The organism is Nostoc sp. NOS(2021) (assembly GCF_017115025.1).
In the GTDB taxonomy this organism is placed as follows: domain Bacteria; phylum Cyanobacteriota; class Cyanobacteriia; order Cyanobacteriales; family Nostocaceae; genus Nostoc.
The window spans coordinates 1-54575 of the sequence record NZ_JABXKM010000030.1 but is presented as its reverse complement, the minus strand read 5'-3'; the positions used below and the strand labels follow the sequence as shown (position 1 = coordinate 54575).

Sequence of the window (54575 nt, the reverse complement as noted above, 5' to 3'; positions counted from 1 at the left end):
AAGCGTTGTTCTAATTCCTTAAGCCGTTGTGCTATCACAGCAAAACCTATAACTGAGACACCAAGGTTAAGTATACTGACTGCACTAGTTACCTGCAAAATTCCTTGAGTGAACTGCACACTTTGCCCAATCTTACCTAACTGATTTTCAATCCCACCCAAACGCTGGTTAACATCAGCTAATCCTTTTCCTGTCGCAGCCGCATTAGCCCCTGAAGCAACAAGATTTGCACCGGAGAAAACAAGGTTGAGTAAATTGTTGGGGGTATCAGTTGGTGTTGGTACTTGGGAATTATTTGATCCCTGCTCCCGTAACCAACTAACGACTTGTTTTGTTCCTACATCTCGGATAACACCCCCTACCCTTTCAAAAGTTCCATCTGCCAATCCTTTGGCAATCCAATCAGCAAGCATAAAAGTCACTGTAACTGCTAAACTCACGATCTTCTCCTAGTTGCTAAATTGTCAGCAGCGCGATGTATGGCAATAAACCACTTTGCCTCTAAACAGCAAATACCTGCGCTTTACTCAGTATTCCCAATTTGAGTTCTATTTTCTCTAATAGCGATCGCTCTTTTTCACGAACCGCCTACGCTAACAAAGAAAAGCGAGCGATCGCTCTTTTTAACTAGAGGATACAAAGCAAAACAAGAGAGCGATCGCAGATACAATCATAAGTAAAAGGCAAGCAGGTAGAAAATGGCTGAAATTGTCACCCTTCAACTCCCTGAAACACTGGCACAAAAAGCAAAGGAAATCGCTGCTTTCACACATCGGCGACTTGAAGATGTATTACTAGAATGGATTGACCGCGCCATTACCGAACTACCTCTGGAGTCATTACCAGATGATCAGGTTTTGGCTATGTGCGATATACAGATGGAAACTCAGCAGCAAGAAGTTTTCAGTGACTTGCAAGCGCGTCACCGAGAGGGACAGCTTAATGATGCAGAAGTTCGTCAACTAGATGAACTAATGCAGGTCTACCGACGTGGCTTAATAAGTAAAGCAAGAGCCTTAAAAGTGGCTGTTGAACGCGGCTTGAAACCAGCCCTCAATTAACAGCAATGGCACGCTTTTACATTTCTGTAGAAATAGAACGTCGTGTCCGCACCGATGCTCGAAATCGCTGTGGTTATTGTTTGAGTCCTCAGCGTTTAGTAATGGCACGTTTGGAAATTGAACACATTATTCCCATATCTAAAAATGGTGGCAATGATGAATCAAACTTGTGGCTAGCTTGTCCCCTATGTAATCGCTACAAAAGTGATAAAACTACAGGGGTTGATCCAGAGACGAGCGAAACGGTAAAGCTATTTAACCCTCGTACTCAAGTCTGGTTTAAGCATTTTGGCTGGAGTGAAGATGGTCTACGTATTGTTGGCAAAACGCCGACTGGTAGAGCAACTGTTGCAGTTTTACATTTGAGCGATGATGCAGATGCACTAGAAGTTCGCAGTTATTGGGTACTTGCGGGTTGGCATCCTCCAGAAGATTGAACAAACCGCAGAGGAGAAAGCGATCGCTCAAATTCATCTCACTCAGATACAGTTACAAGATGATAAAGATGCGAAAACTGTAGTACAAGTCATTATGCTAATTGAACCACCATTTGAAGAAGACGAAACTACCTATCTTCTGAAATCAGAAACTAACAAAAAACATCTACTCAAAGCTTTAGAAAATGTAGAAAAAGGTAACTTAATTTTTGTTAATTTAGATGAATATGAAAAAATTGTCTTTGAACCACAAACTTATAAAATTGAAGAAGATTGATTATTTTGACTTCTAAATATCATTATGATCAGTAAATTTTATTGAAGTGGGGATATTTTTTAGTTGAAGCGATCGCTATTTTCAACTATTTAATATTCAGTTTTTATTTGCGCCATTTGTCTACGCTTTTTTTAACTGCTTCTATTTCTGCAAAATCTACTTGCACAGTTGCCGTTTCAAATTCAACACCCAAAGCGGTGCTGACTTCGAGAATTTCTACAAAACTGGCACATTGATAATCTGTATCCTCATACTCTTTCACTCTTTGTTCATCAATTCCTAATATATCAGCAAGTTCTTGCTGACTATTTTTGGCTGCTATTCGAGCTTTAATTAAAGCATTTGGCAGCTTATTTAAAGAATCAACTTTAATTTTTAAAGGTTTGCTGGTGTCGCAATTAATAAGTCTTTCGTATTCTGTGATTTCTGACTTTAGCTCGTCAACTTGACTTTGATATGAGTCTCTGTGAAGCTTCCATCGCTCTGGTTCTGCTTTCAAGTGTTCATTGCTATCCAATGATGCTATAGACTGTTCAAAGCGTTGCAACCAATCTAAAGAATGTTGATATTGTTGCTCGTTTTTGATCATCATGGTTTCCACCTTTGTAAATCTATAGCAATAATTCCTTTGCGCGTATTCGTTCTGGTATCAAATTGAAAAAAATCTATGTAGGCTGTACCAGAATCATTAGCTGGATAATTTGAGGGAAAGATTTCACCCTTGTACTTAATTTTTTTCAGTAACTAAATTAGATGATGTAGCAGGTTGCTTAAAATATCCAGGAAAACCTAAAAGCCTTGAGGATATGGATAATGCAATTAGCCAAGGTATAGAGGAATCGTGGCATGATTGCGGTTGATACAAATATAATTGTTAGATTTTTGATTCAAAATGATAAATTGCAGTTCCAAAAGGTTACGGGCGAACTTTCGAGTTCGCCTTTTTTTTTACGAACCGCAGAGGCACAGAGAACCCAGAGGAAGAGGAGAAATTGGAATAATTAAATTTATTACGTAAATCTACGACTGATATTTGTATGTAGTTAAGGCTATTTTAAGTTATCCACAACTATATAATTAGCCATCAAAAATTTATGGAACACGAGCAACCGCAGAATACATCTGTTCAGCAGCCAGTGATGAGTGGTAAGATTATTTTAGTTAAAGCGATCGCTCTTTTTTAACGAGATGATGCGAAGCAAAACAAGAGAGCGATCGCTATTTTTAATAAATTAAATTAACTAACAGCAAAATCTGTATATTTACGTACAGAGGGTAACTGAAAACCTAAAACAATATCCTCTTTGGGGACACCTAATTCAACCAATTCATTAGCAATTCCTACCTCTGTCCCATCTTGCTGAATCCAGATTTTCTCGGCAATAATATCTAGATGGAGAACAGGCCCATATATGCGGTCTTGATCACGCCAACCTACATAAACTAATTGATAATGATCGTGTTCTGGATAAAAAATTGTCTGTGCTTGAATGCGATTATCCCAAACAATACTAGCGTGTTGTTGAAGCAAATTCTTAATATATTGTCGATATTTGTCTAGCTTTGCCATTAGGCGATCGCCTCCTGTTCAATATCTCAACAGATACTCCTGACAACTTGCAGAAATTCCCTTAGCACAGGTGTCATATTCTCTTGTCGCCAAACTACAGCCGTTTCTACTAATGGTGTTTTCTCCTCTACAGCGCGATACACCACACCAGCCCTCTGAAGATTTTGCAATGAAGACGGCGCGATCGCAATCCCCATTCCTGCTGAAACCAATCCGATAATCGTCTGCATCTGAATCGCTTCTTGAGTCACTTTGGGGCTGAAATTTCCTTGCTGACAAAGACTTACGATTTGGTCGTAAAGTCCGGGCCCCAAATGGCGAGGGAACATGATAAAGTTTTCGTTTACTAGCGATCGCACTGAAATCTTTTCTTGTTCAGCTAAGGGATGAGTTTCCAACATAGCCACAATTAAAGCTTCTTGCTGAATGCACTCTTGATTGAGTGTGTTGTCTTCTAAGGGTGGATGGGCAAAACCTACATGGATGCGGTGATCCTGTAGCGCTTGTTCCTGCTGAGTTGTGGTTAGTTCCTGCAAAATCAACTCTACTTCTGGAAACTGTTCTCGAAACCGCCGCAAAATCACAGGAAGCAAATCATAAGTTACCAAACTGGTAAATCCGATTCGTAGTTGTCCCTCCTCACCTCTTCCTATTCTTTGAGTTAGCTCAATTGCTTTTTGGAGTTGAGCCAAAAGTTGATAAGCCTCTTGCAAAAAAACTTGCCCAGCTTCCGTTAACTGCACCTGTCGCTTAGTTTTGCGGTGAAACAGTTGTACCCCCAATTGTGCCTCTAGTTGCTGAATTTGCTGGCTTAAGGGCGGTTGAGCGATGTGCAGTCGTTCGGCGGCTCTACTGAAGTGCAATTCTTCAGCTACAGCAATAAAGTAGCGCAGATGTCGCAATTCCATTTTTTTGATATTTTATAAGTTTCAATTTTATCTAAATATATATTGGACATCTGAAAACTACCTGCCTATGATACTCATACAGATATCGTAGGGAGTCAGAGCTATGCCGGAAAAGTATACTCCAGGCTATTCGAGCAATGCGACGAATTTTATGGCAAATCGCAGCGTAGATACTCATGCTGCGTTTTTCACGCCTTATTTACGTCCAGGGATGAAGTTGTTGGATTGTGGTTGTGGCCCTGGTGCGATCGCTTTGGGTTTAGCAAAAGCGATCGCCCCTGGTACGCTTACAGGTATTGACACAGAAGCTTCTCAAATTCAGATAGCTGCTGAAAGCGCTTTCACCCAAGCTGTCAGCAATGCTAATTTTTTGGAGGGGAATATATATGCTCTACCCTTTCCAGATAACACCTTTGACGCAATTTTTTCCCATGCGCTGTTTGAGCATCTTCAAGAACCGGTGCAAGCATTGCGGGAACTTCAGCGAGTTTTGAAACCTGGCGGAATTGTTGGTCTTCGTAGTCCTGACTGGGGTGGATGTCTGATTGCACCCTTCCCGCCAGAACTGGACAAGGCGATTACTTATTACAAATGGCTCCATGAGCAGAATTCTGGTAATCCTTACGTAGGTAGAGAGTTACGCGCTTTGCTGCGGGAAACTGGGTTTATTAATATCAAAGCTTCCGCTTCTTATCAATGTTATGAACCGCTAAGTGCGATCGCAGAATATCTGGCGGTGCGAATCGAGGCTTCGGGAAATGTTGATCAAGCTGTGGAGAAGGGTTGGACTGATGAGCGATCGCTTACAACAATGAGCAGTGCTTTACGGGAATGGAGTCAGCACCCAGATGGATTTTTTGCTCAAGCTTGGTGTGAAGTTGTGGGACAAAAGGGTTAGATTAATCAAAGATTTTCTAGATAATTTGTGACAAAAACTTGCGTGTTCTTTCTTCTTTGGGGTTGCTGAAATTTGGGTTGCATGGCTAAAGCACGAGCGATCGCTATCCGTTGCTGTGTATTGCTCACTACAATCATTCAGTGAAAACAATTTTTTGCTTGTAATATCAAAGTTTACCAGCCTCCGTGCTATATTTATTCGCTTTTAAAAGCGGTAGTTGAAGTTTTTACTTATATTTTCAAAAGCCTCAGATGCTATGTAGAAATTATCTTAACTTGGCTTCAGCTTTCGAGTTTTATTTAAAATCCTACCACCATACTTGCTCTAGCAATACATTCATTAAACCTAGAAGAGAATATTAAAATTTAAGTGAGTTAGTGCCATCTGCTTCACTGGATAAGATTTGGAAAAAAGTGATTATCGCTTCTTTAATAATGAGCAAGAGTCACGTCGCTCCGCTCCCAATTCAAAATTCAAAATTCAAAATTAATAATACCCACAAATAAATTTAGTTGCCCCATGCCCAATGCCCCATGCCCAAATTGCATACTTCTATGTGATGAGAAGTATCTACACCAACCCAAACAACTGTCATTAGCAGGTTAAACTAGGCTGGTAACAGCTGCTCCACGTTCCTTATGAGGCTTTTATGGGAGCTAACCTCAAACAGATTGCCAACTATTTAGACAACCTTGGTTGGGACTACCGTTTTGATGATGAAGAAGACCGAATTATAACAGGTGTGGAGGCTGATAACCTAGAAGATTTTCTAATAGTTGTCCAGCTGGATGAAGAGGGAAAATTTTTTCGGGTATTTGCCCCTCAAGTTCTGGCAGGAATCCAAGACCATCCTCACAAGGCAGCTATCCTACAGACAATGCTTGCCATTTCCTGGGAAACCAAAATGTTGCAATGGGAGTATGACCCATCCGATGGCGAAATCCGTGCCATTATTGAGTTCCCTCTAGAAGACTCGATTCTCACAGAAAGGCAATTTCACCGTTGTCTGAGTGGATTAATTCAGATTGTGGATGGCATAGCGATACCTCGCCTGAAAGAAGTGATGGCAACAGGTATTGATCCGGGGAATATAGAACTTGGGGAAAGATTGTTACTCAGTATCCAAGAAGAAGCGCCAGGATTGTTAGATTTACTGGAAAAAGCAATGGAAGCGCGAAAAAAGAGAGGAAGTTTTCCCAGTGAGTGAGACGGATCATCACTTAAATAGCTATACTCCAAAGTGATACCCTCACTATATACTGAAATTTTCTGGGGCTGGATATTATGACATCCTATGCAACCTCCTCTGCCAAAGCGGAAATGAGTGAACTCCGGCGGTTGAAAGGCTTACTGCCGCCAGAATTGCAAAGCTGGGTCACGGTTGAAGGCACAACTGAGGTCAATCCACCCCTGGTCCGCTGCGAAGAAATTGGTAAAGACCAGGTAGAAATTCAAATTGACTTGGTGAAATGGGATGCCCTCGCTATGGATCAGCGTAATCTGCTGTTCTGGCATGAAGTTGCTCGCGTTCAAAATGACACAATTCCTAAAGATGGTTGGGAAATGGCAGCACTAGCCATCGGTTTAGGTGGTGCTGTAGGCGAATTGTGGGTACAAGATGCATTGCTGCTGGTGTTAGCTTTGTCGCTGTGTGGCGTGTCAGGCTGGCGACTGTACCAAAAGAATAGTGGGGAAAAGCAACTAAAAGAATTGCTCAATGCTGATGAGAAAGCGATCGCTTTGGCAACTCGTTTTGGTTATAGCCTCCCCAATGCCTACAAGAGTCTTGGCAGCGCCTTGAAAACCCTGATTGACAATACTCCTAGTAAGCGCCAAAGGTCGAAATACGAAGCAAGACTCTCTGCCCTCAAACGCAGTGCCAATAAGGCAAAAGCTAAATCCAAAACTCCAGATGAGGGCGGACTGTAATTAGTTAGGAGTTAGGAGTTAGGGACTGACAATAAATAAATTATCCATCTTGTGGGGTGGGCAGGAAAGCCCGCCCTGAATATGGGATGGTGTTCGCGTAGCGGCACGTAGTGCGGACACCCATCCCACAAGAAAATTTGGGATGTTTTTTTATTTCTCAGTCCCTTAGGAGTTATGAGTGAACTTCAAACTTCAAACTCCTCACTCCTCACTTTAAACTCCTCACTCTTCACTCTTCAAAGCTGGTTCAGCATTTTATGCGTCTGGGGGATCACACGCACTTGCTTGACAAACCGCTTCATCAAAGCTTGCCACGTCAAAACTTGATCGCTCGAAGGCGCAAGCACAGGTATAGGGGAAAACTGTTCAGATGCTGCCAAAGGCGTAACAGGTTGTAAAAATACTGAGATATCTGGACTAACCTCTGCCACCAGCAAAGCTGAACGTTCCAACTCGGCGGGATCTGTGTTTTGAGACACAATTATCTTGACAAAAACATTTAAATATGAATCATGACATAATTGGAGAAATTTACTATGTTCTTGCCAATGACTTTCGCCGCTAACACTGGGCAACTTGAAATCCATACCTACAGAGTCTAAGTAGGGGAGAATCATCGCCAGTTGTTCTGAGCGATGTCCGCCAGTTTCTAAATATATAGGTAGACCAGTTATGGCTCGCACTTGGGGTAGAAACTGCATCAAAAATGGAACATGCAGAAGTGGTTCACCCCCCGTTAAGCTAATGCTATCGTGTAGACAAGGTAGATTTTGTTGTTCCACCCATTCAATTAAGATGGGTAATGGGACGGGATTAGAGTGGATTTCAAAGTCGCGCAATCCAGGCGATCGCTCTATCCGACAAGTCGCAGGTGCATTCCAAGTGTGGGCGCTATCACAAAAATGACAGCGCAAATCACACAAAGCAAAACGAATAAAAATCTGACGTGTCCCTACATTCAGTCCTTCCCCTTGAATGGCAGAAAAGACCTCAATCAGGCGTGCAGTAGGTGTAACCGTAGTTTTAGCAATCATTTGATCAGAACAACGCGATCGCGCTGCGTCGGCACAACAGCAAGGATGTTTTTTGGCTTCTTGTTCTATTGTGAATCGTCGCTAGCGATCTCCAATCTCAGCCCCGGTAAATAGTAATTAGTCCTTATTACTACTGATTCCTATATTAGGTTAGGTAATTTTGTAGGACAAAATAATGTTTGGCAGATTACATTATACATGGCAACGAAAGTGCAGAGCTTCATGACTAGCCAACCGACAGAGGTCGATTTTCCAGTTAATTCCCTAAACGACACGGCTATAGTGCAGGTGCCGACGCGGTTGAGCGTGCTAGAGGCTTTAGGCTTTAAGCAAACCTGCCAAGGCTTAATCCAGCCCAATTCACATCCTAAGCAAATTATCATTGACTTTCACCAAACTACTTTTATGGATAGTAGTGGTTTAGGTGCCCTGGTCAGTAATTTTAAATACGCCCAGGCGAAAGGGATTACATTAACACTGCGGAATGTAACACCTCAGGTAATGGCAGTCCTAAAACTCACCGGATTGGATCAGGTTTTTCCCCTTGAGTCTGTGGACGATGGGTCGCTAATAGAACAAGAAGACTTAGTAGATAATCGGAAAACAACTTCCCGTAAAGTAGAGCAGTTACCCACTACTCACCCTTCTGTGGCATCTTGGATGAAACGGTTATTTGACATTGTAGGGTCAGTGATCGGTTTATTAATTACAGGAGTTTTGTTTATTCCGATTGCGATCGCTATTCAAATTAATGATCCTGGGCCGATTTTCTTTAGTCAAACCCGTTGTGGTTGGATGGGGAAGCAGTTTAAGATTTGGAAATTCCGCTCCATGTGTGTGGATGCGGAAGCGAAGAAATCCCAAGTTAAAAACCAAGTGCAAGGTGCCTTTTTCAAAAATGAGAATGACCCCAGAGTTACTAAGATCGGGCGCTTTTTACGGCGAACGAGTTTCGATGAACTACCGCAATTTTGGAACGTCCTCAAGGGAGAGATGAGTTTAGTAGGCACTCGACCACCTACACCCGATGAGGTGGAACGCTATGAAGTACCAGAGTGGCAACGTTTAGATGTTAAACCCGGTATGACTGGCGAATGGCAAGTAAATGGACGTTCTACAGTCCGTAGTTTTGAAGATGTAATTCGCCTGGATTTGCAGTATCAAAAAAATTGGAGTTTGGTGTACGATTTAAAGCTAATTTTCAAAACTATAACTATTCTATTTAATAGAAACAGTGGCGCTGTTTAGCTAACTACTCTTATTCACAATTTTTTGGTAACTCGCAACTCTCACGATAATTATTGGATGTACCCAAGCCGATTTTAGGCTTGGGTACATTTTAGGTTTACCTATCGCAGCACGCAAGTATTATCCTTTGCTTAGGAACGTGGATTAAATAAAATGCCAAACTTCATCCTGTATCTAGCTTCCCTCTCCAATATATCGGAGAGGGATTGAGGGTGAGGTAAGCCAGGGACATAAATTGTATGTTATTTAATTCTTATTTCTTAACAAGTAAAAAGTAAAAAGTGAATCCCCGCGTAAATGGCAATATGCTGGCATGAATTGTTAAGAAGATGTCTTTGACATAAAGAATGTTAAAATCGCTGGTTTGAAAACCTAAATCTAGGAAACCTGAATCAGCAAAAAAGGAGAAAATACAAGGGCGATCGCACATTCTAAATTAAAGGCTGGATAATTGTTTAATATATGCAATAACTTGGTCTTTACTGATTATTCTTTCAACTGGCACACAATAAGATGGATAAATGTAATAAACTTCACCTGATAGATAACTTTTACGCTGATCTTTGATGATGCCATACCTATCAGGATAAATAAACCACTCAGTACTAGGACGTTTTGGTGTTATTGCTCCCCAAGCTACATTAGACTTTAGACAATACCAAATAATTATTTTAGGTGGATATATCCACTGTTTACTCTCTACTTCGCCACACATCCATCCTTTATAACCTGGTGGCAATTTCTTAGGATCTGTAGTGTTTCCAGGCACGCTTTTTACAGATATCCAAAACAACTTATTACCTAAACTATCATACACGGGAATGTCTTCATCAGTACCAAACTGACTCATAATCGACTTTCCCACATTAATACCTCTTTTTTCTAATCCATCACAAACCTTTTTGACTGCAACATCTCCCTCACTCTTTAATTCTTCCCAGTTCATGCTTGATATATTGTTTTGTTAAAACTCACCTGTCATTGTTTGATCCTCATTTTCTAACAAAGGATTACTAAATTGCTTTTCTACTAATTCTGTGAGAATTTGATTACAATATTTAGAAATTTCTGGGTATTTTTGTGCTATCCATCCCACAGGTGTAATTACTAATGGATCGCTAATATCTACACCCATTTTCATCATTTGTATAGTTTCTTCTATCGCTTCATATAGAACGGCTTGTAATTGAAGAAATTTCGTATCCCGGTATGCATATTTCTGTACGGAAAGAACATCATCGAGAGTTAAACCATATTCTTTAATAGAATTAATATTTTCTGCTGAAGGAAGATATAAATCTGGATATGTTTCTACCTTGATTAATACAGAACGTATGTACTCTCTTTTTGCCTTTTTGTAATTAGCAACTAAGTTTTTACAACTTTTAATTGAAGGTAAAAGCATCTGAAACCAAAACTTCATTTCAGACAATACTTTTTTTTGCCCCAGTTCTTGATCTACAAGCAGTTTGTTAGCTGAGATATCTAGCATCCAACAGACGTAGGTCGGGCAACGCTTCCAATAATTTGTGACAACTTCTGTGAGTAATTTGAAGGCTTCAGTATAGTTTTTGTATTGTGTTGATTTGTTATTGTTAGTTTTAGCTTCCTTGGCTAAATTTAAGTAATATAACGCCAGAGAAAACTTTTTATTTATTTGTAATAAATATGAATAATCTTTTAATAATTCAAAAACTGTATTTAGGTTATTTTCCTGATACTCTTGTGCAAGTTTGAAAGCTAGATTACTTGCTTCTTGGAATTTATGAGATTTTATTGATAAGTCGTTAGCCGCTTCAGCTTCAGCTGCCAAATGAGTTATTTGTACAAACATTGAAGTGGCTGGAGATTGGGAACTAATACGTTCTTCCAATCTGTGTCTAGTTTGAATAACTAGGTTTTGAAGCTCATTTATGTCAATAGTTTCTAACAAATCTTTGTTAAAAACACCTTCTGGGTTTGTAAGATAAGGCGTTTTCATGATTTACCTATCCTTAAAACAGGAGTCGCAACGATTACTATATTTTTCAGCCTAATTCAAAGGCGCAAAGAAAAACTCTGCGCCTCTGCGTGAACTTAACCCACAGCCTTCTGAATACCCACTAATTCAACCTGCTGTGCTTCTGGCAACAAACGCTTCACACCTTGCTTAACAAACCCTTGCAGAAAAGCCATTTGTTGATTTTGCCCAAATATCTTTTGCAAGGTTTGCCGCAAATTCTCCAAATTCAAACCAGTCCCAGAATCTATTGCTATTTCCTGCTGTTGGAAATATTCAACTAGACTTAACCCTGCTACTCTAGTCAGATAAGCTGCACTTACTCCCTGCACTACGCCACCAGCAACAAAGGTAACGACATTGCTTTTCAGAACAGTACTAATCGCCTTTGTAGAAAGTTCAACTAAACCGAGTTTCAGCATCAAACTTCCCATTGTTCCAGCTACGGTTTGCGCCTGTTCCAGGGAAAATTTTTGCTGATAGATATTACCCAAATCCATTACTATTTGAGCATTAATTGCCGCAGTCGCCAGAATATCAAGGGCTGGTACTGGGTTAGCAAAGGCAGCAGCAGCAGCTATCCACTGATATTGTTCAATAATTGGGGTAGCGCGATCGCGTCTAGTTCCATTTAGCCAGTTTTTCGCTTCAGCTTTCAACAACCCGGCTTTCCTCATGGTAGTTACCCAAACCAGGCGTTGTCCTTGCTGTGCCAAAACTTCACCCAACTGCTGCGTCAACTGCTGGATATCGGGTGCTGGTTGTTCCATCCACTCTTGCACAGCACCATCAGCCTCATGCTTTCGGACTTTGATCGCAATGGGAGAGGCCGCAGTTGCAACTACATTTCCCTGCATTCGCTGTTTCAATGACAGCAAGATGCTGGCGCTTTCATCGGTTAAATACTGATCTTGTTTATTGAAAACCAGCATTGTGGGCTGATTTGCTGCCTTTAGCTGTTGTAAGGTTTGAAATTCTGAGTCTGTCAAATCACCGTTTGTCAGGAATAGAACAAAATCAGATTTTGCTACTTCTGCTAAAATAGCTGCATCTGAATTGTCACCCGCTTCTCTAAACAAAGGTGCTGTTTCTTCTAAAGACACCAAATTTTGTGTCTTTACATTTGGCTTTAAGACTTGAATTAAAGTGCTTTTACCCACGGATTTCCCACCAGTCACAGCCACTTTAATTTCTTGTCTGTCTAATTCCAACAACAATTGGGCAACTTGTTCTCTGAGTGTCTCTAATGCCGGATGGTTTTCTGCTTCTTGTGCCAGTTGGTTAATTACAGTTTCAGCTTTAGCGATCGCACTTTCCACAGTCGCCCGATCGACTAGCATACCATCTAGCTGCTCTAAACTGTCTTTCGGGCGATTTTGTTGGAATAACCACAAACCACCGCCTACAGCTAAGGCACTCAACAAACCAAACTCACCCACCTGCACTATAGAATCGTGCCAACTGTCCAACATCCACAGGGAAAAGGACAGTCCCAATCCTCCCACTAAAATTGGTCGCTGCAACTTCACAACCATGATTCTCCGCGCTTTTTGGATGGCTATTTCTTCCAGAATAGATCAAAAACCTGCTTCTCTGAAATTGAACAGGCGAGCGAACACAACTTTCTTTACCTACAGATACCTGTAAAATTAACTCCCAAGCTTCTCGATGATCAGTAGGTCAAGCTAATTCAATATAATACGCTACAATTATACGCAAATCTTTACTAAGTTAACATTGAGTTATCCCAAAAGTCTAAGATTGACAGGAGAAATAAATATGAATACAAAACTGGTTGAATGTATAGCCCAGATTATTTTATCTTTATCTGAAGAAGAACGCCAACTTTTAGAAACAAAAATTACCTCCGCAGGGTCATCTTTGAAAGTTCCTCAGTTAACTCAGCAAGATATACTAGATTTAGAGCATCGCTTAAAAACATTTGAAGCACAATATAATATGTCATCAAGCAGTTTTTACCAGCAATTTAAAGCTGGTAAATTAGAGGATGCAATAGACTTTTTTGAGTGGAGTGTATTCTATGAAATGTGGGATAATACACAAAAACAATTAGCACCCACTCAGAGTTAATTTCCTGATGGAACTCCAGGATTATATTAGTAGGGTCAAAACAAAATGTCTATTGGGAAGATATAAAATAGGTCAAGATTTTCTATATAAACTAAAGCAAAATTAAAGTCTGCTGGCTTATACGCTTCTCGAAGCATTTGTCGCCGATTGGTTTTAGTGCGGCGATTATCTACAGCATAATTAAGAGAAGCTTCATCAAACCAAGCATATTTGACTTGAATTTTAACTAGAGTTCCTTCAACATCAAATACTAAATCATAAGGTAGTCTATCACCAACAGGTTTCAAAACTCCCCAACCACGCTTTAAGAGGATGTTTGAAAAGTCGTGATTGATGTATCAAATATTCTTTTACCCCACCCTAACCCTCTCCTTACAAAGGGGAGGGAACCAGATTTTCTTGTTTCCCCCCTTTATAAGGGGGGATTAAGGGGGGTAATCATTCGATTAGTATCACAACATACCACTTTTCAAACAACCTCTAAGGCATGAAGAATAGCTGCTTGTTCTGCGATGTCTCCTCTAAGCTTTGTATCCATATCCAAAATAAAAATAATTAATTAAAATAAAACCCCGGAATCCTTTCAAATTCCGGGGTTTTGTTTTAATTTGGTGGCGGGAAGTGGATTTGAACCACTGACCTTCGGGTTATGCTTACCAACTACAACTTTCGTTGCCTGGATTAACCAGTTTGTGGTCTGGACTGTCCCTTCACCCTCGGCATTACCGTTAGGGTGTCTGCCTTCCAGTCTCTACACCTTCTCCATTTCTGGAGCTTGGTTCGGGATTACCGCGCTATTGGCTTCCCCGAGTTTGACAGATAAACGCATATAAGTTTCTTTATATGCCGCCCATAGCAAACTTAACTAATAAGCGTCTAGTTAACTTTGCCCGTTGAGCCCGACGAGCTACCAGGCTGCTCTATCCCGCGTCGCTCTTGACTTTTATAGCATAACCTATAGTCAAGAGTTTGGCAACTACAAAAATGATAATTCTCCAATTACTTCTAAACGCTTGTATTTTCCCAAGGTCACAAACTTTTCTGAGAGGCTTTCGGCGGCGCTGGGACTAATCCAACCCATTTGCTGGAGTAAGTGAATAGCAACGGCATGTTTTGCCCGTTTTGCCCCATCCATGACTTTGATTGCCAATCCCATACCTTCACCGAGTCTACCAATGCACTGCACTCCTTCGGCACCAGCTTTACTGACCAGTTCTCCTGGAGTTAAACGCATCAGTTCCGTATCAAATTCTCCATCTCCTGCTACCATCGCGGGGTGATGAGTCATAGCACGGACAATGCGCTCCAAATCCAAATTGGTACTAGAGGCTAACAGTGCATACAAAGATGCCATATGACCGAGTTGCATCAGATAAGTTGGTGCGCCACAGTCATCATGAGCGCTGATAAATTCCTCCGCTGGCATTCGCAGCAACTCTGCTACTTTGCCCAAAATCAACTGCTGTATTGGGTGCTTGCGATCCAAGTAGTTATTCAAGGGCCAATGGCGCTGCTGACAAACGGCTAACATTCCCGCATGTTTTCCAGAGCAATTGTATTCGAGAGAACTCCGCTTACCTTCAGGAATTGGACATTGCAGTACAGTTGGATCAAGATCAGCCCGCCAAAGGATGTTAAATACCTGTCGGACTTGATCTATTGTTCCTTTATGGGAACTTGTGATAATTGCTAAGTCGCGATCGCTGAGGTCATAGCGTTCCAATGTACCTGTGGTGGTGACTGCGAGTGCCTGAAATGGTTTAAGGGCTGAACGGATAAATGCAGCAGTTTCAGAATTTCCGGCAACGGTTAGAACCCGTCCTCGTTCGTCGCATACAACAGCTTGGACTATATGCCTGGATTCAATAATACCTTCCCGCAGCAACCGGACTTCCAGTGCTGTGGCTTGAGTTCGTTTTCCCATTGTCATGGGTTTATATTTATCACCTTTTTTAATTAATTAGTCATTGGTCATTAGTCATTAGTCCTTAGCTAATGACTAATGACCAATGACCAATGACTCTTTAAAGCAAATGCCAACCTATAGTACCAATAACGTACATTCCCGCCAAGCCAGCAAAGGTAAATTGTAACCGCCGCAGAATCGGTTTGATTTCGTATGCAACAATCAAACGATCGCGGTTGAGGACTTCCTGTGGCTTCGTCCAAGTTTGACCGTCATACCAGCCTGACTCTTCATAAAATACTGTGGGACTGCAAAGGCGATCGCACACGTAGAACCAGCCTAAGTATAACCTTACCAGTGCTAGCACTACCCCGACACTCGCTCCGGCTGCACCACAGAGGATAAAATGTGCAATATACTTGTGAGGAGGAAAACTTGCCGCAGCTATCGGCCCTGCTAAGAGCCAAGATAAACCCCAAATCCAAACAATTTTCGTGATATACTCGCGCCAATCTAAAGTGCTATCACGAAACAGCCAGGAAGTTTTTAACTCTTCGTATTCATTGAGCGGTTGTTGGTCTGTAGGAACTGGGCAATTTGAAACCGAAGACCTAATCATGTTGGCTTACCTTCACCCTCATCAGATTCTGGAAGGGAAATACGCTCTGCATGAATCCAGAACGCTTCTAAATTATAAAACTCCCGTTCCTTGGGCGTCATGATGTGAACGATCACATCACCGTAGTCTTGTAGTACCCAACTCCCCTCGGCTTTTCCTTCTGTCCTTAAGGGACGCCGTTGCAACTCAGTTTCGACTTTTCCTTCAATTGCTTGAGCGATCGCCCTTACTTGTACCCTAGAATAGCCAGTCATGATCACAAAGTAATCTGCTAGGTAAGATACCTCTGCTACTTTGAGCAATACAATCTCACCCGCTTTGCGGTCTGATGCCGCAACAGCGATAGTTGCAGCTAATACTCCGCTCGCTTCTTCAGTTTGGGCGTAGCTCTTGACTACACTCTTCGTCAGTGGGACAGATTGTAATGGGAAATTTCCTTGGAAATAATCAGTCATTAAACCTCAGGTGCTTTCTTTCTTTTGAAACAATTGTTGACATTTACTTACAAACAACAAACAATTGATCTGAAAATGTGTCAATAGGTTTTTTTGAATACTAACAAAAAAACAGGTGTCTATGGGGCTGGTACCGCAAGGCGGAATTCAAAATTCAAAATTCGTCTTGGAAAGTTCCAAGACGCTCGCGGACTTTCCGCAAAATTCAAACAGGTATACAGCGTAAGCATTTGATTGATTTGGAATGGGTGGTTTATTTACGCCGTGCTGTGCTATTTTAATAATTGGCTGTTTAGATTTCGACATCACCAATCAGCAGCTGCGAATGTTATTGTGCAGCGATAAATCAATCAACTACTTACCCACGAATTGAATGAAGTGAAGCCGTGGGATTTTTAGTTCAACAATGCACCTGAAAAGTTGCTTATCTATTGCTGTATATTTTCTAATAGAATAGTCACGATCCAAATCTCCTGCCACCTAGATTTGACGGCATAATTGCAATTTTTGTATAAGCAATTTTACTAAAATCTAGGTATGCAATATAACTCTAATGTGGAGATTAAACTTCTTGTTTTGTAACTCTTGTGGACTCAATTGCTCCACGATTTGCCGTCAATGAGTAACACAACGACTCATACTGATTTAAAGCTTGCTCAAAAGCATAGTGTTCAACCGCATATTGGCGACTTTTATAACCCAGAGTTTTGACTTTTTCGGGGTTTTGGTACAAATCTAAAATTGCCATTGCTAAAGCTTGGGGATCTTCTGGAGGAACGACAACTCCACCGCCACTTTGCCTGATGGCTTTTGCTGCTGTACCATTGTCAGGGACAGAGGCAATCAAAGCCCGACCACTGGCAAGTAGCACTTGAATTTTTGACGGCATATTAAAGGATACAATATTTTTCTTTTGCACCACCAAACCAACATCGGCAGCTGCCAACATTTGTGGCAAATATTTGCGGGGTTGAAATGGCAGTAGCAAAACATTATCTGCGCCGCAGTCTAGACATTCCTGTTGCAATCGCTGTAAACCTTTTGCCTCTCCAACGATGACAAAAACAATATCTGGGATATGGCGCAATACAGAAGCAGCTTTGACGACGCTTTCTAAGCCTTGGGTTAGGGCTATGTTACCAGAATAAAGTACTACAAATTTGCCATTTAGATTATGTGCTACGCGGAAAGGGTTATCTTCTTTAGGCATAGGGCGAATAAAATTTACATCAACCCAGTTGGGAATTTGCACAATTTTGTCAGCTTCTACGCCCTTAGATCGCAAATTGTCCACAAACCCATCGGCGATGACGCTAATTTTACTGGCAGTATGGTAGGCAAATTTTTCCAATAATGTAAACAACTGGATGAGCAATTTATTTTTCAGTAGACCGACGTGAACGGCTGCTTCTGGTAATATATCTTGTAGATTTAAGATCACAGGACAAGCACGTAACCACCCTAAAAGAGCAACTGGTACACAGCTTGGCAAGGATGGCGAGGTTGAGAGAATAACATCTGGACGCCAACCGATGAGGGCGGGCACAAAACTAGTGACAACGAAACTAGCATCTAGTAACACCCGATCTAATAGGTTGGGTTGAGGACGAATCCAAACATAACTGCGTTGAATTTGAACGCCATTTTTGTATTCGTTGAGATACCACTTACCCCGATATTCCTGGTAAATTTGACGCTCAGGGTAGTTGGGCATAGCGGTGACTACGCGCACTTGATGCCCACGCTTCACTAGTCCCTCTGCTAATTCAGTCATCAGTGGGGCAATACCAATCGGCTCTGGATAATAGTTGTAGGAGTAAATTAAAATTCGCATAAAAAGTTAGTCCGAAGTACCCCGGTTTTTTATTTAATGACAAATATTTGTCTTAAACATGATTTGGAGCTAGGAAACTCCTATATTTAATTGTCGCTTCAGACTGTTTTTCTGTCAGGGATTTTCCTTAAAGATTGAGTAAACTTTGATATTAAATACTTAGAGAAGCTGTGAATTTTTTTGACTATTTCAGCAGCATTTCAAATGTACATTTCTGATTGGTACGTAAGTAAAAACCCTAAATCTTTCGATATTAATTAAGACTGTTTCACAATACTAAGTAAGTAGGCAAGATTAAATCAAACTATGTTACGCAATCTAAAATTAATTAAATTGGCTCGTAGTAAGCAGATCTATGCCTATTTTCCAGGCTGGAGCCGCTTACTACAAACCTTTAATTATTCACGCCCACTTACTTACTTACTTAGTTATTGAATGAGCGATCGCCCTTGTATTTTCTCCTTTTTTGCTGGTTCAGGTTTCCTCGATTTAGGTTTTGAAACCAGCGGTTTTAATATTGTTTATGTTAATGAAATCTTCCCCCCATTCATTGCCGCCTATCGCCATTCACGACAGGTTCTCAATCTACCGTTGCCAGAATACGGGTATTATGACGGAGAAGCAGGAGACGTAACCCAACTTCTCGAAGCTCTACAAACACAACACCTCCGGGAGTTAGTAGAAGACTGCCGCAAATCTAATAATATTGTGGGTTTCATTGGCGGGCCTCCCTGTCCTGATTTTTCTATTGGCGGGAAAAATAGAGGACGTTTAGGAGATAATGGCAAGCTTTCCGCTTCTTACGTTGAATTAATTTGCCGCAATCTTCCAGATTTCTTTTTATTTGAGAACGTTAAGGGGTTGTGGAGAACGACAAAGCACCGTTTATTTTTTGAATCGCTCAAGCAACAATTACTGCAAGCAGGCTATATATTAACAGAGCGGTTAATTAATGCTATCGAATATGGTGTACCCCAGGATAGAGAAAGAATTATTTTGATTGGTTTCCGAAATAATTTTATCAAGGATATAGGAATAAAACTCGGTAGTGAAAACTTACTTGCTGAGGGATATTTTCCTTGGAACAATCATATTTTATATCCTCAAAAAAAGGTTTTTGCTTATCCTTGGCGGAAGTGCGAACCATTCCAAGAAAATTCCATCATGCCTTGTCCTGATGACATCCCTCAAGAACTCACCGTAGAATACTGGTTTAGAAAAAATAATGTGCTGAAGCATCCTAATACTGATAACTGTTTTCAACCAAGGACAGGTATCACAAGATTTGCTGCTATTGATGAAGGAGATGATTCTAAAAAGTCTTTCAAGCGTCTTCATAGATGGCGTTACTCTCCGACAGCTTGCTATGGAAATAATGAAGTACATTTGCATCCCTATAAAATCCGGCGAATATCTGTGGCGGAAGCTTTAGCCATACAATCTTTGTCTGCAAATTTTGTACTTCCAGAGAATATGTCGCTCACAAATATGTTTAAGACTATTGGTAATGGCGTACCATACTTGGCATCGAAGGCGTTAGCTAAAACTATTTTTGAATTCTTAGGAACTGGCGTGACAAATGCTGTTGATCTTCTTCACTAAATTTGAGATTTTGAATTGAAGATTTAAAATCCAAAATTTAAAAAGGTCTGAGAGCAAGCGAATTGAAACGCGAGAATAATTCTTTAATCCAAAATCTCAAATTAAATAACAGAGCAAGTGGCTTGATTGCTGGGGTCAATCTAAAATCTAAAATCTAAAATCTAAAATTGTGTGGACTTACTGCTGCATAATGTCAACTTAAATACTTACAGTAATTCCGCGACATCTATAAAGCCGACATCCCAGAGAGGTTAGCAGCTTGTTTTCAGGATAAACTCGTAATAAATGTGGTTTAATATATATATAAGAAATGTTTTAATTTTTTATAAAGTTTAATAATCAATCACTGGCAGAAGACACGATGGCAGCAGACTATCCAAACATTGATATTGCGCCATTTATCGATCACTCCCTATTAACGTCAACGGCTACTCCAGAGCAGGTTGAGCAATGGTGTGAAGAAGCATATAGATTCAACTTTGCAGCGGTTTGTCTGTTCCCGGCTCATGTCAAGCAAGCAGTAGAACTCCTCCACGGTAAAAACCCCAAAGTCTGTACGGTGATTGGCTTTCCTTCTGGTGCAACGACTTCAGCAGTGAAACTGTATGAAGCTCAAGAGGCGGCGGATAGTGGGGCCACTGAGTTGGATGTGGTGATGAATTTGGGCTGGTTAAAAGCTGGTAAAACTGAAGAAGTCCACCGGGAGATTGCCGAAATTTGTGAAGAGACTGGGCAAACAGTCAAGGTAATTTTGGAAACCAACCTGTTGACAGATGCGGAGAAAAAAATAGCTGCTGAAATAGCTATGGAGGCGGGAGCAGCATTCTTAAAAACTAGTACAGGTTGGAATGGTGGTGCAACAGTGGCAGATGTGCGACTTTTGCAGGAATTGGTAAAAGAAAGGGTGGGAATTAAAGCTTCAGGTGGTATCCACACTATCAATCAAGCCTTAGACTTAATCGTAGCGGGTGCTACTAGATTAGGCACATCTCGCGGTATGGATTTGCTCCGCCAGCGCGATAACCTGGGAAAGGGTGAATAGTCATTTGTTTCTCCTCCTACCCTGCGGGAAACTGCGGGCGCGTCTATGTCATTTGTCCTAACCTAATGACCAATGACCAATAACCAATGACTAATGACCAATGACTAATGAGTAGAACCTACAAAGCAACCGGAATTAATCTTAAAACCCAGGCGTTGGGAGAATCGGATAAAATAGTGACGATTTTGACACGAGAATTCGGTCTAATTCGAGCAGTGGCTCCAGGGGCACGTAAGCACAACTCCAGTCTGGGCGGGAGGAGTGGGATGTTCGTTGTGAATGAACTATTGATTGCGAAAGGGCGATCGCTTGATAAAATTACTCAAGCACAGACGTTAAAAACTTATCCTGGTTTAGCTAAAGATTTGGGAAAATTGGCTGCCAGTCAGTATTTAGCAGAAATAGTCCTGTGTCAAGCTTTGAGCGAACAACCCCAAGAAGAACTTTATGATTTGTTCAATGAACATCTCCATCGCTTAGAGGCGGTGTCTAGTGCAAATCCATCTGGTGTTTTGGCTCATCTGGCTCATGGTGTATTTCACCTTTTAGCCTTAGCAGGACTGACGCCACAAGTGCAAATCTGTTGCCTATCTGGGCGCCCCCTCAAGCCAGACTTTTCAGACCCCAACTGGCAGGTAGGATTTAGTATCCCTGCGGGTGGAACCGTTTCTTTAGAAGCTAGGGAACGTTTACGAAGAGAGGGGGAGAGGGAGATGAGGGAGATGAGGAGAGACCAATACCCAATACCCAATGCCCAAACAGTTGTTGTGCATCAGCAAGACATACCTGTGATTTCTAGTCGTTTGGGTGCTATGGAACTAGCTTTGCTTCAACATCTGTCACAACCAGAGATAATGCAAATTGATGGTGCTAGAGATCATGACTGGTTATCTGTTGAGCAGATTTTGCGCCAGTATGCTCAGTATCAATTAGGTCGCCCTATTCGCTCTGCTACCTTGATCGACTCTTATTTTGCTGCCAACCATGATGCAACCGTCTGATTTGGATAAGAAAATCCTACCTTTGTCACCAAGCCTCGTCAAAAAACCGAATAGGATATCAGATCCTACAGCCAGGAATCACTTGAGTGGCGTTTCCAAGTGTACACCTAATCAAATAAATGGCCAAGAAATCTCCCCAAAAGACGTTTCTAAAAACGATCAAAGTTGGACAGAGGAGATTCCAAAAACTGATGTTCCAAGTCAATCAAAAACAGAATTTGAGGACAAATTAACCACTGCTGATGTAGATAGCAACGGCACTCACAACGGGCAGAATTTGCCAGGAGCCACTATCCCAGAAAAAGAACCACTCAAATTAGATGGGTCTGGTTCAGGTGGAGAAGTTGTTGCAGGAAATGTAAAACAGCAAGGGTTTTTGCCTGTATTAAAAAACCCTAATTTCCTGGCTCTTTGGGGCGGTCAAGTTTTCTCGCAACTAGCAGATAAAGTTTATTTGGTGCTGATGATTGCTTTGATTAATACTCAGTTTCAAGCTAGTAATCAGAGTATTAGTGGTTGGGTGTCAGTCTTGATGATGGCTTTTACTATTCCAGCCGTATTGTTTGGTTCCGTTGCTGGCGTGTTTGTCGATCGCTGGTCGAAAAAAGCTGTGCTGGTGGCAACTAATCTTTGGCGCGGCATCCTGGTTTTATCAATTCCCTTCCTGCTGTGGTTGACTCATGATTGGAAACCCATAGGAGTGCTGCCAGTAGGTTTTATAATCATCCTGGGCGTAACTTTTTTAGTTTCGACTTTGACGCAGTTTTTTGCCCCGGCAGAACAGGCGGCAATTCCTTTGATCGTAGAAGAACAGCATTTGCTCTCGGCAAATTCGCTTTACACGACAACGATGATGGCATCAGTGATTGTTGGATTTGCCGTCGGGGAACCGTTGTTAGCGATCGCCGATGGACTTTGGCTGCAAATTGGTGGTAATGGTAGTTTGGGCAAAGAACTTTTAGTAGGTGGTAGTTATGCGATCGCTGGACTAATTTTATTCCTCCTGGCAACTAAGGAAAAACACCACGACCCCGATACAGAATTCCCTCACGTATTCTCTGACTTACGGGATGGTTTTGCGTACCTCAAAGCAAATCATCGCATCCGTAATGCTTTGCTTCAGCTGATTATCTTGTTTTCTGTCTTTGCAGCATTAACTGTTCTAGCCGTTCGCATGGCAGAAATAATTCCCAACATGAAAGCCTCCCAATTCGGCTTTTTACTAGCAGCCGGCGGTGTTGGCATCGCTGCGGGAGCAACAATTCTCGGTCAATTTGGTCAACGCTTCTCCTATACCCAACTAAGTCTGTATGGTTCTATGGGCATGGCAGCATCTCTGATTGGTCTATCAGTATTTACAACCCAACTATGGCTAGTCTTGTTACTGGTAGCGCTATTAGGTATCTTTGGGGCGTTAGTGGGAATTCCCATGCAAACAGCGATTCAAACAGAAACACCTCCAGAAATGCGTGGTAAAGTTTTTGGCTTGCAAAACAATGTAATTAATATTGCCCTCTCCTTACCTTTGGCATTAGCAGGTGTAGCAGAAACCTTTCTGGGATTACAGGTAGTTTTTTTGGGATTAGCAGCGATCGTCTTTTCAGGAGGTATATTAACCTGGTATAACTCACATAAGTAGTTAGTTATTATTCATTACCTGGAAGTAATTACTAATTTCCTTAAAGCTTTTGTGTTCATGGTAAACTGTCGTCAGTGAAAATTTATCACATACTTGCGGGATATCAATCTGACATTAGTCAGAATAAGTTGTTTAAATATCATAAATTAACAGCTTATAAGTAGAATAAATAAATCCATAAATCCACAGGTTTAATCAGCTTTAAATAGGCTTTTTAAACTAGATCGTGGTGGGAATCTGTAATAACTAAAAAACCAGCAAGTATAGCTAGATAAAATAAAAATCACAAAAAATACACAAGTAATATATCAAACCCGCTTTTCTTATAGCTAAATAAAGAATGCGTATAGCCTGGATTGGAAAAAAATCGCCCTTTTGCGGCAATGTCACCTACAGTCGAGAAATTACAAATGCCTTGCTAGATAGGGGACATCAAGTTAGCTTTCTTCACTTCGCCCAAGAAGAGTCTGAACCTGACAACTGGCCAAATCTTCGAGAGGTTTCCCTGCCTTTCATTTACAAGTCCCAGGTTTACACAATTCCTACTTTTAAAGCGACCAAAGTTTTAACCGATTCGCTGCGGAAAATCAAGCCAGATATAGTCCATGCTTCCTTGACGCTATCTCCTCTAGACTTTTTTCTACCGGAAATCTGTGAGGAACTGAGGTTGCCCCTAATTGCCACTTTTCACACACCGTTTGCTGGCAAGGGGGCAAAGCTGATATCGGGAACACAACTTTTGGCATATCAGCTATATGCACCTTTTTTAGTTAATTACGATCGCGTGATTGTATTTTCCCAAATTCAGCGAGAATTATTGGCAGGGATGGGTGTGAGGAAAGAAAATATTGCCGTAATTCCCAACGGTGTTGATACCGTCAAGTATTCTCCAGGACTTTCTAAAATTAAAACAGAATTTAAAGCTGAACGCTTATTTGTTTATCAGGGTCGCATAGCACCAGAGAAAAATGTTGAAGCCCTCCTCCGGGCTTGGAAGCAGTCGGCAATGGAACCTGGTACTAAGTTATTGATTGTTGGCGACGGCCCTTTGAAGTCTTCTTTAGAGCCGTTTTTTGGTTCAGAATACGGCATTAGCTGGTTGGGATTTGTCGCTGATGAAGACCGACGCATCGAAATTTTGCGGGGCGCAGATGTATTTGTTTTACCTTCATTGGTAGAGGGTTTGTCCCTATCTCTGTTAGAAGGAATGGCGTGTGGGTTGGCTTGTTTAGCAACAGATGTGGGTGCAGATGGAGAAGTATTAGAAAAGGGCGCAGGTGTAGTTATTAATACCAAAACAGCGCGATCGCAATTAAGAACCCTCTTGCCAGTGTTCCAAGACCATCCAGAGTTAACAACCTTACTGGGGCAAAAAGCCAGACAGCGTGTATTAGAACGCTATACCCTTAGTAAAAATATTACTCTGCTGGAAGAACTTTATAAAGAAGTTTTAGCACAGCGACCTCTACCACTAAGTCGCAGAGCGTAGAGAAAAGGAAGAAGTGCGATCGCACTGTAAATTATCAGATGGCAATCAATGTGATCGCGCAACAATGTTAGGCAGCATTGGCTAGTATTCTAGTCATGCAATGATTTGTGACTTATATTATAAATAAAGATACCTGACTAAGAATTCTCTTACCAGTTTTACAAGACCATCTAGAGTTAACGAAATGAAGTATGATGCAAGTCAGATAAAGTTGAAAAATATCCCTGACTTAGAGCAGCTAGAAGATGGAAAGTGCTGCCGAACATAGGTCTATTCTTTTTTTCTGGGCAATTATCGGCAAAAATTAATAAATTAGTTAACATGAAATAAGAAATAACAGTAAATTAAAGCTACAAAATCAACAGATGACTGCAATTATTGACCTAAAAACATTATATAAATCCAATTACCTGCAATGGTTAGAGGAGACTATTAAATGTCTCAGAGCTAGGCAATTAGCAGAAGTTGACTATGAAAACTTAATAGAAGAACTGGAAGATTTGGCGACAAACGAGAAAAGGCGAGTAAGAAGTTTGTTGGAACAGATTATTAGACATTTATTACTTTACCAATATTGGGATTTAGAAAAGCCAAGAAATGATAATCATTGGGCAGCAGAAATCATTAGTTTTCGGAATCAACTAAATGAAGATTTAAGTGCCAATTTACGCAATCATTTAGAGGATAATTTTAGCATAATTTATAGCAATGCCTTAGATTATGTTAAGGCTAAAACCAAGCTAACCAATTTACCTGAATTATGTCCTTATACCTTAGAGCAAATTTTGGATAAAAATTGGTTGCCTTAATCTTAAATTTTGATTCTTTGCGCGAGACATATTCATATTTTAACTCACCAATACCATAAAATTAAGTCGCTACAATTTATCATATTCTTCTGGTTCTACGTTAGGCACTTTATTCAAAACTTGCTGGAATTTTTCCGAACTACCGCTTTTGGCTTTTTCTTCCAAATAGTCTTTGGTCATCCATGCGGAAACTTGTGCAGATAAGGCAATAGTTGTAAGTTGTTCAATGGAAATATTTTCTCTTGCTGCTAAAGCTTCAATTTGTTTATATAAATATTCGGGTAGCTGTACATTTAAGTTAGTCATGGGATTTCTCCTACTATTTGCAAGAATTATTTGGGTGAAACTACCCTCAGTCCAAATTTTTGTGCGTCTTGTAAATCTTTTTGATTGTAAGTGATGATAAAGTCGGCTTGACATTCAACAGCTAAATCGATGAGAAAATCATCATCAGGGTCGCGTGCTATTGGCCGCCATAAATAGAAAATACTACATCTATTAGCGATTCTACAAATAGCTTCAATAACTTTGTCAATATCTTCATCACTCAACCTAAGCTGCTCTTTCTCTCGTTTGAGAATTTCTTCATACTCGAAGACTAAGGTGGTAGAGACATTTAACTGCCAACGCCTATCATTAAGAATTGTTAACAGTTTGTAAGATGCACCACGGTTAGATCGTAAACCACTAAGCAGTACAATTGTATCAAGTACAAGTTGGTACGCATTTGTCATTATTTCGCTATTAGTAGCATTTTTACCGTAGTGACCAGCTTGTAGTTTACCTATCGATCAATTAATCTTTGAATTATCCACTAAAGACCATCCTAAACTGGTTGGCTGTTCATAAACCCGCTTTAGAGTATTCACATCTCTTGCAGAAATAGGCGACGGGTTACGAACTTGGGAAAAGTATAAAGCATCAGTTTGTAGCGGACTATGACCCCAAATTCCTAAAGCGTGTCCGAATTCGTGGCGGGCTGCGGCTTGGATATACTCACCTGTTTGACTGGGACTTAACAAGATGGTGAAGCGGTGCGATAAAACTTTGTTGCTGGTGTATAACTCGTAAGTAGTTTGTGCCGATCGCGCACGGGATATATTACTACCAGGGGAAATTTGTAAAGGTGGCGCTTTTCGTACAATCGTAATATCAGCAATTTCTGGCTGTTCGACTATTGTTAAAGGTAAATAAGTACTCCACTCCTGTACACCCTGCAAGACAGCGTTAACCCATGCTTGAGCTTGGTTTTCGCTGACTGCTTTTGGTGGTTCTACGTAAACTCGAACCGGAAATTGTGACCAGACTAAATAACCAACTTGGGTTGTTCTGACTTGGGAAAAGTAGTCACCACTGTTAGTACTATCTTGCCATTCTGCGAGTGTGGGCGGTAAGGGATGGGGTTTTGGGGGAGATGAGGTGGGGAGAGAAATTATTAAATTTGAATATGCATGTTTTGGGATTATTGTAAACCCATAACTCGACTGGAGATTAGTAAAAACGATTAACAGCCCTGTGCCAATAAATAAGGCAAGAGCTGTAATTAACCGTGGTGAAATTAAATTTATTAGGGTGTTAAGTATCGGGTGTTCGGTTCTTTTCCCCATTTACCTATCCTTATTTAGGCAGCCAACCAGCACTTAAAACTACTGTTAAACCGAGAAAAATTACTGTCAATGCCCAAGTAATTCGGTTTAAGGTGTTTTCTGCACTTTTGGCGCTGCTAAATAGCTGGGCTTGGCCGCCAATGGCTCCAATGCCATCACCTTTGGGGCTATGCAGTAAAACTAAGATAATCAAACCAGTGGCGGAAAATGCCCAAATGCCTTGCACAATATTAGTAGCTATCATGGTAGGAATCTCATTTATAAAAAGTTTCAAAAAAGAGGAGTCATTCAATTTTGGATTTTAGATTTTAGATTTTTTCTTTCATCCAAAATTCAAAATCAGCAGAGTCAGGAGTCAGGAGTTAGAAAAGACTTAATTCATCATTCTTAACTCTTAACTCCTAACTCTTTTACAGCCCTATTTGCACGGGGGTGCGAGTACGTTGCAGGTCATATTCTGCTGTTTTCAAGAGCGATCGCCCGGTCATTTCTGGTGGCTGAGGCAGCTGTAAAATCTCTAGAATTGTGGGGGCGATGTCGGATAGCTTGCCATCGCTTCGCAGTTCGACATTTGTACCATATCCAGGGATTTTGACTTTCTCGCCTTCCACCAAGATGAAGGGGACTGGGTTAGTGGTATGAGCTGTCCAGGGATTACCCCCATCATCTAGCATATACTCAGCGTTGCCGTGATCGGCAGTAATAATTGTTGTACCGCCGGCTTTGATCACGCTCTCTAACAAGCGTCCCAAACAGCGATCAACTATTTCAACTGCTGTAATGGTAGCGTCGATTTGACCAGTATGCCCTACCATGTCTGGGTTGGCATAGTTAATCACAACTAGGGAATACGTACCCTTTTGAATCGCAGCGATCGCTACATCTGTAACTGCTGCTGCTGACATCGCTGGGGCGTGATCGTAAGTTGCTACCATCGGGCTGCTTACCAGTTCCCGATCTTCTCCAGCAAAAGGTTCCTCCAGACCCCCATTAAAGAAATAGGTGACGTGGGCGTATTTTTCTGTTTCGGCGGTGCGGAACTGATTCAGACCATGATTGGCTATCACTTCTCCCAGAATGTTACTGAGATTCTGAGGCTCAAAAGCTACAGCCACGGGTAAGTCTGAATCATACTGCGTAAACGTCACAAAAGACAGCGGTGTGATTTGCTGTCTTTCAAAACCGTTAAACTTGGGACTGACCAAAGCTTGAGTCAGTTGTCTGGCGCGATCGGGGCGGAAGTTGAAAAATATCACCCCATCCCCTGGTTCTATTGCACCGGGAGCAATTCTAATTGGGTTGACAAATTCATCTTTTACCCCTTCGGCATAAGATGCTTGTAAGATTTCTACAGCTTTGCGATCGCCACCCACACCATCTTGAGTCATCACGTCATAGGCGCGTTTGACCCGATCCCAGCGGTGATCGCGATCCATCGCGTAGTAGCGACCGCTGAGGGTGACTATGCGCCCAATTCCTCTGCGGTCTATATAATCTTGCAGCAGTGTGATTGCTTTTACACCCTCCGTTGGTGCGGTGTCACGACCATCGGTGATGGCGTGAATACAAACTTCTGGAATTCGCTGGTTTTTGGCTAAGTCAAGTAGTCCGAATAGATGGGTGATATGCGAATGTACCCCTCCCTCAGAACAAAGCCCGACTAGATGCAGCTTGCTATTCCGAGAACGAACTTCCTGGCAAATTTTGACAAGTGCTGGGTTTGAGGCAATAGAACCGTCTTCGACTGCATCAGAGATGCGTACAAGTTCTTGCGGTACAACTCGCCCAGCACCAATGTTCAAATGACCAACTTCCGAGTTGCCCATTTGACCCTCTGGCAACCCTACGGCTTTTCCTGATGTGTGGATGAGGGTATGCGGGTAAACTGCCCATAAACTGTCCACGATGGGAGTTTTAGCAGCAGTAATAGCGTTTCCTCGCGTCTGTTCGCAGTAGCCCCATCCGTCTAAAATGACTAGCACCACAGGAGCAACAGGTGCTTTGGTCATAGTAAAATTGCCCTTTACTGTTTGTAATACCCGAATGATACCACTGCTAATCCACGCCGCAAGTGAATTTTTGCTTATTAACTTCTTTTCTGAGGGTGTTGCAGTTTTTGGAAATATTTTTTAAATTTTAGCAATTTTTCTGTGATGTTTTTGATCGCTAATAAGGAGTGATTACTTAGTAGTAGTGTTTTAGCACTACTACTAAGGACGTATTCAGCGCATTATTTCCTTTTCGTAGAAGCTTTTGCAGCTTTCTTAGCAGCTTTTTCGGCTTCTATTGCAGCTAGCTTGGCTTGTTCTTTTTCTTCGGCAATTTTCTGGAGATAGTAATGATAATCTCCTAAGTAAACGCGGAATTCACCATCACGAATTTCGACGATTTTGTTGGCTACTTCAGAAATAAAGTAGCGATCGTGGGAAACTACAATTGCCGTACCATCATAATTTTTGAGCGCTTCTTCCAGCATTTCTTTAGCTGGAATATCTAGGTGGTTTGTCGGCTCATCTAAAATTAGTAAGTTCGCGGGACGTAAGAGCATTTTTGCCAACGCCAGACGAGCTTTTTCTCCTCCACTTAATGCCCCAACTGCCTTAAATACAGTATCACCAGTAAATAAGAAGCGTCCCAAAAGAGTGCGGACTTCTTGATTATCCCAATCGGGAACTTCATCATGGATAGTTTCCATGACAGTTTTCTTCAAATCCAAAGCTTCAGCTTGATTTTGCTCAAAGTAACCGGGAATAACGTTATGATCGCCTAATTGAACGCTACCTTCTGTAGGTGGTTCCATACCCATAATCACACGCAGAAGGGTAGATTTCCCAGCACCGTTGGGGCCAAGAAATGCAATGCGATCGCCCCTTTCAATGAGGAGATTTGCTGCCAAAAACAGGATCTTATCACCATAAAGATGAGTTAAATCTTTAATTTCCACTACCTCGCGTCCACTGCGAGGTGCAGGGGGAAAACGGAAGTGTAGAGTTCTCATACCACCAACGGGTGCTTCAATGCGCTCGATTTTATCGAGTTGCTTTTCCCGGCTTTTTGCCTGGGTACTGCGGGTAGCACTGGCGCGAAATCTATCAACAAAGGTTTGCTGTTTCTCTAATTCTTTCTGCTGGCGTTCATAGGCGCTAAGTTGTGCTGATTGACTTTCGGCTTTTTGTAACAAATATGCCGAGTAGTTACCAAGGTAGGTTGCGGAAACACCACGTTCCGTTTCCACAATTTGGGTGCAGAGGCGGTCAAGGAATTCCCGGTCATGGGAGACTATTACCATCGGCGTAACCAGCCCTCTGAGGTAATTTTCCAACCACTCAATTGTTTCTAAATCTAGGTGGTTAGTCGGTTCATCCAGCAGCAACAAGTCGGGTTTTTGGAGGAGAATTTTACCTAAACTCATCCGCATTTGCCAACCACCACTGAAGGCGCTGACGAGGCGATCGCCATCTTCTAGTCCAAACCCCATTTCTGGTAAGATTTTCCCGATGCGTGCATCTAAGTTGTAGCCATCCAAGGCTTCAAATTTACGCTGCAAGCGATCCAACTTGTCGATCAGCCGATCGAGTTCCTCTGGGGTAGCCGCTTCCATCTCTTGTGGCACATGCGCCAGAGATAACTGTACTTCGTTGGCTTCTTTGAAGACAGTCCAAAATTCTTCTCTAACGGTGCGGGTGGGGTCTACTTCAAACTCTTGGTTGAGGTAGGCTATGTGTAAGCTATTAGGACGAATGATTTCGCCGGCGGTGGGTTCAATTTCCCCAGAGATGATTTTGAGTTGGGTAGATTTTCCAGCACCGTTGACACCGACTAAGCCAATGCGATCGCCTGGTTTAACTTCCCAGTTGATATCTTTGAGAACTTCGCCTGTGGGATAAATTTTACTTATATGTTCTAATCGCAGCATTAAGTTTCTCTCAGGTAGGGAGTGGGTGGTTGAGGACGAAGTACTAACACCGCTTCTAATATTAACAAAAATTAACTATAAATTCCTCGCGATCAAGTGTGGGGAGCCGCAAACTAAATTTGGCCTACTCACCCATAGAACTTACCACATCCCTCTCAAGGGTGATTTTGTGTTACTTGTCTAACTTCTTCGACACTCAAATCTAACGCCTCCCCTACTTGTTCTACAGTCAACCCTGCTGCTAACATTGCTGATACTGCTTTTAGTTTCCCTTGAACCTTGCCTTGTTCAATGCCTTCCTGAAAGGCTTCCTGATAAAATCTGGTTTGCTTTAACTCGCTTAAGCCAAACATTTCCTCCATCTCCTCCCTACTCATTGTGGGAAACTTGTAAGCCAAAATAGTCTCTATAAATTGTAATAATTGCTGCTGTTTTATTGGTGAGCTTATCTCTGACTTGGTTCTGTCTATCAACTCCCAAGCTTAAGCGATCGCTATGTCGTGGGTTGCAATTACTAATTTAGCAGTTGCAATGCCAATTGGAAGCGATGCAGCCTCACCTAATTCATCCAAATAAATGCGCCTGACGCGCCCACTTGTGAAAAACTCACGGTAATGTTTGATATCGCCTGTATCTATATTCCTGTTTGGGTATAAAACCACAGCACCCCAGTCAACCCCTTCGGGGAATTCAAAATTCAAAATTCAAAATTCAAAATTACAAGCTCATAAGTTCAAAGAAGATATCAGGAAATTCTTGAAACAGCCGATAAAAGATGATGTCTGTTTTCACAACTTTAGATCATTTGAAGATTTTGATTTGCTGCTTATATGTTACTTGATTCTTCAGAACCATCCCGCACTTCTAGCAATCGCTCTTTTGCCATTCCTAATATACGTGATATGGGCGCTAATAAACTATCATCAAATGCTTCTCCAGCATAAATATTATTCAGTTCAGTAGGGGATAATTTAAAGCTATCGCAGAATTTAGTAAACTCCTGGTTACTCAAGTCAAGTTCTTTTTGTCGATCAGCAAGTAAAATAGCGATCGCTCTAGTTCCATGCTTCGGACGCTCACTAGTTATTATATATTTTCCCATTAAATAATTGACTTTATTCGTATCGCCGCCCATTTTTTTAATTAAATCAGTACAAGCCATTTTTAGTGCTTTCTTTAAAACTTCTTGCTCATTTAAAAACTTAATAACTTCAGTGGCATAATCTGGTTTAAAAAATCCCACCAAATCACCTTGATGGTAAATTGGTATGTAAGGATTATTCGTTTCAAGTTGCCAATCTAAAGGCTCATTGCGTAGCGACATAGCTGCACCCATAAATATTTTCAGATTTCACCATTTTAAAACCATTTATTCTTTAACTGCCAGTATTGATATTGGGAGGATCTCACTTTTGTAAAAATACCCTAGCCCTGGCGATTAGAAATCGCAGCTATACATGCAAAACCACGTGGGTTTCAACTTCCTGGAGTCCACGCACGCGGACTTAGTTTGTGTAGTTGTTGTGTATTTCTACCAAAACCTCGAACTCAACCAAAATTAGCGATCGCCAGGTGAATCAATGCGATTCTACTACTCACACGCCTAGTTTTGTGATTCGTATTCTTCAAAAATTATTACAGCAGCTTCTAGGTATCGATCTAATAGACGACGATCGGATATATCAGGTAATACTAATTCGACTGCCATAGTGGTTTCCATTACTCCACCACGATCTTCTCCATCTTTAAAAGCTGCGATAGAACCCCATAGTCGAGCTATTGCAGTTTGAATTTCTTCCCTTTCAGGCAAATACCATATTTCTCGACTAATTTCATTACACTGTAAAGGAGTTAAAAAAATTGGCACTGACAAAGCTTGCTGAATATATTTATTAAGCTGGGAGAGTTTGTCCGATTCAATCTCGGATGAATATATTTGTATGCACTCTACTGCCCATTGGATTGCCAAACTATAGTGATATTTTTGTAATTTCAGTGCAATTGGATAAGCCCAAAGTATTTCTTTTTGCGCTATAGTTTGTTTTACATTTTCTATTACTTGTTTCATAGATGTAACTATATCTAACTAACTTGCAGTAAAACTTTTAAGTATATAATTTTTTTCACCTCGTTCTACTTAAGGTATCTCCAAATAACAAATGAGCGTCATAAAAATGGTAGTAATTATCCTTGCCAGTCTTGACGAGTATCGCACAGAAAATTGTCTGCGATCGCATCATCAAATAAATAGGGGCAATGCTCTGGAAAAGTTCGTAATGGTAAGTTAGTTTCTCGTAGCGCCAAATCGACTCCCGCTTCAAAGCCATCTAACAAAGCTTCTTCTATTCGAGACTTTAAGCTAGGGTTCTGTCGCAGATGCCTATGGATGGCGCGGCGCTGTTCTCGAATTGTTAAAAACCAACTGCGAGAGCGTTGTTCGGGTTGATACTCCCACTTCAAGAGATGACTGAGTAATACACTCAGATGACTCACGAGTTCCCGATACTCCTGTCTCCCCAAAGCTTGAATTTCCTCTTGCAGGTGTTGCCAGTCTAGTTCCATAACTAGCCTCTGCTCTAACGCTTTAGCCTGCTGCTGTGTCCAGCCATAGAAGTCTTGGTCATACAAAAAAGGTTTGTCTATATCCATAGAGTTGAATCTTGACAGCAACAGGACTTACGCAAACAATAGCCGAAAAGAGTGATTTTCTGGTAGGGGCAATTCATGAATTGCCCCTACAGCGTGTGGTTTTCCGTAAGTCCTAAGCAAGAAACCATGAGCTAGTTTGATCTGATTTTGCGCTAAATCGCCCTTAAAAAACTTAATTACGAATTACGAATTACGAATTACGAATTATTTTAATATTCAACTTGCTTTTGCTTCATGCCCGGATGCTTCAGCCACAGCTGCCAATCTATCTGCCGCAGCTTGGACAATTTGAGCCACTTGGGCCAAAGGCATGTGCTGGATTTGTCTAAGAATCAGGCTCAAATCTGAGGTTTCTGCAATTGGTTTGCCATCTATGCAGCTAATTAACTCTTCCATTGTGTAGCCTGCTTTTGATGCGATTTGAGCCAAATTTTCTGTATCTGGCACCTTCACACCTTTTTCCCACATCTGAACAGCAGTAGCAGATACTCCCAAAAGCTTACCAAACGCTCGCTGACTCATTGAACCGCGAGCTAGTTTAATGATTTCAATCAATTTTTGTTTGCTTTCGATGTTCACTGCTTATATAGCTAGCCAACTGTATTTACAAGTTTACTTTCAATATTACAAGTTTACTTTTATATTGACAGCCTTGTGTTTTAGTACTAAATTATATCTCTGGTTGTAAATCGGCAACTACAGGCATCAAGCTAGTAGACTAACCCATCTATCTTTAATCAACCCAAAAAACTTAGTTTGCTACGGCGCTTGTGCTAGTAGCCAGACTTTGCTGCGAAGAAATAATATCGAAGGTGCATCATGTTTCGCAAGCCACGCAAAATTAATCAATATCGCCGCAAAGGTAAAAACCTTATAGCCACTAATAAAATTAAACCAGAACAGTGGCACATTTCTGACGCAGAAACCAAAGAAGCTTTAAAAGTTAAAGGCTATGATGTTAAGCAAATCAAAAAAATCCATCTTCTGAAGCATCAAGTGTGTATTTCCTACTGGGATGCAAAAGGCAATATATGCAGCAGCTTTTTTAGCTACCGAATTTTTGCGCGTTGGCAAAAGGAAGTAGAGAAGTTAATTTATACCTGCCAAACTCTGAAGGAATGGGCGAAGCTAAATTACGTTATGAAGTACGAATTTACCTATTACCATTATCCCAGTGAAATAGAAGATGCACTCGACACGATATTAGAAAACCACCTGTGTATGTTAAAAGCAACAGCACAACAAGTGGTTTTACAGAATATTTAACCACAAAAATTAGTTAGCGGCAGCAGTCGCTAACTCCGCCAGACGTTCTTGTTGGTCTAGAGATATACAAGATTGGATCAGCGTCTCTAAATCACCTTCTAAAACAGGGTTTAGGGAATAATTCTGACCTAACCGATGATCAGTAGCGCGGTTATCTTTATAATTATAGGTGCGAATTTTTTCCGATCGCGATCCTGTACCAACCTGCGATCGCCGCATGGAAGTTACAGCTTCTTGTTGTTCGCGTAACTTCATCTCATACAACTTTGCCCGCAGAATTTGCATCGCCCGTTCTTTATTTTGCAACTGGCTGCGTTCTTCTGTACAGAAAATGCGTATTCCTGTCGGTTTGTGCATCAAGTCGGCGGCTGTTTCCACCTTGTTGACGTTTTGCCCACCAGCACCGCCAGAACGGGCTGTGGTCATTTCAATATCTTTCGGGTCAATGTGAATTTCCACATCATCCACCTCTGGCATAATCGCCACGGTAGCTGTGGAAGTATGAACCCGTCCCCCAGATTCAGTTGCCGGCACGCGCTGCACACGATGCACTCCAGCTTCAAACTTTAACTGGCTGTAAACGTCATTACCTTTAATTTCGAGAATGACCTCTTTCCAGCCACCCATTTCTCCACGAGATTCGCTCACTAGAGAAACTTTCCAACCTTGAGTCTGGGCATAGCGGGTGTACATCTGCATCAAATCGCCAGCCCAAATACTTGCTTCATCGCCACCAGTGCCAGCGCGAATTTCCAACATGATATTCTTTTCATCATTGGGGTCGCGTGGTAACAGTAAGACTTTCAAGCGAGTCTCTAAATATTCTATTTTTTGTTCAAGTTCCTTTACTTCCAGCGCCGCCATTTCTTGCAACTCTGGGTCACTGGCAGATTCTTTGTAAACCTGACGCGCTCCGATCAAGTCTTCTTGGGCTGTTTTCCAAATTTCATAAGTATCAACTACCTCTTCCAAAGAAGAACGAGACTTAGCAATTTCTTGATACTCATCAGGGTTGCTAGCGGTATCGGGATCGCCAAGACGACGTGTTAATTCATTAAAGGTTTGTTCAACGGATTTTAGTTTGTCCAGTAAGTATGATTCAGCCATGACGAGTGCGATCGCTCCTTAAAAAATAACAAGTTGGCTCGAGCATATAAATGAAAATCGACCCAGCTGATGCAGGGCCGTCGTTAACAGCAGAGCCAACTCGCTACTTTTTGTTTTGGTCGTCGCCAGATGTTTGAGTGCTGCTCATGCCGTACTTGCGGAGGAAGCGCTCTACTCGACCCTCAGTGTCAATAATCTTCTGAGTGCCGGTGTAAAATGGATGATTTCCAGACCAAACATCTACGTGCAATTCTGGCTTTGTAGAGCCAATGGTCATAACAACTTGACCGTTGCAGTAAACTTTAGCGTCTGGATACCACTTGGGGTGAATATCAGATTTAGCCATTGTTCTTTTTGTGATGAATCTATATAAATTATAACTTTCAGGTTTCAATTGGGGCTAGGGATTAGGGACTGGGGACTAGGGATTGGGGACTGGGAAAGATGTAAATAAACAACGGACTTTTCCCAATACTCAATTCTCAATACCTAATCTCCAATACCCAGTCCCCAATCGCTTAACGCTTAGAGTACTGAGGCGCTTTCCGAGCTTTATGTAAACCATATTTCTTCCGCTCTTTTGCTCTCGGATCGCGAGTCAAATAACCTTCGGTTTTCAAAGGTGGGCGGTTGTCTGGGTCGAGTTGGCACAAAGCACGGGCAACTCCCAAACGAACAGAATCAGCCTGTCCGGTCAAGCCGCCGCCTTCTGCTTTCACCAAAATGTCATATTCGTTTTCTAGTCCCAGAGTTTCCAGGGGTGCTTTGATCACTCCCAGGTAGTTGGGGTTAAATTGGAAATACAAGTTTCCATCTTTACCGTTCACAGTCAGTTGACCGGTGCCTGGAACCAAGCGCACTCTTGCTACTGCGTTCTTACGACGGCCAGTACCCCAGTATACGGCGCGACCGCTATTAGCATCTGCTACTACCATTAATTTTCTTCTCCAGGAATTGTACTAACTTGTAGTTCTTTGGGTTTTTGAGCATCATGAGGATGCGTAGGCCCAGCGTAAACTTTCAGCTTGGTGAACAACTGCTTACCGAGGCTATTTTTCGGTAGCATACCTTTAACAGCTTGTTCTAAAATTCGCTCTGGTATGCGATCTTGCAGTTTAGCGAAAGTTTCGGTTTTCATCCCACCAGGGCGACCAGAATGGCGGCGGTAAAGCTTTTGAGTGCGCTTTTTGCCTGTGACTGCTACTTTCTCGACATTGATGACAATTACGAAGTCACCTGTATCTAAATGGGGTGTATATTCGGGTTTCTTTTTGCCTCTCAATACCTGGGCGATTTCGCTGGCGAGGCGACCGAGGCGTTGATCGGTGGCATCTACTATGTACCACTCACGCTCAAGGGTTGCTTGAGAAGGAAGGTATGTTTTACTCGTTGTCATTTGTCTATTTGTCCTTTGTCATTTTTAATTTGTCATTAGTCATTTGTCCTTTATCATTTGTTATTTGTCTTTTGTCATTTTTAATTTGTCATTCACTAATGACTAATGACCAATGACTAAGAACCAATGACTAATGACTCTTGACTAGTGACGAACTTTGGCAAGGTGTCGTACCAAATCTCTTTCGGAAAGGGAAAATCTGGATAGCCGACTCGCAACAAGCACAAACCTTGGGGCGGTGCGGCGTATTTTACTTCTTCCCGACGTTCTTCTTTCCAGAGTTCGGTGAAGCTAGAAAGTGTCCGTTGTCCAGAACCTACTTGTACCAGCATCCCTACCAACAGTCGTACCATGCCATACAAAAATCCATCTGCCTGTATTTCAATATGGATAAATGGCCCACTGCGACGACACTCTGCTGCTTGCACCTCTACCCAGGAATGCGATCGCTCTGAGCCTGCACGGTGAAAAGCAGCTAAGTGGTGCTTTCCCAAGAGAGGTTTCAGGGCAGCTTGAATTAAGGATTCATCCAGGGGTGCATAATAATAATGCCAACTGAAGGGTCTTACAAACAAGTTAAGTCGATCTTCAGTGTATATTGTGTAGCGATACCGTCGATAGGCTGCACTAAAGCGAGCGTGCCAACGGTTATCTACACTAGCTGAAGCCCTGATTAATATATCTGACGGCAGATAGCTGTTGAGGATTGTTGCCCACTTGTGAGGCGGAATTAAACCCGTAGCTTCAAAATGGGCTACTTGAGCAGCGGCGTGAACTCCTGAATCGGTTCGCCCAGCACCGTGTAATGTCACATGATGCCCAATAATAGTAGCGATCGCTGTTTCGATCTCTTCTTGGACTGTCCGCTGTTTTTTTTGCCGTTGCCAGCCATGAAAATGAGTGCCCAGGTATTGGATTACCAAGGCTACTCGATGAGTTTGTGTAGGCTGGTGACTTTCTAACATACAGATTTTGTCCTTTGTCATTTGTCTTTTGTCATTTGTCCTTTGTTATTCACTAATGACCAATGACTAATGACCAATGACCAATGACTTAAACCAATTCAATTATGGCCATTTTTGCATTATCACCCCGACGCGGTACGGTACGCAGGATGCGGGTATAACCACCCTGGCGATCGCCATATCGAGTCGGAGCTTGCTCAAATAGAGCGTGAACTAGTTGTTTGTCGAAGATATAGCCAAGGGCTTCCCGACGTGCTGACAAGGAGCCATTTTTGGCTAGGGTAATCATTTTTTCCACTTCACTTCTGAGAACTTTCGCTCTAATTAAAGTGGTGGTGATTTTACCATGACGGATCAGCTCGGTGGCGAGCGATCGCAGTAAGGCACGGCGTTGATCGGCGGGTTTACTGAGTTTTTTGACGCGACAACGGTGACGCATAATTATGCACTATGAATTATGAACGGTTTTTCTTAAGGGTGTTTAGAGCCTCTTTCCATTGGCAGGGTGATGCCCAAGCGTCGCTGCAAAGCTTCCACAACTTCTTCTGCTGACTTCTGCCCAAAATTCTTAATTTCTAAGAGGTCTTCTTGGGTATAATCCAACAAATCTGCCACAGAGTTAACTTGTGCCCGTTTTAGACAGTTATATGCCCGTACAGAAAGTTGCAACTCTTCGATGGGTATCTGGGCAGTTGGGTCGTCTGGAATATCCGAACCTGTGTCTGTTGGTTCTAGGGAGATATCTTTCAACGGGTTGAATAAATCTACCAAGATCGCAGCGGCAGAAGATAGTGCTTCCTGGGGGGAAATACTGCCATTTGTCCAAACTTCCAACAGTAGTCGGTCTTTTGGAATCAAGCCTTCCCCACGAGATTCTTCAACACTGTAGTTGACTTTTCGCACCGGCATAAATATCGAGTCGATTTGGAGAAAATCCAACGATGTGGCTTCCTCACGTCCTCGCTCTACGGTGCGATAGCCTTTGCCTTTCTCGATCCGAAATTCCATTTCCAGCTTTCCACCCTCAGCGATGGTGGCTACATACTGGGTGGGATCGATGACTTCTACTTCACTGGGCAAATCAAAATGCGCCGCAGTGATTGTTGCTGGGCCGCTAACGAGTAATCTACCAATTTGGGGCTGCGAAGAATAGTTTTTGAGGATAACTTCCTTCATTTTCATGAGGATTTCCAGCACATCTTCCCGCACACCCGGAACTGTGGCGAACTCATGTGAAACGCCTGCAATCCGCACTGCTGTAACTGCTGTACCTTCTAGATTAGATAGTAAAACCCGCCGCAGTGCGTTGCCAACAGTTGTTCCTTGACCGCGTTCTAGAGGTTCCAAAACAAATTTACTGTAATGGTTCCGACTTTCCTCGGTATTCGACTCTACACATTCAATTTGAAACTGCGCCACGGATGAGCCTCCCTTTTTCTAAGGTGCTGCTAGCAGACAAATCAATTGCCTCCCGAATTGATTGCCAATTTTCGATTTTGGACTTTGGATTTTGGATTGTGCTTCTTTGGTTCATGCTCCGCCTCTTGTAGGCGCAACAAATCTTAAATCATCAACTTAAAATCCAGGAGGCCCAGCACCCTTGTAGTCGGGTTCAATCTAAAATCGCAAATCTAAAATCCAAAATTGATTAATAATATTTTGGGTAGCCCGAAGTTTAACAGCTTTCCCGGCGGGAAAATCTGACACGCTTCTGGTCGCCCAAGCTTTGATTCAATGACAGTTTGCACGTTAGACGCTCAAGCGGTCATTGCTGGCTGTATTTTCGTCCTCACTGCCCAAGTCTTGGTGTTTAAACTCGACGGCGCTTGGGTGGACGACAACCATTGTGAGGAATCGGGGTAATATCCCGAATCAGTGTAATTTCCAGTCCTGCTCCTTGAAGTGCCCGGATAGCGGTTTCTCTACCTGCTCCTGGCCCACTCACCATTACCTCAATTTGGCGCATTCCTTGATCAATGGCTCGACGGGCTGCACTTTCAGCAGCGGTTTGCGCTGCAAAGGGAGTTCCCTTTTTTGCTCCCTTAAAACCGCTAGAACCAGCACTAGCCCAGGAGATGACATCTCCATTTTGATCGGTAATGGTGACAATGCTATTGTTGAAAGTAGACTGGATGTAGGCCATCCCACTGGGTACATTCCGTTTCTGCTTCTTGCTCCCGGATTTTTTAGTTGGTTGTCTCGCCATACTTGTTTAGTTGATTTAAGGTAAAACTTGCTCTGATTAGCAAGCGTTGCAAATTTATTTCCCTGGAGCCTTCTTCTTCCCAGCCACTGTCTGCCTTCTCCCTCGACGGGTTCTGGCATTTGTGCGAGTTCTTTGGCCTCTGACTGGTAAGCCCATACGATGACGACGCCCTCTGTAGGTACCAATGTCAACTAAGCGCTTGATGTTCAAAGACTCCAAGCGCCGCAAGTCGCCTTCAACTTGATAGTTGCTTTCTATTTCCCCTCGTAGGGCTGTCACATCGGCATCACTTAAGTCCTTAACGCGGGTGTCTGGGTTCACACCAGTAGCCGCTATAATTTCTTGAGAGCGTGATAAACCAATTCCGTAGATGTAAGTCAGACCGATCTCGACGCGCTTATCGCGTGGAAGGTCTACTCCGGCAATACGTGCCACAATGAACTCTCCCTATTGTTCTCGCAATTACTGTTGGTTGGAAAAACGTGATTAGTCGCGTCTTTTCGTTTTAATGATCATATGCGTGTTACAACTCACTCTGTTGGTAAGAGCGTTATCCTTGACGTTGCTTGTGCTTGGGGTTCACGCAGATCACCATGACGCGACCACGACGTTTGATCACGTTACACTTTTCACAGATTTTCTTGACTGAGGCTCTAACTTTCATGCCTTTTATTCTTTGACTCCAAATATAAAATTATAGCATTTCTAGGGAAATTAATCCAGTTCAATGACTAGCAAACAGTCAAAAAAATGGTTTTATGGTAAGATTCTCTACATATAGTTACTTCTTTCGTAGTCGATAGGTAATTCTGCCTTTGGTCAAGTCGTAGGGAGTTAACTCCACCTTGACGCGATCGCCGGGCAAAATCTTGATATAATTTCGGCGAATCTTACCGGAAATGTGTGCCAGCACATTAAAGCCATTGTCCAAGTCAACGCGAAACATCGCATTGGGCAAGGACTCTGTAACCGTGCCTTCCATTTCAATCAAATCTTGTTTAGACAATTTGTTTTTTCCTCAACTCAACAATTTCGTGTTCAGTTGCAGCGCTTCATCTGCAAAGAAACACATTTTAAGAAATATATCAACAGTTTATTAATATATCTTAGCTAAAATTGATCTTCTTCTTGGCAGAGGGAGTGGGGAGTAGTGAGTGGTGAATTCCCTACTCCCCCTCTTTTTCAGGAATCAATTACCTTTTGCAATTCACCAGTGACATCTTCTTGGGACTGATTGCCATTTACTGTTAAAAGTTTTTGGCGATCGTGATAATAATCAATTAAAGGTGCAGTTTCAGAGCGGTACACTTCTAACCGACGACGAATCACCTCTTCGGTATCATCTTTTCGTCCTCTAGCTAGCAAACGTGCGATCACAACTTCATCTGGTGCATCTAGATTGACTACCCTTTCGCCACTCTGATGTATTGTTTCCAGCAATTCTTCTAGAAAAGTCGCTTGCGTCACTTTGCGGGGAAAACCATCCAGAATCCAACCATTTCCTGCATCTGGTTGGCTAAGGCGCTCCTGTACCAAGTCCTGCACTAGCTGATCGGGTACTAACTCACCGCTATTTACATAGTTTTGAGCCTTGATTCCCAAAAGAGTTTGCTCTTTCATGGCTTGCCTTAATATTTCACCTGTAGAAACATGGGGAATATTCAAGTGTTCAGCCAAGGTTTGAGCTTGTGTTCCTTTACCAGCTCCAGGTGGTCCCAAGAAGATTAGTCGCGTCACTATTGTTTCACCATTCCTTCATAACGCTGAGAGATCACGTAAGTTTGTATCTGTCTTGCCGTATCAATCGCCACACCAACTAGAATTAACAAAGAGGTAGCACCCAATCCTTTAAAGGTGGGTACTCCTAAAGCTCTTTCCACTCCGGTTGGGATAATAGCAACCAGTCCCAAAAAGATCGCACCCAAAAAAGTGAGTCGGTTTGATACGCGCTCAATATACTCACTAGTTGCCTTACCGGGACGAATGCCAGGAATACTAGAACCCATTTTTTTCAAGTTCTGCGCTACATCTACTGGGTTGAGAATCAACGAAGAATAGAAGTAGCTGAAGAAAATGATGGAAATCATGTATACCAAGGCATAGACCCAAGAGCCAGAACCGCTTGGACTCAGATAAGTGTTAATTATATTTGCCAATTCGGCATTCTTGGCGAAATTGGCAATCAGCAGTGGCAAACTGAGGATGGCCGCAGCAAAAATAATTGGCATTACGCCGCCTTGATTTAGCCGCAAGGGTAAAAAGCTACGTTGCTCTGCCAAAACTCGACGACCTACTTGGCGACGAGCCGAAATAATCGGGATGCGGCGCATTCCTTCTTGCACAACCACAATACCAACAATGGTTGCCAGGAAAACTAAGATCAGTACTATCACGCGACCCACTGTTTCCCGACCGCCGACTTGCACCAAATCGATAGTATCGCCTAAAGCTTTTGGTAATGACGCGACAATGTTGACAAAAATCAACAATGATGCTCCATTTCCAATACCACGTTCTGTAATTAGTTCTGATGTCCACATGACGAACATAGAACCAGCAGTCAGAGCGATCGCGGTTTCAGCTACAAAGATGGGGCCAGGCTTTAAGGCAAATTGCTGGAGAAATAATGCCGAAAAAGCTGTACTTTGAAGAATCGCCCAACATACAGTGACATAGCGGGTAATTTGCGATATTTTCCGCCGCCCCGCTTCGCCTTCATTTTTCTGTAAATTTTCTAAAGATGGAATCGCAGCGGTGAGCAATTGGATGATAATAGACGCATTAATGAAGGGCAAAATCCCTAAAGCAAAGACTCCCAAAGTCGAAAGTCCTCGCCCGGAAAATATATCCAATAAGCCGAATATGGAATTACTGCCTGATATGGCTTCGGCAAATCTCGGTCTATCAATCCCTGGTACGGGCAAGAAGATGCCCAGGCGAACTAAAATTAAAATACCGACGGTGACAAGCAGCCTACCTCTCAGCCCGGCTGCCTGTGCCATCTGCATAAAAGTTTCTTGAGCCGTTGGGGCTTTATCTCGACTGATCATAGAGTGCTACCTTTATAGTGAACCAGGCGCTGACAGCGAGTTGGCTTGCATTTAAGTGCGCTGTTCCGGCTCACTCATAAGACTTCACAACTCCCCCCAGCTGCCTCAATTTTGCTACGAGCTGTACCTGTGAAAGCTGCCGCTTGTACCTTGAGCGGAGTACTCAATTCCCCATTCCCTAAAATTTTCAATGGCCCCTTGACAGCAGTCAGGATACCTGCTGCTTTCAAGGAAATCAAAGTTACTTCCGTATTAGCGGGAAGGGAGGCTAGCTTCTCTACATTAATCGTAGTGTAAATCTTCTGATTAACAATCGGAAAGCCCTTCAGCTTAGGTAAGCGGCGGTACAATGGCTGTTGACCACCTTCAAAACCTGGTCGGGTACCACTACCAGAACGAGATTTTTGACCCCGCATACCTAGACCAGCACTAGCACCTTGACCTGCAGAAATACCTCTGGCTACACGCTTCTTGCGTTTCTTTGAGCCTTTTTGCGGCTTAACATCATGGAGTCTCATAAGTTATCAAGTTCTCATTTGTCGTCTCTTACAAAGTTCCGATCGGACTTTGCGCTTTGTCATTTGTCGTCTCTTACAAAGTTCCAATGGTCGGAAACCTCCGCTCGGACTTTGCGCTTTGTCATTTGTCATTTGTCCTTTGTTATTCACTAATGACTAATGACCAATGACTAATGACTAAATTAGATGTAGAGATTTTGAATAGGAATACCGCGATCTTCGGCGACCTCAGAAAGGGTACGCAGTGTAGATAAGGCGTTAACTGCGGCTCTAGCATTATTGAGTGGATTGTTAGAGCCAAGTTGCTTGGCTAAGACGTTACGAACTCCTGCCAATTCCAACACAGTTCGCACAGCACCACCAGCAATTACCCCAGTACCAGGTGAGGCTGGACGCATAATCACTTTTGCACCGCCACCGACACCATCAATGGGATGGGGGATAGAGTTGGATTTAGTGATTGGGATATCAATCAGGTGTTTTTTGCCGTCGGCCACGCCTTTTTTGACCGCGCCAATTACATCTGAGGCTTTGCCTACTCCGACACCAACTTGACCGCGTTCGTTACCAACGACAACGATCGCTCGGAAACTGAGTTTTTTACCACCTTTAACCACCTTACTCACGCGGCGGATTTGGATAACCCGCTCTTGCCAAGTGGTTTCTTCTTTTTTGGCACGCTTTGTTCTACTTTTACGCTCTGTTGCCATAATTTATGCTCTTTTAACGTCATTTGTCAGTTGTCATTTGTCAGTTGTCATTTGTCTTTTGTCATTTGTCCAATAACTAATGACCAATGACTAATGACTAATGACTTTAGAAATCTAAACCAGCTTCGCGTGCTGCATCAGCTAGTGCTTTGACACGACCATGATATAAGTTACCACCGCGATCAAAGACTACTTTGGTGATGCCTTTTTCTAGCGATCGCACTGCGATCAATTTCCCAACTTGCACCGATGCGTCGCGGTTTGCACATGACGCTAAACTAGATTTCAACTCTGGTTCTACAGTCGATGCTGCCACTATGGTTTGATGCTGAGTATCATCAATTATCTGGGCATAAATATGCTCATTAGAACGAAACACCGCTAAACGCGGACGTTCTGGGGAGCCAATAACTTTGCCCCGAACGCGTCGATGACGACGGTTTTTTGATTCTCTACGAGTAAGTTTCATTTCTACTTCTTACCACCCTTACCAGTCTTACCAGCTTTCCGTCTGACCACTTCACCGGCATAGCGAATGCCTTTACCTTTGTAAGGTTCTGGTGGACGAACGGCACGAATTTTGGCGGCTGTGTTGCCGACGATTTCTTTGTCATAGCCGCTGACAATGACGTTAGTGGTTCCTTCTACTGCAAACTGAATTCCATCTGGGGGAACAATTTGCACCTGATGGCTGTAACCCATGTTTAAAACTAGGTTACGCCCTTGAAGTTGTGCCCTGTAACCAACACCTTGAATTTCCAAACGGCGCTGAAAACCTTGAGAAACTCCCTCGACCATGTTGGCAACTAAAGTGCGGCTCAAGCCGTGCAGTTGCTTTGAAGTACGAGTTTCATCCCGACGGGTTACGTGTAATATTTCTCCCTCTTGAGAGACTGAGACATTAGCTGTGAGAGTGCGAGAAAGTTCTCCTTTCGGGCCTTTCACCACAACATTCGCACCATCGATCGCCACTTGGACTTTGGCGGGAATAGTAATTGGACGTTTACCAATACGAGACATGACTTTTGTCCTTTGTTATTTGTCCTTTGTCCTTTGCCCTTTGCCTTTCACTAATGACTAATGACAAATGACTAATGACCAATGACTACCAAACGTAACAAAGCACTTCCCCACCCAAGTTCTGACGCCGCGCTTCGCGGTCAGTCATAATGCCACTGGATGTAGAAATAATGGCAATGCCAATGCCGCCTAGTACTCTTGGTAATTCTTTTCGATTGGAGTAAACACGCAAGCCAGGCTTACTCACTCGCTTTAAGGCGGTGATCAGTGGCTGACGATTTTTACCCTTGTATTTTAGGGAAATCACCAGATTGTGTTTTACCCCTTCTTCTGCTTCTTCTATTTCAGCAATAAAGCCTTCCTCCCGTAGTACTTTGGCAATACTCCGGGTCATTTTTGTAGCTGGCACTTGTGTAGTTTGATGCCGCGCCAGGTTGGCATTGCGGATGCGCGTCAGCATATCTGCAATTGTGTCGTTAGCCGCCATCGTTCCCTCTATTGATGAACTTATTGATCGCGAAAGGGCATTCCTAATTCTTTAAGTAAGGCGCGACCCTCTTCGTCGTTTTTTGCTGTGGTGATGATGGAAATATCCATCCCACGCACTTGATCGATGCTGTCGTACTCGACTTCTGGAAAAATTAGCTGTTCTCTCACACCCAAAGTATAATTACCGCGTCCGTCAAAGCTTTTAGGGCTAACGCCACGAAAATCTCGAATTCTGGGTAGTGACAGGCTAACGAGTCGGTCGAAAAAGGCATACATCCGTTCGGCTCTGAGGGTAACCATGATCCCCACAGGCATCCCTTGACGAATTTTAAAGCCAGCGATCGCCTTTTTCGCCCGTGTCACCACTGGTTTTTGACCTGTTACCAAGGCAATTTCGTTGATCGATGCCTCTAGTGACTTCGCATTTTGAGCTGCTTCACCCAAACCTCGGTTAATAGTAACCTTTACCAACTTCGGTACTTGATGAACGTTGGTATATTGAAACTGATTGATCAGTTTGGGGACGATTGTCTCTTGATATAAGCTTTTGAGTCTTGTTGTCGCCATAGTTTTTTGTCCTGATATCCCTGGGCTTGGTCAGGGAACTTTTATTGTCCTTTGTCCTTTGTCCTTTGTTATTTGTCTTTTTACTAATAACTAATGACCAATGACTAATGACTAATGACTATTTATCCAGAATCTCGCCAGTTTTCTTGAGTTTTCTGACTTTTTTGCCTTCTGACGTAAAGGTATAACAGACACGACTGGCAACGTTTTGCTTGGTGGAATAAAGCATCACGTTGGAGCTATGAATCGGGAATTCTTGGGTAATAATCCGCCCTGATTCCCCTTCTTGCTGGGGTTTGACGTGCTTGGTTTTAATGTTGACACCTTTGACGATAACTTTACTCAGTTGGGGAAGTGCCTGAGTAATTTCGCCGACTTTTCCTTTGTCTTTGCCAGCAATCACTTGTACGGTGTCGCCAGTTTTGACGTGCATTTTGTGGAATACTTTGGGCGTACCCTGTTTGGTTGCCATTAAAGCACCTCCGGAGCCAGAGAAACAATTTTAGTAAAGTTTTTATCGCGCAGTTCCCGTGCAACTGGGCCAAAAACCCGTGTGCCTCTGGGATTACCGTCTTTGTTGATGATCACAGCGGCGTTATCATCAAAGCGAATGCTCATGCCGCTGTCACGACTTACAGCTTTCCGAGTTCGGACAATTACTGCTTCCACAACATCAGACTTTTTTACAGCCATGTTGGGTGTAGCATCTTTGACAACTGCGATAATTTTATCGCCTATAAAACCATAACGACGGTTGCCTCCGCCTAAAATGCGGATGCACATTAGTTTGCGGGCGCCGCTATTATCTGCGACATTCAAGTAAGTCTGGGGTTGAATCACGATTGGTCTCCCTTGTAATGTTGTTAGAAAACTAACAACTGATGAGGTTTAAGTAGGCTTGACGTTCAGGACTTCTGTGATTTTCCAGCGCTTGGTTTTACTCAGGGGTCTAGTTTCCTGAATGCGAACGCGATCGCCTACTTTACACTTATTTTCTTCGTCGTGAACTTTATATCGTTGGGTGTTAACTACAATCTTGCCGTACTTGGGGTGAGGAGCGCGGTTTTCTATGGCGACTACCACAGTTTTTTGCATTTTATCGCTCACTACCAAGCCAACTCGTTCTTTGACTGCCATAATCTCCTACTTTTTTTCTTTAGCCGATTGATTTGCTGCCCGTTTGCGTTCTGTTTCTAGCGTCAGCAATTGGGCTAGGCGGTGGCGCATTTGTCGGAACTGGTGGGGCTTTTCTAATTGTCTGGTGGCTTTTTGCAAGCGCAACTGAAATAGTTGTCTTTTGATCGCGACAATTTCATCAGAGAGTTTATCGTCACTTAATTCTCTAGCTTCTGAAATTTTGGGAAGAGGCATAACCTACTCCTGCTCCTGTGGTTGAGGGCGCACAATAAACTTGGTTTTTATAGGCAGTTTAAATGAAGCCAAGCGCATCGCTTCACGGGCGATTTCTTCAGTAACTCCACCGATTTCAAACAAAATTCGCCCTGGCTTGACTACCGCTACCCAAAACTCTGGATTACCTTTACCGGAACCCATCCGGGTTTCAGCAGGACGCATGGTTACAGGTTTATCAGGGAAAATCCGAATCCAGATTTGTCCACCCCGACGAATATAACGGGTCATTGCCCGACGAGAAGCCTCGATTTGACGCGAGGTAATCCAAGCAGGTTCTTGCGCTTGGAGTGCAAAATCACCGAAGTTCAGGGTGCTGCCACGGGTGGCTAGTCCCTCCATCCGTCCGCGCTGTTGTTTGCGGAATTTAGTTCTTCTAGGGCTTAACATGGTTTGTCACTTGTCATTTGTCATTTGTCATTTGTCATTTGTCATCTGCCATTTACTAATGACTAATGACTAATGACTAATCACGATTTATCCTTCATTTGAGCGGTCTTCAAATTGCTGGCGACGACGTTGTTGTTGACGGCGACGGGGTTCACGATCGCGATCACCGCGATCGCGGGGATCGCGGCTTGCGGGTGGTAGGGGGGTTTCTTCCTGTCCAGGAATAATTTCTCCTTTAAACACCCATACTTTGATACCCAAAATGCCGTAAACAGTTTTTGCTGTGCAATAAGAGTAGTCAATATCAGCCCGTAAGGTATGTAAAGGTACTCTACCTTCACGAGTCCACTCTGTCCGGGCAATTTCCGCACCGTTGAGCCGACCGCTGACTTGGATTTTAATACCTTGGACACCAGCGCGTTGGGCACGCTGAATCGATTGTCGCACTACCCGCCGAAAGGAAACCCGACGTTCCAATTGTTGAGCAATGTATTCGGCAATTAGGTAGGCATCAGCATCAACTCGTTGAACTTCAACTACGTTAATGCGAATTTGGCGATTACTACCCAACAGTCCTTGGAGTCCGGTACGTAAGGATTCGATGCCTTGCCCACCACGACCTACTACTACACCTGGTCTAGCTGTGCGTACTTCTAAGTCGATTTGGTCAGCTTTCCGCTCAATCCGCACCTCGGAAATTCCGGCGTTGTTTTGAGCGAGTCTACCCAGCTTTTGTTCTATGTATTGACGCAGTTTGTAGTCTTCTTGTAAAAGTTCTGGATAGCGATGAGGAACAGCAAACCAACGGGATTGATGTTCATGTGTAATACCCAGGCGAAAACCAACTGGATGAATCTTCTGTCCCACGAATACTTCCTCTAAAATTTCTTACTTTACGCAATTTATTCGTGTAAAAAAAGCTTATTTTTCTGGGGCGGCTGCAACAGCCACAGTAATATGACACGTCGGCTTGCGAATTTGGTAAGCTCGACCTTGCGCCCTTGGCTGGAACCGCTTCAACGGCGGTCCTTGATCGGCATAAGCCTGAGTAATCACTAGTTGAGTCCGATCTAACCCAGCATTGTGTTCGGCATTAGCAGCAGCGCTTCTGAGAACCTTCAATATGGGTTCAGTGGCACGATAGGGCATGAATTCTAGGATGATTAGCGCTTCTCGGTACGATCGCCCCCGGATTTGATCGAGTACCCGACGCACTTTGTAGGCCGAGATGCGGATAAAACGAGCGATCGCCTTTACTTCAGTAGTATCATTAGCCATAATTTTCTCCAATTTTGTCATTTGCCACTCATCATTTGTCACTTGTCTTTAGCTAATGACTAATGACTTCATGACTAATAACTACCTACCTGCTTTTTTATCGCTTTTTCCATGACCCCTGTAGGTGCGTGTCGGGGCAAATTCCCCCAACTTGTGTCCTACCATCTGTTCATTTACAAAAACTGGAACGTGTTGGCGTCCGTTGTGAACAGCTATGGTATGACCTACCATTAGGGGCAAAATCGTCGAAGCTCGTGACCAAGTTTTAATAACTTCTTTTCTGTTATTGTCGTTGAGCTTTTCAATTTTCTTTAGGAGATGATCCGCAACGAAAGGACCTTTTTTTAGAGAACGACCCATAGTTCAATTTTGGATTTAGGATTTGGGATTTGGGATTTAGAATTTCCGATTTTGGATAATTAGGTGTCTTAATCGAGTTTCACAAATTTTCAATGTTCACAAGTAGACCCCAATCTAAAATCCAAAATTCTATGATTCACGACCACCGCGACCGCGTTTAGAAGACTTACGGCGACGACGTACAATCAATTTGCTGCTAAGTTTCTTGCGATTGCGTGTCTTCGCACCCAATGTGGGTTTACCCCAAGGTGTAACAGGCCCAGATCTACCGATAGGTGCCCTACCTTCACCACCTCCATGTGGGTGATCAACGGGGTTCATGACGCTACCTCTAACCTTAGGACGGCGACCTTTCCAGCGATTTCGTCCGGCTTTACCTGCACTCAGGTTTCTCGCATCGGTGTTGCCTACTTGCCCAATGGTGGCGTAGGACTCGCGTCGAATCAAGCGGACTTCTCCTGAAGGCAACTTGAGAGTTACATAATTACCTTCTTTTGCCACTACTTGGGCGCTAGCACCAGCAGCACGCACGATTTGACCACCTTTACCAGGAGTCAATTCTACGTTGTGAACACTAGTACCTAAGGGAATCTTCCAGAGCGGTAAGGCATTACCATCTTCAAAGGGAGCCTCAGGCCCAGCAATAACTATTGTTCCAACTTTCAACCCGTTGGGGTGGAGGATGTACCGTTTTTCGCCGTCTTGGTAATACAAAAGGGCAATTCGGGCATTGCGGTTAGGATCGTATTCAATCGCTGCGACTTTGGCAGGAATATTATGTTTATCCCTTTTAAAATCGATGATCCGGTAAAGCTGTTTGTGTCCGCCACCCCGGCGACGACTAGTAATCCGCCCGTGATTGTTCCGACCTTTGGCGCGATGCTTCGAGGTTGTTAGGGATTTCTCTGGCTCGGTTTTGGTAATTTCCGCAAAGTCAGAGATTGTAACTTGGCGAGTGCTGGGGGTATAAGGGCGATAAGAACGAGTACCCATAATCTATTTTGGATTTTGGATTTTGGATTTACTTAATTTTGGATTTTGAATTTTGGATTTTGGATTTAATGAGTGTTTAACTAATTGCGACCATCTTTAGGACTTATTGAGTAAACTGCTCAATCTAAAATCTAAAATCTAAAATCTAAAATTCCTAGACTTCTGGGAATAGAACTTGTCTAATCTTGTCTTCATCCCCAGGTGCGACGGTGACAATGGCTCGCTTATATTGGGGTTTATAACCAATAAATTTACCAACGCGCCGCTTTTTACGCGGTGGTAGGATGGTGTTGACTTTTACAACCTTGACCTGAAACAAGTCTTCGATCGCAGCCTTGATTTCTGGCTTAGATGCCTTTGGAATTACTTCAAAGGTGTACTTATTCTGCTCCATCAAGATGGTCGCTTTCTCGGTGACGATTGGGCGACGCACTAAGTCGGCAAGGTCGCGGGGGTCAAAGCTAGGCACTGTAGACCTCCTGAATTTTTTCTAGGGCTGATGCCGTAACTACAATCTTGTCAGCGTGCAGTAAATCAAAAACATTTAGCTGGTCGGCTGCAATTAGTTTTAAATTTTCAATGTTGCGGGCTGACAAATAAACGTTATCTGTATCCGCAATCTCAGACAAAATTAACAATGACTTGCTTTCTGGTACTACTCCCCAACGGGCAAGTGCTGCCACTAATTCTTTAGTCTTCGGGCGAGATAGCTCGGTGCTAAATTCTTCTACTACAATCAAATCGTCAATGCGACCTACAAATGCTGTCCGCAGTGCCAGACGTCGCTCTTTGCGGTTCAATTTGAGGTTGAAGTCTCTAGGCTTTGGCCCAAAAATCACACCACCACCACGCCATAGTGGTGAACGAATAGACCCGGCACGAGCGCGACCAGTACCTTTTTGTCGCCAAGGTTTACGACCACCGCCTCTGACTTCAGCACGAGTTTTTGTACTGGCGTTTCCTTGACGAGCATTGGTCAATTGCCGTACTAAGGCGCGGTGTACAATATGAGACGCTGTTTGTTCCTTGGCAACGCGCAACTCGAAGGTCGTCTCACCGACCTGTTCTCCTTGCCAATTTTTAACTACGCTTTCAACCATCTTTGTTATCTGTCCTTTGTCATTTGTGAGCCACTGCGATCTTTTCTCAAGGTGAGACGCCAAGGGCGATAGCGGAGCGTAAAGCCTTCTCTTCGAGAGGCAACGCCTTCGGCATAGCTTCGCTTAGAGCGAGTCTGCGTTCGCGCAGCGTCTCGTAGAGAACGTCTGGGGTCTCCTCAAGTAAAGCACGTGGCATCATTTGTCATTGGTCTTTTGCTATTTGTCCTTAGCCAATGACTACTGACTAATGACTTTTAACTAATGACTTTTGACTATCCCACTATTTTTGCAGGCACAACACTCACTAAAGCACCCGGTTTACCAGGAATGGCTCCCTTAATTAGTAATAAGTTCCGTTCTGGGTCAACTCGCACTATGGTCAGCTTGCGGATTGTGATGCGTTTCCCACCTAAACGCCCTGCCATCCGCTTACCTGGATAGACACGACCTGGTGTTGTACCAGCACCAATAGAACCGGGTGCTCTGTGGTTTTTGGAACCGTGTGACATGGGCCCACGACCAAAGTTGTTGCGCTTCTGGTTACCCGCAAAGCCGCGACCGATGCTTGTACCGACGACATCGACAATTTGACCTGCGCTAAAAATATCTGCTTTAATCTGTTGACCTAAAGCATAATCACTAGAGCTATCGGTGTGATATTCATTTAAGTGACGCAATGCTGGGGCAGATGATTTAGCCAAATGACCTAGCAGTGGTCTGTTTAGTGCCTTTGGTTTGACTTCGCCATAACCAACTTGAATGGCAAAGTAACCGTCGGTTTGTTTCGTTTTAACTTGTGTAACAGTGCATGGCCCTGCTTGAATGACAGTCACAGGAATAGCTACTCCTGCTTCGTCAAATATTTGGGTCATGCCCAGCTTGGTGCCGAGAATACCTACAGACACAGTAACTGGTTCTCCTTTCTACTTGCTGACCTTGGAATTGGACTCTAGAGGACACGCTTTGTACGCATCAGTTTAGGCTGGGTTAGCCTGCGAAACTTGGAATGGCTTATATAAACCACTCCAAATGCTTTGGGACACAACAAACCGTGTCCGTACTGCTTGGTGAATCTGTTTAGCTTCACTCACTAGATCACCAGAACAGCCACAAGTCCCTTCCCATTGGGAAGGAGTAACTTCTGGAATCAATGCAAGGCGCTACAGCTTAAAGCTGTGTGCAGCAATGCTTTCGTCCAAGCAATTGCTCTGGCACTTTCTGGAGGCAGCGCTGTCGGCGGGTTTTCCGATTTGTACACGCCCGAAGGGCGGCTTCCCGGAGATTGGCTACTGCCCTGTTGCAGTTGGACTTAAGCGGTTTTTACCGCCCAGTATCCGTTAACTGAGACTGACGTAATGCCATGAAACCAACATTGCTGCTCAGTTTTTACTTCCTTAAACACCTTAAACTATTGTTTAAGATTTTGCCTGCTTTTTCAGAGGCATAGGAGTAAATGTACTCTGGAGCTTAGGATTAACTTTGGTTGTTCGTCCATAAGATCCAATGTTGACCTGAAAGCTTTCTTAGTTTACCAGTCTATGATCAATCTGAGTTAGATTATCCTATTTGGATTAAGTCATCAGCTTTTGATGCTAACACTACCTCAGAATGACAGTAAAAAGGTCAACTAATTTGCGTGTTTGGTCACAATCTAATAATATAAATTATTTATTTATGTTTGTCCAGTAATTTATAGAGTTATTTTTGGGGAGTAGGGATTGGGGGGAGAC

Annotated in this window: 71 protein-coding genes and 2 pseudogenes (1 of these 73 running past the window's edge); 16 read left to right on the top strand and 57 right to left on the bottom strand. The window is 42.8% G+C overall.

Annotation, left to right across the window (positions count from 1 at the left end; genetic code table 11):
- On the bottom strand, positions 1-440 hold the 5' end (the start) of the coding sequence (locus HWQ41_RS02940) for a hypothetical protein (RefSeq protein ID WP_292759773.1). Its footprint begins 847 nt before the window's first position; 440 of the gene's 1287 nt are visible here — the first part of the coding sequence; the start codon lies at positions 438-440; its stop codon lies off the left edge, out of view.
- Positions 441-698: 258 nt separating this feature from the next.
- On the opposite strand from HWQ41_RS02940, the gene HWQ41_RS02935 reads away from it, so the two are divergent.
- Genes HWQ41_RS02935 through HWQ41_RS02925 form a run of 3 tightly spaced genes read left to right on the top strand, consistent with a single transcriptional unit; the run spans position 699 to position 1775 of the window.
- Complete coding sequence (locus HWQ41_RS02935) at positions 699-1061, top strand: hypothetical protein (RefSeq protein WP_292759771.1); 363 nt, start codon at positions 699-701, stop codon at positions 1059-1061.
- 5 nt (positions 1062-1066) lie between these two features.
- Positions 1067-1498, top strand: a complete 432-nt coding sequence (locus HWQ41_RS02930; protein ID WP_292759769.1) for an HNH endonuclease signature motif containing protein — start codon at positions 1067-1069, stop codon at positions 1496-1498.
- 22 nt (positions 1499-1520) lie between these two features.
- Positions 1521-1775 carry a hypothetical protein gene (locus HWQ41_RS02925; RefSeq protein WP_292759805.1) on the top strand — a complete coding sequence of 85 codons (255 nt, stop codon included), beginning with the start codon at positions 1521-1523 and terminating at the stop codon, positions 1773-1775.
- A gap of 103 nt (positions 1776-1878) precedes the next feature.
- Here HWQ41_RS02925 and HWQ41_RS02920 read toward each other — a convergent pair whose 3' ends face one another.
- Positions 1879-2367, bottom strand: a complete 489-nt coding sequence (locus HWQ41_RS02920; protein ID WP_366931626.1) for a helix-turn-helix transcriptional regulator — start codon at positions 2365-2367, stop codon at positions 1879-1881.
- Positions 2368-2518: 151 nt separating this feature from the next.
- On the opposite strand from HWQ41_RS02920, the pseudogene HWQ41_RS02915 reads away from it, so the two are divergent.
- Positions 2519-2635: pseudogene (locus HWQ41_RS02915) on the top strand (AbrB family transcriptional regulator); the annotation flags it as partial.
- Between the two features lie 377 nt (positions 2636-3012).
- Here HWQ41_RS02915 and HWQ41_RS02910 read toward each other — a convergent pair.
- Together HWQ41_RS02910 and HWQ41_RS02905 are read right to left on the bottom strand one after the other, a co-directional pair.
- A complete protein-coding gene (locus HWQ41_RS02910; RefSeq protein ID WP_292759767.1) occupies positions 3013-3345 on the bottom strand; it encodes a XisI protein in 333 nt (110 codons plus the stop codon).
- Between the two features lie 26 nt (positions 3346-3371).
- Complete coding sequence (locus HWQ41_RS02905) at positions 3372-4253, bottom strand: LysR family transcriptional regulator (RefSeq protein ID WP_292759765.1); 882 nt, start codon at positions 4251-4253, stop codon at positions 3372-3374.
- A 103-nt stretch (positions 4254-4356) separates the two neighbouring features.
- Between HWQ41_RS02905 and HWQ41_RS02900 the strand changes: the two genes are divergently transcribed.
- The gene (locus tag HWQ41_RS02900; RefSeq protein WP_292759763.1) at positions 4357-5151 is read left to right on the top strand and encodes a methyltransferase domain-containing protein; all 795 of its coding nucleotides are present in this window, start codon (positions 4357-4359) and stop codon (positions 5149-5151) included.
- A 5-nt stretch (positions 5152-5156) separates the two neighbouring features.
- Here HWQ41_RS02900 and HWQ41_RS02895 read toward each other — a convergent pair whose 3' ends face one another.
- Positions 5157-5279, bottom strand: a complete 123-nt coding sequence (locus HWQ41_RS02895) for a hypothetical protein (protein ID WP_292759761.1) — start codon at positions 5277-5279, stop codon at positions 5157-5159.
- Positions 5280-5800: 521 nt separating this feature from the next.
- On the opposite strand from HWQ41_RS02895, the gene HWQ41_RS02890 reads away from it, so the two are divergent.
- A complete protein-coding gene (locus HWQ41_RS02890) occupies positions 5801-6358 on the top strand; it encodes a hypothetical protein (RefSeq protein WP_292759759.1) in 558 nt (185 codons plus the stop codon).
- 77 nt (positions 6359-6435) lie between these two features.
- Positions 6436-7080, top strand: a complete 645-nt coding sequence (locus HWQ41_RS02885) for a DUF3318 domain-containing protein (protein ID WP_292759757.1) — start codon at positions 6436-6438, stop codon at positions 7078-7080.
- A gap of 236 nt (positions 7081-7316) precedes the next feature.
- Here HWQ41_RS02885 and HWQ41_RS02880 read toward each other — a convergent pair whose 3' ends face one another.
- Entirely contained in the window at positions 7317-8114 is a 798-nt protein-coding gene (locus HWQ41_RS02880) for a 7-carboxy-7-deazaguanine synthase QueE (protein WP_292759755.1), read from the bottom strand.
- Positions 8115-8312: 198 nt separating this feature from the next.
- Here HWQ41_RS02880 and HWQ41_RS02875 point away from each other — a divergent pair, with 198 nt between their 5' ends.
- A complete protein-coding gene (locus HWQ41_RS02875; RefSeq protein WP_292759754.1) occupies positions 8313-9362 on the top strand; it encodes an anti-sigma factor antagonist in 1050 nt (349 codons plus the stop codon).
- A 436-nt stretch (positions 9363-9798) separates the two neighbouring features.
- Here HWQ41_RS02875 and HWQ41_RS02870 read toward each other — a convergent pair whose 3' ends face one another.
- From HWQ41_RS02870 to HWQ41_RS02860, 3 genes are all read right to left on the bottom strand, one after another.
- Positions 9799-10308 (bottom strand): hypothetical protein, encoded by a 510-nt coding sequence (locus HWQ41_RS02870; protein ID WP_292759752.1) that lies wholly within the window; start codon positions 10306-10308, stop codon positions 9799-9801.
- 18 nt (positions 10309-10326) lie between these two features.
- The gene (locus HWQ41_RS02865; RefSeq protein WP_292759750.1) at positions 10327-11343 is read right to left on the bottom strand and encodes a hypothetical protein; all 1017 of its coding nucleotides are present in this window, start codon (positions 11341-11343) and stop codon (positions 10327-10329) included.
- A gap of 95 nt (positions 11344-11438) precedes the next feature.
- Positions 11439-12896: a YcjF family protein gene (locus HWQ41_RS02860; protein ID WP_292759748.1), complete on the bottom strand. Its 1458-nt coding sequence runs from the start codon at positions 12894-12896 to the stop codon at positions 11439-11441.
- A gap of 244 nt (positions 12897-13140) precedes the next feature.
- On the opposite strand from HWQ41_RS02860, the gene HWQ41_RS02855 reads away from it, so the two are divergent.
- Positions 13141-13452, top strand: coding sequence for a hypothetical protein (locus HWQ41_RS02855; protein ID WP_292759746.1), 312 nt, complete (start codon positions 13141-13143; stop codon positions 13450-13452).
- A gap of 35 nt (positions 13453-13487) precedes the next feature.
- On the opposite strand, the gene HWQ41_RS02850 is transcribed toward HWQ41_RS02855, so the two are convergent.
- The 5 genes from HWQ41_RS02850 to HWQ41_RS02830 form a co-directional block, all read right to left on the bottom strand.
- On the bottom strand, positions 13488-13766 hold the full coding sequence (locus tag HWQ41_RS02850; protein WP_292759801.1) for a group I intron-associated PD-(D/E)XK endonuclease: 279 nt from the start codon (positions 13764-13766) through the stop codon (positions 13488-13490).
- Positions 13767-14428: 662 nt separating this feature from the next.
- Positions 14429-15382, bottom strand: coding sequence for an asparaginase (locus HWQ41_RS02845; RefSeq protein WP_292759744.1), 954 nt, complete (start codon positions 15380-15382; stop codon positions 14429-14431).
- A gap of 94 nt (positions 15383-15476) precedes the next feature.
- Positions 15477-15977, bottom strand: coding sequence for a CGLD27 family protein (locus HWQ41_RS02840; RefSeq protein ID WP_292759742.1), 501 nt, complete (start codon positions 15975-15977; stop codon positions 15477-15479).
- Positions 15974-16432 carry a ribosome silencing factor gene (rsfS, locus tag HWQ41_RS02835; protein ID WP_292759740.1) on the bottom strand — a complete coding sequence of 153 codons (459 nt, stop codon included), beginning with the start codon at positions 16430-16432 and terminating at the stop codon, positions 15974-15976. Before rsfS ends, HWQ41_RS02840 begins: the two co-directional genes overlap by 4 nt.
- 562 nt (positions 16433-16994) lie before the next feature.
- Positions 16995-18266 (bottom strand): glycosyltransferase family 4 protein, encoded by a 1272-nt coding sequence (locus tag HWQ41_RS02830; protein ID WP_292759738.1) that lies wholly within the window; start codon positions 18264-18266, stop codon positions 16995-16997.
- A gap of 435 nt (positions 18267-18701) precedes the next feature.
- Between HWQ41_RS02830 and HWQ41_RS02825 the strand changes: the two genes are divergently transcribed.
- The 6 genes from HWQ41_RS02825 (at position 18702) to HWQ41_RS02800 (ending at position 25848) form a co-directional block, all read left to right on the top strand.
- Positions 18702-19868 carry a DNA cytosine methyltransferase gene (locus HWQ41_RS02825; RefSeq protein ID WP_292759736.1) on the top strand — a complete coding sequence of 389 codons (1167 nt, stop codon included), beginning with the start codon at positions 18702-18704 and terminating at the stop codon, positions 19866-19868.
- Between the two features lie 361 nt (positions 19869-20229).
- Positions 20230-20910, top strand: a complete 681-nt coding sequence (gene deoC, locus HWQ41_RS02820; protein ID WP_292759734.1) for a deoxyribose-phosphate aldolase — start codon at positions 20230-20232, stop codon at positions 20908-20910.
- A gap of 107 nt (positions 20911-21017) precedes the next feature.
- A complete protein-coding gene (gene recO / locus HWQ41_RS02815; protein ID WP_292759732.1) occupies positions 21018-21911 on the top strand; it encodes a DNA repair protein RecO in 894 nt (297 codons plus the stop codon).
- Positions 21898-23550 carry an MFS transporter gene (locus HWQ41_RS02810; protein ID WP_292759799.1) on the top strand — a complete coding sequence of 551 codons (1653 nt, stop codon included), beginning with the start codon at positions 21898-21900 and terminating at the stop codon, positions 23548-23550. The genes recO and HWQ41_RS02810 overlap by 14 nt, the downstream gene beginning before the upstream one ends.
- Before the next feature lie 340 nt (positions 23551-23890).
- Positions 23891-25039 carry a glycosyltransferase family 4 protein gene (locus HWQ41_RS02805; RefSeq protein ID WP_292759730.1) on the top strand — a complete coding sequence of 383 codons (1149 nt, stop codon included), beginning with the start codon at positions 23891-23893 and terminating at the stop codon, positions 25037-25039.
- 365 nt (positions 25040-25404) lie between these two features.
- Positions 25405-25848 carry a DUF29 domain-containing protein gene (locus tag HWQ41_RS02800; RefSeq protein WP_292759728.1) on the top strand — a complete coding sequence of 148 codons (444 nt, stop codon included), beginning with the start codon at positions 25405-25407 and terminating at the stop codon, positions 25846-25848.
- A 69-nt stretch (positions 25849-25917) separates the two neighbouring features.
- Here HWQ41_RS02800 and HWQ41_RS02795 read toward each other — a convergent pair whose 3' ends face one another.
- The 11 genes and pseudogenes from HWQ41_RS02795 to HWQ41_RS02745 form a co-directional block, all read right to left on the bottom strand.
- The gene (locus HWQ41_RS02795) at positions 25918-26154 is read right to left on the bottom strand and encodes a hypothetical protein (RefSeq protein ID WP_292759726.1); all 237 of its coding nucleotides are present in this window, start codon (positions 26152-26154) and stop codon (positions 25918-25920) included.
- 26 nt (positions 26155-26180) lie between these two features.
- A complete protein-coding gene (locus HWQ41_RS02790; protein WP_292759724.1) occupies positions 26181-26582 on the bottom strand; it encodes a putative toxin-antitoxin system toxin component, PIN family in 402 nt (133 codons plus the stop codon).
- Positions 26583-26639: 57 nt separating this feature from the next.
- Positions 26640-27455 (bottom strand): peptidase, encoded by an 816-nt coding sequence (locus HWQ41_RS02785; protein ID WP_292759722.1) that lies wholly within the window; start codon positions 27453-27455, stop codon positions 26640-26642.
- Positions 27456-27465: 10 nt separating this feature from the next.
- Positions 27466-27699 carry a preprotein translocase subunit SecG gene (gene secG / locus HWQ41_RS02780; RefSeq protein ID WP_292759720.1) on the bottom strand — a complete coding sequence of 78 codons (234 nt, stop codon included), beginning with the start codon at positions 27697-27699 and terminating at the stop codon, positions 27466-27468.
- Between the two features lie 166 nt (positions 27700-27865).
- A complete protein-coding gene (gene gpmI / locus HWQ41_RS02775) occupies positions 27866-29464 on the bottom strand; it encodes a 2,3-bisphosphoglycerate-independent phosphoglycerate mutase (protein ID WP_292759718.1) in 1599 nt (532 codons plus the stop codon).
- A gap of 221 nt (positions 29465-29685) precedes the next feature.
- Positions 29686-31371, bottom strand: coding sequence for an ABC-F family ATP-binding cassette domain-containing protein (locus HWQ41_RS02770; protein ID WP_292759716.1), 1686 nt, complete (start codon positions 31369-31371; stop codon positions 29686-29688).
- 155 nt (positions 31372-31526) lie between these two features.
- Positions 31527-32163, bottom strand: a pseudogene (locus tag HWQ41_RS02765) (Rpn family recombination-promoting nuclease/putative transposase).
- A gap of 34 nt (positions 32164-32197) precedes the next feature.
- Positions 32198-32707 (bottom strand): hypothetical protein, encoded by a 510-nt coding sequence (locus HWQ41_RS02760; RefSeq protein ID WP_366931625.1) that lies wholly within the window; start codon positions 32705-32707, stop codon positions 32198-32200.
- A 267-nt stretch (positions 32708-32974) separates the two neighbouring features.
- Positions 32975-33439: a hypothetical protein gene (locus HWQ41_RS02755; protein ID WP_292759714.1), complete on the bottom strand. Its 465-nt coding sequence runs from the start codon at positions 33437-33439 to the stop codon at positions 32975-32977.
- Positions 33440-33555: 116 nt separating this feature from the next.
- Positions 33556-34020 carry a DUF29 domain-containing protein gene (locus HWQ41_RS02750; protein ID WP_292759712.1) on the bottom strand — a complete coding sequence of 155 codons (465 nt, stop codon included), beginning with the start codon at positions 34018-34020 and terminating at the stop codon, positions 33556-33558.
- 216 nt (positions 34021-34236) lie between these two features.
- Positions 34237-34599 carry a helix-turn-helix transcriptional regulator gene (locus HWQ41_RS02745; protein ID WP_292759710.1) on the bottom strand — a complete coding sequence of 121 codons (363 nt, stop codon included), beginning with the start codon at positions 34597-34599 and terminating at the stop codon, positions 34237-34239.
- A 240-nt stretch (positions 34600-34839) separates the two neighbouring features.
- Here HWQ41_RS02745 and HWQ41_RS02740 point away from each other — a divergent pair, with 240 nt between their 5' ends.
- The gene (locus tag HWQ41_RS02740; protein WP_292759708.1) at positions 34840-35286 is read left to right on the top strand and encodes a hypothetical protein; all 447 of its coding nucleotides are present in this window, start codon (positions 34840-34842) and stop codon (positions 35284-35286) included.
- Positions 35287-35295: 9 nt separating this feature from the next.
- Here HWQ41_RS02740 and prfA read toward each other — a convergent pair whose 3' ends face one another.
- From prfA to HWQ41_RS02580, 32 genes are all read right to left on the bottom strand, one after another.
- Positions 35296-36393, bottom strand: coding sequence for a peptide chain release factor 1 (gene prfA / locus HWQ41_RS02735; protein WP_292759706.1), 1098 nt, complete (start codon positions 36391-36393; stop codon positions 35296-35298).
- 103 nt (positions 36394-36496) lie between these two features.
- Positions 36497-36739 carry a 50S ribosomal protein L31 gene (gene rpmE, locus HWQ41_RS02730; RefSeq protein WP_292759704.1) on the bottom strand — a complete coding sequence of 81 codons (243 nt, stop codon included), beginning with the start codon at positions 36737-36739 and terminating at the stop codon, positions 36497-36499.
- Positions 36740-36911: 172 nt separating this feature from the next.
- On the bottom strand, positions 36912-37328 hold the full coding sequence (rpsI, locus tag HWQ41_RS02725) for a 30S ribosomal protein S9 (RefSeq protein WP_012410698.1): 417 nt from the start codon (positions 37326-37328) through the stop codon (positions 36912-36914).
- Positions 37328-37789, bottom strand: coding sequence for a 50S ribosomal protein L13 (gene rplM / locus HWQ41_RS02720; protein WP_292759701.1), 462 nt, complete (start codon positions 37787-37789; stop codon positions 37328-37330). Before rplM ends, rpsI begins: the two co-directional genes overlap by 1 nt.
- Positions 37790-37905: 116 nt before the next feature.
- The gene (gene truA / locus HWQ41_RS02715; protein WP_292759795.1) at positions 37906-38754 is read right to left on the bottom strand and encodes a tRNA pseudouridine(38-40) synthase TruA; all 849 of its coding nucleotides are present in this window, start codon (positions 38752-38754) and stop codon (positions 37906-37908) included.
- Between the two features lie 88 nt (positions 38755-38842).
- Positions 38843-39193, bottom strand: coding sequence for a 50S ribosomal protein L17 (rplQ, locus tag HWQ41_RS02710; RefSeq protein ID WP_094349105.1), 351 nt, complete (start codon positions 39191-39193; stop codon positions 38843-38845).
- Positions 39194-39225: 32 nt separating this feature from the next.
- A complete protein-coding gene (locus HWQ41_RS02705) occupies positions 39226-40173 on the bottom strand; it encodes a DNA-directed RNA polymerase subunit alpha (protein ID WP_292759699.1) in 948 nt (315 codons plus the stop codon).
- A gap of 391 nt (positions 40174-40564) precedes the next feature.
- Positions 40565-40960 carry a 30S ribosomal protein S11 gene (gene rpsK, locus HWQ41_RS02700; RefSeq protein WP_012410703.1) on the bottom strand — a complete coding sequence of 132 codons (396 nt, stop codon included), beginning with the start codon at positions 40958-40960 and terminating at the stop codon, positions 40565-40567.
- A 54-nt stretch (positions 40961-41014) separates the two neighbouring features.
- Positions 41015-41395 carry a 30S ribosomal protein S13 gene (gene rpsM / locus HWQ41_RS02695; protein WP_069070762.1) on the bottom strand — a complete coding sequence of 127 codons (381 nt, stop codon included), beginning with the start codon at positions 41393-41395 and terminating at the stop codon, positions 41015-41017.
- 115 nt (positions 41396-41510) lie between these two features.
- Positions 41511-41624, bottom strand: a complete 114-nt coding sequence (rpmJ, locus tag HWQ41_RS02690; RefSeq protein WP_015129703.1) for a 50S ribosomal protein L36 — start codon at positions 41622-41624, stop codon at positions 41511-41513.
- A gap of 117 nt (positions 41625-41741) precedes the next feature.
- Positions 41742-41966: a translation initiation factor IF-1 gene (gene infA / locus HWQ41_RS02685; RefSeq protein ID WP_006276978.1), complete on the bottom strand. Its 225-nt coding sequence runs from the start codon at positions 41964-41966 to the stop codon at positions 41742-41744.
- A 176-nt stretch (positions 41967-42142) separates the two neighbouring features.
- On the bottom strand, positions 42143-42697 hold the full coding sequence (locus tag HWQ41_RS02680) for an adenylate kinase (RefSeq protein WP_292759696.1): 555 nt from the start codon (positions 42695-42697) through the stop codon (positions 42143-42145).
- Positions 42697-44010 carry a preprotein translocase subunit SecY gene (gene secY, locus HWQ41_RS02675; protein WP_292759694.1) on the bottom strand — a complete coding sequence of 438 codons (1314 nt, stop codon included), beginning with the start codon at positions 44008-44010 and terminating at the stop codon, positions 42697-42699. The genes HWQ41_RS02680 and secY overlap by 1 nt, the downstream gene beginning before the upstream one ends.
- Before the next feature lie 74 nt (positions 44011-44084).
- Positions 44085-44528: a 50S ribosomal protein L15 gene (rplO, locus tag HWQ41_RS02670; protein ID WP_292759693.1), complete on the bottom strand. Its 444-nt coding sequence runs from the start codon at positions 44526-44528 to the stop codon at positions 44085-44087.
- A 182-nt stretch (positions 44529-44710) separates the two neighbouring features.
- Positions 44711-45238: a 30S ribosomal protein S5 gene (rpsE, locus tag HWQ41_RS02665; protein WP_094328453.1), complete on the bottom strand. Its 528-nt coding sequence runs from the start codon at positions 45236-45238 to the stop codon at positions 44711-44713.
- Positions 45239-45344: 106 nt separating this feature from the next.
- Positions 45345-45707 carry a 50S ribosomal protein L18 gene (gene rplR, locus HWQ41_RS02660; RefSeq protein ID WP_099101131.1) on the bottom strand — a complete coding sequence of 121 codons (363 nt, stop codon included), beginning with the start codon at positions 45705-45707 and terminating at the stop codon, positions 45345-45347.
- Positions 45708-45709: 2 nt separating this feature from the next.
- Complete coding sequence (gene rplF, locus HWQ41_RS02655) at positions 45710-46258, bottom strand: 50S ribosomal protein L6 (RefSeq protein ID WP_292759691.1); 549 nt, start codon at positions 46256-46258, stop codon at positions 45710-45712.
- A gap of 85 nt (positions 46259-46343) precedes the next feature.
- Entirely contained in the window at positions 46344-46745 is a 402-nt protein-coding gene (gene rpsH / locus HWQ41_RS02650; protein ID WP_012410712.1) for a 30S ribosomal protein S8, read from the bottom strand.
- Between the two features lie 20 nt (positions 46746-46765).
- Positions 46766-47314: a 50S ribosomal protein L5 gene (rplE, locus tag HWQ41_RS02645; RefSeq protein ID WP_118167585.1), complete on the bottom strand. Its 549-nt coding sequence runs from the start codon at positions 47312-47314 to the stop codon at positions 46766-46768.
- A gap of 118 nt (positions 47315-47432) precedes the next feature.
- Positions 47433-47786 carry a 50S ribosomal protein L24 gene (gene rplX, locus HWQ41_RS02640; protein WP_196518358.1) on the bottom strand — a complete coding sequence of 118 codons (354 nt, stop codon included), beginning with the start codon at positions 47784-47786 and terminating at the stop codon, positions 47433-47435.
- Entirely contained in the window at positions 47786-48154 is a 369-nt protein-coding gene (gene rplN / locus HWQ41_RS02635; RefSeq protein WP_069070772.1) for a 50S ribosomal protein L14, read from the bottom strand. Before rplN ends, rplX begins: the two co-directional genes overlap by 1 nt.
- A 48-nt stretch (positions 48155-48202) precedes the next feature.
- Complete coding sequence (rpsQ, locus tag HWQ41_RS02630; RefSeq protein ID WP_100901244.1) at positions 48203-48451, bottom strand: 30S ribosomal protein S17; 249 nt, start codon at positions 48449-48451, stop codon at positions 48203-48205.
- A 6-nt stretch (positions 48452-48457) separates the two neighbouring features.
- Positions 48458-48685, bottom strand: a complete 228-nt coding sequence (gene rpmC / locus HWQ41_RS02625; RefSeq protein WP_292759688.1) for a 50S ribosomal protein L29 — start codon at positions 48683-48685, stop codon at positions 48458-48460.
- Between the two features lie 3 nt (positions 48686-48688).
- Entirely contained in the window at positions 48689-49114 is a 426-nt protein-coding gene (gene rplP / locus HWQ41_RS02620) for a 50S ribosomal protein L16 (protein ID WP_094328458.1), read from the bottom strand.
- An 87-nt stretch (positions 49115-49201) separates the two neighbouring features.
- The gene (gene rpsC, locus HWQ41_RS02615) at positions 49202-49981 is read right to left on the bottom strand and encodes a 30S ribosomal protein S3 (protein ID WP_292759686.1); all 780 of its coding nucleotides are present in this window, start codon (positions 49979-49981) and stop codon (positions 49202-49204) included.
- A 54-nt stretch (positions 49982-50035) separates the two neighbouring features.
- Positions 50036-50392 (bottom strand): 50S ribosomal protein L22, encoded by a 357-nt coding sequence (gene rplV, locus HWQ41_RS02610; protein ID WP_196518347.1) that lies wholly within the window; start codon positions 50390-50392, stop codon positions 50036-50038.
- 81 nt (positions 50393-50473) lie between these two features.
- Positions 50474-50752, bottom strand: coding sequence for a 30S ribosomal protein S19 (rpsS, locus tag HWQ41_RS02605; RefSeq protein WP_012410721.1), 279 nt, complete (start codon positions 50750-50752; stop codon positions 50474-50476).
- Between the two features lie 129 nt (positions 50753-50881).
- Positions 50882-51745 carry a 50S ribosomal protein L2 gene (gene rplB / locus HWQ41_RS02600; RefSeq protein ID WP_292759682.1) on the bottom strand — a complete coding sequence of 288 codons (864 nt, stop codon included), beginning with the start codon at positions 51743-51745 and terminating at the stop codon, positions 50882-50884.
- A gap of 154 nt (positions 51746-51899) precedes the next feature.
- Positions 51900-52214 (bottom strand): 50S ribosomal protein L23, encoded by a 315-nt coding sequence (locus HWQ41_RS02595; RefSeq protein WP_094349089.1) that lies wholly within the window; start codon positions 52212-52214, stop codon positions 51900-51902.
- Complete coding sequence (gene rplD, locus HWQ41_RS02590) at positions 52207-52845, bottom strand: 50S ribosomal protein L4 (protein WP_292759681.1); 639 nt, start codon at positions 52843-52845, stop codon at positions 52207-52209. Before rplD ends, HWQ41_RS02595 begins: the two co-directional genes overlap by 8 nt.
- Before the next feature lie 272 nt (positions 52846-53117).
- Positions 53118-53750, bottom strand: a complete 633-nt coding sequence (gene rplC, locus HWQ41_RS02585) for a 50S ribosomal protein L3 (RefSeq protein WP_229497715.1) — start codon at positions 53748-53750, stop codon at positions 53118-53120.
- A gap of 72 nt (positions 53751-53822) precedes the next feature.
- Entirely contained in the window at positions 53823-53996 is a 174-nt protein-coding gene (locus HWQ41_RS02580; RefSeq protein WP_292759678.1) for a hypothetical protein, read from the bottom strand.
- Positions 53997-54575: the final 579 nt, after the last annotated feature.

What these genes read in the sequence shown, in the direction of transcription:
- HWQ41_RS02935 (WP_292759771.1), top strand. Translation starts at nt 699, where the DNA reads ATGGCTGAAATTGTCACCCTTCAACTCCCTGAAACACTGGCACAAAAA.
- HWQ41_RS02930 (WP_292759769.1), top strand. Translation starts at nt 1,067, where the DNA reads ATGGCACGCTTTTACATTTCTGTAGAAATAGAACGTCGTGTCCGCACC.
- HWQ41_RS02920 (WP_366931626.1), bottom strand. Translation starts at nt 2,367, where the DNA reads ATGATGATCAAAAACGAGCAACAATATCAACATTCTTTAGATTGGTTG.
- HWQ41_RS02910 (WP_292759767.1), bottom strand. Translation starts at nt 3,345, where the DNA reads ATGGCAAAGCTAGACAAATATCGACAATATATTAAGAATTTGCTTCAA.
- HWQ41_RS02905 (WP_292759765.1), bottom strand. Translation starts at nt 4,253, where the DNA reads ATGGAATTGCGACATCTGCGCTACTTTATTGCTGTAGCTGAAGAATTG.
- HWQ41_RS02900 (WP_292759763.1), top strand. Translation starts at nt 4,357, where the DNA reads ATGCCGGAAAAGTATACTCCAGGCTATTCGAGCAATGCGACGAATTTT.
- HWQ41_RS02890 (WP_292759759.1), top strand. Translation starts at nt 5,801, where the DNA reads ATGGGAGCTAACCTCAAACAGATTGCCAACTATTTAGACAACCTTGGT.
- HWQ41_RS02885 (WP_292759757.1), top strand. Translation starts at nt 6,436, where the DNA reads ATGACATCCTATGCAACCTCCTCTGCCAAAGCGGAAATGAGTGAACTC.
- HWQ41_RS02880 (WP_292759755.1), bottom strand. Translation starts at nt 8,114, where the DNA reads ATGATTGCTAAAACTACGGTTACACCTACTGCACGCCTGATTGAGGTC.
- HWQ41_RS02875 (WP_292759754.1), top strand. Translation starts at nt 8,313, where the DNA reads ATGGCAACGAAAGTGCAGAGCTTCATGACTAGCCAACCGACAGAGGTC.
- HWQ41_RS02870 (WP_292759752.1), bottom strand. Translation starts at nt 10,308, where the DNA reads ATGAACTGGGAAGAATTAAAGAGTGAGGGAGATGTTGCAGTCAAAAAG.
- HWQ41_RS02865 (WP_292759750.1), bottom strand. Translation starts at nt 11,343, where the DNA reads ATGAAAACGCCTTATCTTACAAACCCAGAAGGTGTTTTTAACAAAGAT.
- HWQ41_RS02860 (WP_292759748.1), bottom strand. Translation starts at nt 12,896, where the DNA reads ATGGTTGTGAAGTTGCAGCGACCAATTTTAGTGGGAGGATTGGGACTG.
- HWQ41_RS02855 (WP_292759746.1), top strand. Translation starts at nt 13,141, where the DNA reads ATGAATACAAAACTGGTTGAATGTATAGCCCAGATTATTTTATCTTTA.
- HWQ41_RS02845 (WP_292759744.1), bottom strand. Translation starts at nt 15,382, where the DNA reads ATGACAATGGGAAAACGAACTCAAGCCACAGCACTGGAAGTCCGGTTG.
- HWQ41_RS02840 (WP_292759742.1), bottom strand. Translation starts at nt 15,977, where the DNA reads ATGATTAGGTCTTCGGTTTCAAATTGCCCAGTTCCTACAGACCAACAA.
- rsfS (WP_292759740.1), bottom strand. Translation starts at nt 16,432, where the DNA reads ATGACTGATTATTTCCAAGGAAATTTCCCATTACAATCTGTCCCACTG.
- HWQ41_RS02830 (WP_292759738.1), bottom strand. Translation starts at nt 18,266, where the DNA reads ATGCGAATTTTAATTTACTCCTACAACTATTATCCAGAGCCGATTGGT.
- HWQ41_RS02825 (WP_292759736.1), top strand. Translation starts at nt 18,702, where the DNA reads ATGAGCGATCGCCCTTGTATTTTCTCCTTTTTTGCTGGTTCAGGTTTC.
- deoC (WP_292759734.1), top strand. Translation starts at nt 20,230, where the DNA reads ATGGCAGCAGACTATCCAAACATTGATATTGCGCCATTTATCGATCAC.
- recO (WP_292759732.1), top strand. Translation starts at nt 21,018, where the DNA reads ATGAGTAGAACCTACAAAGCAACCGGAATTAATCTTAAAACCCAGGCG.
- HWQ41_RS02810 (WP_292759799.1), top strand. Translation starts at nt 21,898, where the DNA reads ATGCAACCGTCTGATTTGGATAAGAAAATCCTACCTTTGTCACCAAGC.
- HWQ41_RS02805 (WP_292759730.1), top strand. Translation starts at nt 23,891, where the DNA reads ATGCGTATAGCCTGGATTGGAAAAAAATCGCCCTTTTGCGGCAATGTC.
- HWQ41_RS02800 (WP_292759728.1), top strand. Translation starts at nt 25,405, where the DNA reads ATGACTGCAATTATTGACCTAAAAACATTATATAAATCCAATTACCTG.
- HWQ41_RS02795 (WP_292759726.1), bottom strand. Translation starts at nt 26,154, where the DNA reads ATGACTAACTTAAATGTACAGCTACCCGAATATTTATATAAACAAATT.
- HWQ41_RS02790 (WP_292759724.1), bottom strand. Translation starts at nt 26,582, where the DNA reads ATGACAAATGCGTACCAACTTGTACTTGATACAATTGTACTGCTTAGT.
- HWQ41_RS02785 (WP_292759722.1), bottom strand. Translation starts at nt 27,455, where the DNA reads ATGGGGAAAAGAACCGAACACCCGATACTTAACACCCTAATAAATTTA.
- secG (WP_292759720.1), bottom strand. Translation starts at nt 27,699, where the DNA reads ATGATAGCTACTAATATTGTGCAAGGCATTTGGGCATTTTCCGCCACT.
- gpmI (WP_292759718.1), bottom strand. Translation starts at nt 29,464, where the DNA reads ATGACCAAAGCACCTGTTGCTCCTGTGGTGCTAGTCATTTTAGACGGA.
- HWQ41_RS02770 (WP_292759716.1), bottom strand. Translation starts at nt 31,371, where the DNA reads ATGCTGCGATTAGAACATATAAGTAAAATTTATCCCACAGGCGAAGTT.
- HWQ41_RS02760 (WP_366931625.1), bottom strand. Translation starts at nt 32,707, where the DNA reads ATGGGTGCAGCTATGTCGCTACGCAATGAGCCTTTAGATTGGCAACTT.
- HWQ41_RS02755 (WP_292759714.1), bottom strand. Translation starts at nt 33,439, where the DNA reads ATGAAACAAGTAATAGAAAATGTAAAACAAACTATAGCGCAAAAAGAA.
- HWQ41_RS02750 (WP_292759712.1), bottom strand. Translation starts at nt 34,020, where the DNA reads ATGGATATAGACAAACCTTTTTTGTATGACCAAGACTTCTATGGCTGG.
- HWQ41_RS02740 (WP_292759708.1), top strand. Translation starts at nt 34,840, where the DNA reads ATGTTTCGCAAGCCACGCAAAATTAATCAATATCGCCGCAAAGGTAAA.
- prfA (WP_292759706.1), bottom strand. Translation starts at nt 36,393, where the DNA reads ATGGCTGAATCATACTTACTGGACAAACTAAAATCCGTTGAACAAACC.
- rpmE (WP_292759704.1), bottom strand. Translation starts at nt 36,739, where the DNA reads ATGGCTAAATCTGATATTCACCCCAAGTGGTATCCAGACGCTAAAGTT.
- rpsI (WP_012410698.1), bottom strand. Translation starts at nt 37,328, where the DNA reads ATGGTAGTAGCAGATGCTAATAGCGGTCGCGCCGTATACTGGGGTACT.
- rplM (WP_292759701.1), bottom strand. Translation starts at nt 37,789, where the DNA reads ATGACAACGAGTAAAACATACCTTCCTTCTCAAGCAACCCTTGAGCGT.
- truA (WP_292759795.1), bottom strand. Translation starts at nt 38,754, where the DNA reads ATGTTAGAAAGTCACCAGCCTACACAAACTCATCGAGTAGCCTTGGTA.
- rplQ (WP_094349105.1), bottom strand. Translation starts at nt 39,193, where the DNA reads ATGCGTCACCGTTGTCGCGTCAAAAAACTCAGTAAACCCGCCGATCAA.
- rpsK (WP_012410703.1), bottom strand. Translation starts at nt 40,960, where the DNA reads ATGGCGAGACAACCAACTAAAAAATCCGGGAGCAAGAAGCAGAAACGG.
- rpmJ (WP_015129703.1), bottom strand. Translation starts at nt 41,624, where the DNA reads ATGAAAGTTAGAGCCTCAGTCAAGAAAATCTGTGAAAAGTGTAACGTG.
- secY (WP_292759694.1), bottom strand. Translation starts at nt 44,010, where the DNA reads ATGATCAGTCGAGATAAAGCCCCAACGGCTCAAGAAACTTTTATGCAG.
- rplO (WP_292759693.1), bottom strand. Translation starts at nt 44,528, where the DNA reads ATGAGACTCCATGATGTTAAGCCGCAAAAAGGCTCAAAGAAACGCAAG.
- rpsE (WP_094328453.1), bottom strand. Translation starts at nt 45,238, where the DNA reads ATGGCAACAGAGCGTAAAAGTAGAACAAAGCGTGCCAAAAAAGAAGAA.
- rplR (WP_099101131.1), bottom strand. Translation starts at nt 45,707, where the DNA reads ATGAAACTTACTCGTAGAGAATCAAAAAACCGTCGTCATCGACGCGTT.
- rplF (WP_292759691.1), bottom strand. Translation starts at nt 46,258, where the DNA reads ATGTCTCGTATTGGTAAACGTCCAATTACTATTCCCGCCAAAGTCCAA.
- rpsH (WP_012410712.1), bottom strand. Translation starts at nt 46,745, where the DNA reads ATGGCGGCTAACGACACAATTGCAGATATGCTGACGCGCATCCGCAAT.
- rplE (WP_118167585.1), bottom strand. Translation starts at nt 47,314, where the DNA reads ATGGCGACAACAAGACTCAAAAGCTTATATCAAGAGACAATCGTCCCC.
- rplX (WP_196518358.1), bottom strand. Translation starts at nt 47,786, where the DNA reads ATGGCAACCAAACAGGGTACGCCCAAAGTATTCCACAAAATGCACGTC.
- rpsQ (WP_100901244.1), bottom strand. Translation starts at nt 48,451, where the DNA reads ATGGCAGTCAAAGAACGAGTTGGCTTGGTAGTGAGCGATAAAATGCAA.
- rpmC (WP_292759688.1), bottom strand. Translation starts at nt 48,685, where the DNA reads ATGCCTCTTCCCAAAATTTCAGAAGCTAGAGAATTAAGTGACGATAAA.
- rplP (WP_094328458.1), bottom strand. Translation starts at nt 49,114, where the DNA reads ATGTTAAGCCCTAGAAGAACTAAATTCCGCAAACAACAGCGCGGACGG.
- rplV (WP_196518347.1), bottom strand. Translation starts at nt 50,392, where the DNA reads ATGGCTAATGATACTACTGAAGTAAAGGCGATCGCTCGTTTTATCCGC.
- rpsS (WP_012410721.1), bottom strand. Translation starts at nt 50,752, where the DNA reads ATGGGTCGTTCTCTAAAAAAAGGTCCTTTCGTTGCGGATCATCTCCTA.
- rplB (WP_292759682.1), bottom strand. Translation starts at nt 51,745, where the DNA reads ATGGGTACTCGTTCTTATCGCCCTTATACCCCCAGCACTCGCCAAGTT.
- rplD (WP_292759681.1), bottom strand. Translation starts at nt 52,845, where the DNA reads ATGGTTGAAAGCGTAGTTAAAAATTGGCAAGGAGAACAGGTCGGTGAG.